This is a genomic window from Salinimicrobium maris, from assembly GCF_049680855.1.
GTDB lineage: Bacteria > Bacteroidota > Bacteroidia > Flavobacteriales > Flavobacteriaceae > Salinimicrobium.
The window spans coordinates 171,926-229,596 of the sequence record NZ_JBMPGS010000005.1; the positions used below are offsets into that span (position 1 = coordinate 171,926).

Annotated in this window: 46 protein-coding genes and 2 tRNA genes (2 of these 48 running past the window's edge); 19 read left to right on the forward strand and 29 right to left on the reverse strand. The window is 40.5% G+C overall.

Annotation, left to right across the window (positions count from 1 at the left end):
* The 6 genes in view from ACOV1Q_RS14485 to ACOV1Q_RS14510 are tightly spaced (at most 53 nt apart) and all read right to left on the reverse strand, a layout consistent with a single transcriptional unit that may run on beyond the window.
* Positions 1-638, reverse strand: partial view of a DUF5723 family protein gene (locus ACOV1Q_RS14485; protein ID WP_424495110.1) — the start only. 769 nt of this gene lie to the left of the window's left edge; only the first 638 of its 1,407 coding nucleotides appear in the window; the start codon lies at positions 636-638; its stop codon lies off the left edge, out of view.
* Positions 638-1,186, reverse strand: coding sequence for a hypothetical protein (locus tag ACOV1Q_RS14490; RefSeq protein WP_424495111.1), 549 nt, complete (start codon positions 1,184-1,186; stop codon positions 638-640). The genes ACOV1Q_RS14485 and ACOV1Q_RS14490 overlap by 1 nt, the downstream gene beginning before the upstream one ends.
* 46 nt (positions 1,187-1,232) lie before the next feature.
* Positions 1,233-1,922, reverse strand: a complete 690-nt coding sequence (locus ACOV1Q_RS14495; RefSeq protein ID WP_424495112.1) for a YjjG family noncanonical pyrimidine nucleotidase — start codon at positions 1,920-1,922, stop codon at positions 1,233-1,235.
* A complete protein-coding gene (locus ACOV1Q_RS14500; RefSeq protein WP_424495113.1) occupies positions 1,909-3,198 on the reverse strand; it encodes a polysaccharide deacetylase family protein in 1,290 nt (429 codons plus the stop codon). The genes ACOV1Q_RS14495 and ACOV1Q_RS14500 overlap by 14 nt, the downstream gene beginning before the upstream one ends.
* A gap of 14 nt (positions 3,199-3,212) precedes the next feature.
* Complete coding sequence (radC, locus tag ACOV1Q_RS14505; protein WP_424495114.1) at positions 3,213-3,914, reverse strand: RadC family protein; 702 nt, start codon at positions 3,912-3,914, stop codon at positions 3,213-3,215.
* 53 nt (positions 3,915-3,967) lie between these two features.
* Positions 3,968-5,323 carry a UDP-N-acetylmuramate--L-alanine ligase gene (locus tag ACOV1Q_RS14510; protein ID WP_424495115.1) on the reverse strand — a complete coding sequence of 452 codons (1,356 nt, stop codon included), beginning with the start codon at positions 5,321-5,323 and terminating at the stop codon, positions 3,968-3,970.
* A gap of 344 nt (positions 5,324-5,667) precedes the next feature.
* Between ACOV1Q_RS14510 and ACOV1Q_RS14515 the strand changes: the two genes are divergently transcribed.
* From ACOV1Q_RS14515 to ACOV1Q_RS14525, 3 genes are read left to right on the forward strand one after another with little or no spacing between them, the layout of a single operon-like run.
* Positions 5,668-10,437, forward strand: coding sequence for a T9SS type B sorting domain-containing protein (locus ACOV1Q_RS14515; RefSeq protein ID WP_424495116.1), 4,770 nt, complete (start codon positions 5,668-5,670; stop codon positions 10,435-10,437).
* 19 nt (positions 10,438-10,456) lie between these two features.
* A complete protein-coding gene (locus tag ACOV1Q_RS14520) occupies positions 10,457-11,398 on the forward strand; it encodes a PorP/SprF family type IX secretion system membrane protein (protein ID WP_424495117.1) in 942 nt (313 codons plus the stop codon).
* Positions 11,399-11,410: 12 nt separating this feature from the next.
* The gene (locus tag ACOV1Q_RS14525; RefSeq protein WP_424495118.1) at positions 11,411-13,105 is read left to right on the forward strand and encodes an OmpA family protein; all 1,695 of its coding nucleotides are present in this window, start codon (positions 11,411-11,413) and stop codon (positions 13,103-13,105) included.
* A 93-nt stretch (positions 13,106-13,198) separates the two neighbouring features.
* On the opposite strand, the gene ACOV1Q_RS14530 is transcribed toward ACOV1Q_RS14525, so the two are convergent.
* The 3 genes from ACOV1Q_RS14530 to ACOV1Q_RS14540 are packed head-to-tail and all read right to left on the reverse strand — an operon-like array spanning position 13,199 to position 15,935.
* Positions 13,199-13,720: a DUF4136 domain-containing protein gene (locus ACOV1Q_RS14530; RefSeq protein ID WP_424495119.1), complete on the reverse strand. Its 522-nt coding sequence runs from the start codon at positions 13,718-13,720 to the stop codon at positions 13,199-13,201.
* A gap of 51 nt (positions 13,721-13,771) precedes the next feature.
* Entirely contained in the window at positions 13,772-14,785 is a 1,014-nt protein-coding gene (obgE, locus tag ACOV1Q_RS14535) for a GTPase ObgE (protein WP_424495120.1), read from the reverse strand.
* 37 nt (positions 14,786-14,822) lie between these two features.
* The gene (locus ACOV1Q_RS14540) at positions 14,823-15,935 is read right to left on the reverse strand and encodes an adenylate kinase (protein WP_424495121.1); all 1,113 of its coding nucleotides are present in this window, start codon (positions 15,933-15,935) and stop codon (positions 14,823-14,825) included.
* 130 nt (positions 15,936-16,065) lie between these two features.
* Between ACOV1Q_RS14540 and ACOV1Q_RS14545 the strand changes: the two genes are divergently transcribed.
* The 4 genes from ACOV1Q_RS14545 (at position 16,066) to ACOV1Q_RS14560 (ending at position 20,667) form a co-directional block, all read left to right on the forward strand.
* Complete coding sequence (locus tag ACOV1Q_RS14545; protein ID WP_424495122.1) at positions 16,066-17,223, forward strand: 5-(carboxyamino)imidazole ribonucleotide synthase; 1,158 nt, start codon at positions 16,066-16,068, stop codon at positions 17,221-17,223.
* Between the two features lie 52 nt (positions 17,224-17,275).
* Positions 17,276-17,761, forward strand: a complete 486-nt coding sequence (gene purE / locus ACOV1Q_RS14550; protein ID WP_424495123.1) for a 5-(carboxyamino)imidazole ribonucleotide mutase — start codon at positions 17,276-17,278, stop codon at positions 17,759-17,761.
* A gap of 215 nt (positions 17,762-17,976) precedes the next feature.
* The gene (locus ACOV1Q_RS14555) at positions 17,977-20,010 is read left to right on the forward strand and encodes a M3 family metallopeptidase (RefSeq protein ID WP_424495124.1); all 2,034 of its coding nucleotides are present in this window, start codon (positions 17,977-17,979) and stop codon (positions 20,008-20,010) included.
* A 105-nt stretch (positions 20,011-20,115) separates the two neighbouring features.
* Complete coding sequence (locus ACOV1Q_RS14560) at positions 20,116-20,667, forward strand: sigma-70 family RNA polymerase sigma factor (RefSeq protein ID WP_424495125.1); 552 nt, start codon at positions 20,116-20,118, stop codon at positions 20,665-20,667.
* 247 nt (positions 20,668-20,914) lie between these two features.
* On the opposite strand, the gene ACOV1Q_RS14565 is transcribed toward ACOV1Q_RS14560, so the two are convergent.
* Positions 20,915-21,736, reverse strand: a complete 822-nt coding sequence (locus ACOV1Q_RS14565) for a UbiA prenyltransferase family protein (RefSeq protein WP_424495126.1) — start codon at positions 21,734-21,736, stop codon at positions 20,915-20,917.
* 128 nt (positions 21,737-21,864) lie between these two features.
* On the opposite strand from ACOV1Q_RS14565, the gene gcvP reads away from it, so the two are divergent.
* The 4 genes from gcvP to ACOV1Q_RS14585 all read left to right on the forward strand — a co-directional run bounded on the left by gcvP (position 21,865) and on the right by ACOV1Q_RS14585 (position 27,531).
* Positions 21,865-24,714: an aminomethyl-transferring glycine dehydrogenase gene (gene gcvP, locus ACOV1Q_RS14570; protein WP_424495127.1), complete on the forward strand. Its 2,850-nt coding sequence runs from the start codon at positions 21,865-21,867 to the stop codon at positions 24,712-24,714.
* A gap of 235 nt (positions 24,715-24,949) precedes the next feature.
* Entirely contained in the window at positions 24,950-26,008 is a 1,059-nt protein-coding gene (locus tag ACOV1Q_RS14575; RefSeq protein ID WP_424495128.1) for a 3-oxoacyl-ACP synthase III family protein, read from the forward strand.
* Position 26,009: 1 nt separating this feature from the next.
* Positions 26,010-26,531, forward strand: a complete 522-nt coding sequence (locus ACOV1Q_RS14580) for a methyltransferase (RefSeq protein ID WP_424495129.1) — start codon at positions 26,010-26,012, stop codon at positions 26,529-26,531.
* Positions 26,532-26,682: 151 nt separating this feature from the next.
* Positions 26,683-27,531, forward strand: coding sequence for a glycosyltransferase family 2 protein (locus tag ACOV1Q_RS14585; protein ID WP_424495130.1), 849 nt, complete (start codon positions 26,683-26,685; stop codon positions 27,529-27,531).
* A 7-nt stretch (positions 27,532-27,538) separates the two neighbouring features.
* Here ACOV1Q_RS14585 and pafA read toward each other — a convergent pair whose 3' ends face one another.
* Positions 27,539-29,188, reverse strand: a complete 1,650-nt coding sequence (gene pafA, locus ACOV1Q_RS14590) for an alkaline phosphatase PafA (RefSeq protein WP_424495131.1) — start codon at positions 29,186-29,188, stop codon at positions 27,539-27,541.
* A gap of 111 nt (positions 29,189-29,299) precedes the next feature.
* Between pafA and ACOV1Q_RS14595 the strand changes: the two genes are divergently transcribed.
* Together ACOV1Q_RS14595 and ACOV1Q_RS14600 are read left to right on the forward strand one after the other, a co-directional pair.
* Positions 29,300-30,037: an MlaE family ABC transporter permease gene (locus ACOV1Q_RS14595; RefSeq protein ID WP_424495132.1), complete on the forward strand. Its 738-nt coding sequence runs from the start codon at positions 29,300-29,302 to the stop codon at positions 30,035-30,037.
* Positions 30,037-30,804 carry an ABC transporter ATP-binding protein gene (locus ACOV1Q_RS14600; RefSeq protein WP_424495133.1) on the forward strand — a complete coding sequence of 256 codons (768 nt, stop codon included), beginning with the start codon at positions 30,037-30,039 and terminating at the stop codon, positions 30,802-30,804. Before ACOV1Q_RS14595 ends, ACOV1Q_RS14600 begins: the two co-directional genes overlap by 1 nt.
* Here ACOV1Q_RS14600 and ACOV1Q_RS14605 read toward each other — a convergent pair.
* The 9 genes from ACOV1Q_RS14605 to porV all read right to left on the reverse strand — a co-directional run bounded on the left by ACOV1Q_RS14605 (position 30,801) and on the right by porV (position 40,178).
* Positions 30,801-32,228, reverse strand: coding sequence for a DUF389 domain-containing protein (locus ACOV1Q_RS14605; RefSeq protein ID WP_424495134.1), 1,428 nt, complete (start codon positions 32,226-32,228; stop codon positions 30,801-30,803). The genes ACOV1Q_RS14600 and ACOV1Q_RS14605 overlap by 4 nt on opposite strands.
* Before the next feature lies 1 nt (position 32,229).
* Positions 32,230-33,306 carry a mannose-1-phosphate guanylyltransferase gene (locus ACOV1Q_RS14610; protein WP_424495135.1) on the reverse strand — a complete coding sequence of 359 codons (1,077 nt, stop codon included), beginning with the start codon at positions 33,304-33,306 and terminating at the stop codon, positions 32,230-32,232.
* A 19-nt stretch (positions 33,307-33,325) separates the two neighbouring features.
* A complete protein-coding gene (locus ACOV1Q_RS14615) occupies positions 33,326-33,931 on the reverse strand; it encodes a SprT-like domain-containing protein (RefSeq protein ID WP_424495136.1) in 606 nt (201 codons plus the stop codon).
* Positions 33,932-33,934: 3 nt separating this feature from the next.
* Positions 33,935-34,615, reverse strand: coding sequence for an SDR family NAD(P)-dependent oxidoreductase (locus tag ACOV1Q_RS14620; protein ID WP_424495137.1), 681 nt, complete (start codon positions 34,613-34,615; stop codon positions 33,935-33,937).
* Complete coding sequence (locus tag ACOV1Q_RS14625) at positions 34,612-35,598, reverse strand: M28 family peptidase (protein ID WP_424495138.1); 987 nt, start codon at positions 35,596-35,598, stop codon at positions 34,612-34,614. The genes ACOV1Q_RS14620 and ACOV1Q_RS14625 overlap by 4 nt, the downstream gene beginning before the upstream one ends.
* 66 nt (positions 35,599-35,664) lie before the next feature.
* Positions 35,665-37,344, reverse strand: coding sequence for a pyruvate dehydrogenase complex dihydrolipoamide acetyltransferase (locus tag ACOV1Q_RS14630; protein WP_424495139.1), 1,680 nt, complete (start codon positions 37,342-37,344; stop codon positions 35,665-35,667).
* Positions 37,345-37,347: 3 nt separating this feature from the next.
* Positions 37,348-38,349, reverse strand: a complete 1,002-nt coding sequence (gene pdhA, locus ACOV1Q_RS14635; protein ID WP_424495140.1) for a pyruvate dehydrogenase (acetyl-transferring) E1 component subunit alpha — start codon at positions 38,347-38,349, stop codon at positions 37,348-37,350.
* 109 nt (positions 38,350-38,458) lie between these two features.
* Entirely contained in the window at positions 38,459-38,941 is a 483-nt protein-coding gene (gene cdd, locus ACOV1Q_RS14640) for a cytidine deaminase (protein WP_424495141.1), read from the reverse strand.
* Positions 38,942-39,017: 76 nt separating this feature from the next.
* Positions 39,018-40,178 (reverse strand): type IX secretion system outer membrane channel protein PorV, encoded by a 1,161-nt coding sequence (gene porV, locus ACOV1Q_RS14645; protein WP_424495142.1) that lies wholly within the window; start codon positions 40,176-40,178, stop codon positions 39,018-39,020.
* 483 nt (positions 40,179-40,661) lie between these two features.
* Between porV and gldJ the strand changes: the two genes are divergently transcribed.
* Together gldJ and ACOV1Q_RS14655 are read left to right on the forward strand one after the other, a co-directional pair.
* The gene (gene gldJ / locus ACOV1Q_RS14650) at positions 40,662-42,344 is read left to right on the forward strand and encodes a gliding motility lipoprotein GldJ (RefSeq protein WP_424495143.1); all 1,683 of its coding nucleotides are present in this window, start codon (positions 40,662-40,664) and stop codon (positions 42,342-42,344) included.
* Positions 42,345-42,409: 65 nt separating this feature from the next.
* On the forward strand, positions 42,410-43,687 hold the full coding sequence (locus ACOV1Q_RS14655) for a UDP-N-acetylmuramoyl-tripeptide--D-alanyl-D-alanine ligase (RefSeq protein ID WP_424495144.1): 1,278 nt from the start codon (positions 42,410-42,412) through the stop codon (positions 43,685-43,687).
* Between the two features lie 23 nt (positions 43,688-43,710).
* Here ACOV1Q_RS14655 and ACOV1Q_RS14660 read toward each other — a convergent pair whose 3' ends face one another.
* The 8 genes from ACOV1Q_RS14660 to ACOV1Q_RS14695 form a co-directional block, all read right to left on the reverse strand.
* Positions 43,711-44,421, reverse strand: coding sequence for a hypothetical protein (locus ACOV1Q_RS14660; protein ID WP_424495145.1), 711 nt, complete (start codon positions 44,419-44,421; stop codon positions 43,711-43,713).
* 286 nt (positions 44,422-44,707) lie between these two features.
* Positions 44,708-44,782: transfer RNA gene (locus ACOV1Q_RS14665), tRNA-Val, on the reverse strand.
* Between the two features lie 75 nt (positions 44,783-44,857).
* Positions 44,858-44,932: transfer RNA gene (locus ACOV1Q_RS14670), tRNA-Val, on the reverse strand.
* Between the two features lie 105 nt (positions 44,933-45,037).
* Positions 45,038-46,255, reverse strand: coding sequence for a bifunctional folylpolyglutamate synthase/dihydrofolate synthase (locus ACOV1Q_RS14675; protein ID WP_424495146.1), 1,218 nt, complete (start codon positions 46,253-46,255; stop codon positions 45,038-45,040).
* Positions 46,256-46,260: 5 nt separating this feature from the next.
* Positions 46,261-47,082: an energy transducer TonB gene (locus ACOV1Q_RS14680; RefSeq protein ID WP_424495147.1), complete on the reverse strand. Its 822-nt coding sequence runs from the start codon at positions 47,080-47,082 to the stop codon at positions 46,261-46,263.
* Between the two features lie 30 nt (positions 47,083-47,112).
* A complete protein-coding gene (locus ACOV1Q_RS14685; RefSeq protein WP_424495148.1) occupies positions 47,113-47,505 on the reverse strand; it encodes an ExbD/TolR family protein in 393 nt (130 codons plus the stop codon).
* A 1-nt stretch (position 47,506) separates the two neighbouring features.
* A complete protein-coding gene (locus tag ACOV1Q_RS14690; protein ID WP_424495149.1) occupies positions 47,507-48,208 on the reverse strand; it encodes a MotA/TolQ/ExbB proton channel family protein in 702 nt (233 codons plus the stop codon).
* A 78-nt stretch (positions 48,209-48,286) separates the two neighbouring features.
* Positions 48,287-49,513 carry a Glu/Leu/Phe/Val dehydrogenase dimerization domain-containing protein gene (locus ACOV1Q_RS14695; protein ID WP_424495150.1) on the reverse strand — a complete coding sequence of 409 codons (1,227 nt, stop codon included), beginning with the start codon at positions 49,511-49,513 and terminating at the stop codon, positions 48,287-48,289.
* Positions 49,514-50,002: 489 nt separating this feature from the next.
* On the opposite strand from ACOV1Q_RS14695, the gene ACOV1Q_RS14700 reads away from it, so the two are divergent.
* Together ACOV1Q_RS14700 and ACOV1Q_RS14705 are read left to right on the forward strand one after the other, a co-directional pair.
* Positions 50,003-50,341 carry a P-II family nitrogen regulator gene (locus ACOV1Q_RS14700; RefSeq protein WP_424495151.1) on the forward strand — a complete coding sequence of 113 codons (339 nt, stop codon included), beginning with the start codon at positions 50,003-50,005 and terminating at the stop codon, positions 50,339-50,341.
* Positions 50,342-50,374: 33 nt separating this feature from the next.
* The gene (locus tag ACOV1Q_RS14705) at positions 50,375-51,625 is read left to right on the forward strand and encodes an ammonium transporter (RefSeq protein ID WP_424495152.1); all 1,251 of its coding nucleotides are present in this window, start codon (positions 50,375-50,377) and stop codon (positions 51,623-51,625) included.
* Positions 51,626-51,992: 367 nt separating this feature from the next.
* Here the strand turns inward: ACOV1Q_RS14705 and ACOV1Q_RS14710 are convergent, their stop codons facing one another.
* Positions 51,993-53,060 carry an anhydro-N-acetylmuramic acid kinase gene (locus ACOV1Q_RS14710; protein WP_424495153.1) on the reverse strand — a complete coding sequence of 356 codons (1,068 nt, stop codon included), beginning with the start codon at positions 53,058-53,060 and terminating at the stop codon, positions 51,993-51,995.
* A 94-nt stretch (positions 53,061-53,154) separates the two neighbouring features.
* On the opposite strand from ACOV1Q_RS14710, the gene ACOV1Q_RS14715 reads away from it, so the two are divergent.
* Together ACOV1Q_RS14715 and gltB are read left to right on the forward strand one after the other, a co-directional pair.
* Positions 53,155-54,297, forward strand: a complete 1,143-nt coding sequence (locus ACOV1Q_RS14715; protein WP_424495154.1) for an acyl-CoA dehydrogenase — start codon at positions 53,155-53,157, stop codon at positions 54,295-54,297.
* A gap of 229 nt (positions 54,298-54,526) precedes the next feature.
* Positions 54,527-57,671: the 5' portion of a glutamate synthase large subunit gene (gene gltB, locus ACOV1Q_RS14720; protein WP_424495155.1), read on the forward strand. 1,385 nt of this gene lie beyond the right edge of the window; only the first 3,145 of its 4,530 coding nucleotides appear in the window; the start codon lies at positions 54,527-54,529; its stop codon lies off the right edge, out of view.

A 57,671-nucleotide genomic window follows, 5' to 3' on the forward strand; every position in this document is an offset into this window, starting at 1 on the left:
ACATTTGGTGCTGCAGGAGTAGGAACAGTTCGAAAAACACCCCTGTTGTTCGTACTATGGGCATTAAAAACTCCCGAATACAATTTTGCTCTTACGCCGTAGTTCAGATCTTCGGAATAGTAATTTGTATATCCAAAATGGAAAACATTTAATACTTCAGCAGTAAAAGCTGCGTCAGAAAAATTAAAGGAATGGTTGAGATAATTCTTGTTCCCTTCATAAGCGAGAACTGCCAGTTCTTTCGGAAAATAGACAAAAGCATCAATTTCCTGATATATTCCGGCAGAAAAATACCGTCTTTTCTTATCTCTCCAACCCAGAAATAGAATTTCCATTTGTTGGTTCACAGAGAAATGATCTTTATTAGACATTTTTGTGATAGCCTCCCGGATATGTTCGTTGATGGAAATTCCATCTTCTTTAAAAATATCGTAAAAATCAACTCCCGAAGAACCTGTAGAAACGTGAATTTGTGAAAGCAAAGGAATTCCCGCATGCATATCAAAGAGCACCTCGGCACCGGGATTGCTCATAAGGTTTTGAGGCAGATTTTCAAAGTTATAAAGCAACTGCTTGTTTTGCGCATGGGTTGCTGCGGTAATAAGAGAGCAGAATAAAATGAAGATTTTAAATCTCATTATTTAAATTCAAAATCGTAAAATGCTTTTGACTTTAGCTTTAGACTTCCTTCAGAAGGTGGGGATGGAGCTTGCATCTCAAGCGTAACGCTCATTTTAATGGATTCTCTTATCGCATCAATTTCATCCCTGTTAATGATTTCGGTGTAATTAATTGTCGCTGGCGATTCCAGGCTACCTGCAGGTATTTCAAAATTTAACCTGTATTTTACCACATCATTTTCGGAAAGAAAATGAATAGTATTTTGAATGGGAAATTTAAAGGTATTGGTATAGATAAAGTTATAATCTGCACGCACCAGGCCGTCTCTAATGTAATCATCATCCAGAAACTCCAGCCTCACAATATCTCGTGCTATTAATGTACCGGTAGAATTTCGCTGTTCAAAATGAGTACTGTCAAGTGTAAAATATACAAGGTCGAGCGCGGCTGAAGGCGGAATTACTATTTCCTCTGCCTGGTCAACATCCACGTCGCGAAAGCAACCGGTGGAGATTAGCAGAAGCGTTACAAGGAGAAAAAGGTGCAAAAACTTAGGTATTGACATGGGGCGACAATTTAGTTAATGTAACGGCAGGCTATTTTATTTATTGCTATAAAAAAGCAGCTATTTCTTTCATTTTCAACACCTGCAGGCATTCGGGCGAAAATTCTTTTTTATAATAGTTATAAAGGATAGCTCGCATTCCCACTTTTTGAGCACCCACAACATCTGCTTCAAAATTGTCACCAATCATTAAGCTTGATGTCACCATCGCACCCGCACTTTCCAGGGCCTTTTCAAAAATAAGCCTGTGTGGTTTCTTTACCCCGGCATCTTCGGAAGTTGTAACAGTATCAAAAAATGGCATTATTTGAGAGTTTTCCAGTTTCTTATACTGTACTTCCCTAAAACCGTTGGTAATGATGTGTAGTTTATACCTGGGTGCTAAATATTCCAGTAATTCCACCGCACCTTCAAGTAAGATATTATTCTGCGGAAGGTGATCAATGTAGTCTATGGCTAGAATATCAATTTGCTCTTTAGTAAGATCTATTTCCAAACTATCAAAACTTTCCCGCAGCCTGCCATAGCGTAAATCTTGTTGTGAGACTTTGTCCTGCCTGTAAAGCTTCCAGTAGTTTTCATTAATAGGAGCATAGACTTCCATAAATCTATCTATTTCTACCTTTATTTTGTTCTTCTGAAAAATAGAATTAAAAGCCAGTCCAGAATTCTTGTCAAAATCCCAAAGTGTATGATCAAGGTCAAAAAAGATGTGCTCTATATTATTTAATTTCATTAACGATTTTTAAAATTTCATAATTCCTTTTCGCATTTGAATATTCAGAAAAATCTGCATTTGAATATAAGGTAATGAGATTTCCTTTTACCTGTTTCACCTGGCGTTTCAGCTCCAAAATCCGGTTTTTTGCTTCGGCTTCTTTAAGTCCTTCCAGTGCCTGGATACTCACGGCATAAGGATGTACCATCAATGGAGTGGTCACTTCAAAATTTATGTCATAAAAAAGAAAGGGTGTACAGGTTCCAGCGCGAAAACCCAAAGCCTCGGGATATCCCATTGAGAAATCGTTTTTTATCTCCAGTTCGGCCATGTTGTTATAGGTATCTGGTAACAGCAAATTATACCTGCTATTCAATCCGCTTTCTACATTTCGTTTAAGAATCGCTTCCAAACGCACTTTTTCAGTCCTAAGGGTTTTCATCTTTTGGTTAGCGTGAAATCCTATTTGCAGGCCTACTTCAGCATAATCTGCTACAGATTTTATCAAACTTTGAAACTCCAGCCTGTTGTAATTAACATTTCTGTCATGAGTAGAAAAATCACTTACCTGAAACATAAATTTCAGGGAGATCTTATATTTTTTCAGGAATTTAATGATACTTCCGTAGTTATCATAAGGATCCTTTTTAAAGTTGAGCATTACCTGCAACCTGTCAACCACATACTTGATCTTAAACTGCAACAGGTCAACCATAAAGCCTACCACCGCCCTTACAATGCCCTTTTTCCTGAAACAAAATGCTTCTGTGACAGAAATAATATTGAGGCTGCAGAATTGTCTTTCCTTAAAATCATTCTGCGGAAACTTCGCATACAAAATTTCCCGAAACTTGTATGCCCAAATATCAATTATAGGCAAATGAAGAAAATGCTCCTGAAATGCCAGACTTTCGGCCGCGGGAAACCTGCCTACTTCATCTTTTACATGAGGAGAATATTCTTCATATCTTGTAAGTAGGTAAAAGGAAGCCGCAAAAATATCAAAGGGAATACTGCTATTCTCTGAAACCGAAAAAAAGCAGGGAGTTCCCTCCCAGTCCTGTACTTTCACTTCCACATCTGCAAAGCCCTGCTCTAACAGCAGGTCAACATTCTGGATGAAAATCTCATTCCCCAAAGCTTGCTTTCCATAAGATATCTTCATGCCCTCATGAGCTATGAACTCTTCAATTTTTGAAGTAAAACTCACAGGAATGCCCAATATCCCCGTGCAAATATGCTTAAAGGAATAAGTTATTCTGGGTGTTTCCTTTTGGATGTAGATTAGAAGCATAACTGCAGCATAATTTATAGCAAACCTTCATCGGCAAAGCTAAAATAAGATTTCTCGGTCACAATGATATGATCCAGTATCTTTATGTCGAGACTTTCCCCTGCAGTCTTTAGTTTTTGGGTTAGTTGCTTATCGGCACTACTGGGATTCAAATTTCCGGAAGGATGATTATGACTTAAAATAATAGAAGTAGCTCCCAGCTCCAGTGCTTTTTTGAGCGCAAGCCTCACATCTACCAGTGTACCGGTGATCCCTCCTTTACTAAGCTGAAGCTGATCAATTACTTTATTGGAATTGTTCAAATAAATGATCCAGAATTCTTCGTGAGGCAACTCACCAATTATGGGTTGCATCAATTCAAAAACAGAAGCACTGGAAGATATCTTTTTCTTTTCTAGAGCTTCCTCTGCCCGCCTTCTCCTGCCCAGTTCAAGTGCCGCCATGATAGTAATTGCCTTTGCCTCTCCTATCCCCTTGTGCACCGTTAATTGGCCTACAGAAAGTTTACCTAATTCAGATAAACTATTCCCTGCTGAAGCTAGTACTTTTTTGCAAAGTTCTACAGCGCTTTCATTTCTGCTCCCACTTCCAATTAATATTGCCAGCAACTCGGCGTCACTCAAAGACATTTTTCCTTTTTGAAGAAGTTTTTCTCTTGGACGATCATCTTCTGCCCAATTTTTTATAGTAAAAGGAATACGTTGTTCTGAAGCCATTGTTTTTATTTGGCTAAAGATAAGAAAATGAATATTTTATTATCCAAAAATGCCTATTTCACCCAGCTTTTTATTTCCTCAAAATTGAGACCTCCATAATTCCCGCTACTCATTAAAAGTACCACGGAATTTGAGAAATCTAGATTCCGAAGGTAGTCTTTAAAGCTTTCCGGATTTGTAAAAAGTGTGAGATCTTCCTTTTGAAATGCTTCAGAAATATCCTCTTTTGATATAGCTTGCAGCTGTTTAATTTCTACAGCCTCTGGGGAGTAAAATACTACAGGAACATCGGCATTATCAAGCGCATTGCGATATTGATCAAGAAATTTTTTATTGAGACTACTGTAGGTGTGTAACTCAAGGCAGGCAATGAGTTTTTTATCGGGATATTGTTCCTTCACAGCATTGGTACTGGCCGAAACCTTAGAAGGACTGTGCGCAAAATCTTTAAAAACTATGAAATCATTCTTCTCAATCACCTTTTCCAACCTTTTTGACGCTCCGGAAAAATTTGCAATGGCCTCATAGAAATCATCCTCATCTATCCCCATGTATTGACATATCCATTTTGCTCCTGCAAGATTACTTAAATTGTGTCTTCCAAAGATTTCAACAGGCATATCACCCTCTGGGGTCTCCAAAAGGGTAACTCCCTGCTCGATCTTGTAAAATGGTGTTTTGTAAGGGTGTTTCCGAATGGTATTTGTTGTTTCATTTGCAATCTTCTTCAGCTCGTTATCCTCTTCATTATATACCAGGATACCTCCTTTTACTATAGAATCTACAAATATTCTAAATTGCTCTACATAAGTATCATAAGTAGGAAAGACATTGATATGATCCCATGCCACTCCGCTGAGTAAAGCAATATTAGGTTTATACAAATGGAATTTTGGTCTTCGATCTAAGGGAGAAGAAAGATACTCATCTCCCTCTAATAGGATAAAGTCATTCTTTTCAGTAAGGTGCACCATGGTATCAAACCCTTCAAGTTGTGCTCCTACCATATAATCAACTTCCTTATGATGATATTGAAGCACGTGTAAAATCATAGAAGTAATCGTGGTTTTTCCATGGGAGCCTCCAATAACTACTCTCGTCTTATGCTTGGACTGCTCATAAATGAACTCCGGATAAGAAAAAACCTGAATGCCTAATTCTATAGCCTTCAAAAGTTCTGGATTGTCTGCTTTGGCGTGCATTCCAACAATTACAGCGTCTAGACCGGAAGAGATCTTTTCGGGGAACCATCCAAATTCACCGGGAAGCAGACCATACCTGGCTAATCTTGATTTTGAAGGTTCATGAATGACGTCGTCACTTCCAGAAATTTCATATCCTTTCTGATGTAAAGCAAGTGCCAGATTATGCATAGCACTACCGCCAATGGCGATAAAGTGTAATTTCATGAAAAAAATTTTAGGCAAAGATAGTTCCAATCGCGTAAAGCACAAGAATGAATAAGTTGTATTTAATCAGCATTTCCATACCACGTTTCAGATTTTCATAGGAAAGAAGGTAAAGCTGGAAAAAAGTAGTGTCTGAAAATGTAAAAAAATTCCTAATAAGATAATGTTTACGAAAAAATTGTACATTTATCCCCCCTACACACAAAGACATAGCAGCACTGAACAAGCTGATAATTAAACCTTCGGGTTAACAAGAGATTAGGATATTTTTTTTAATCTTTGTCGAAATTTTTAACCATTTAAACATCATAAACACAATCGATTTAATTTAACACTTAGAGCCTATGCGAATTTTTACTCTGGGCAAGAATGGAATACCTCTATTCTTTTTTGCCTTAATTTTATTGAGCGGTGCTCACTCCTATGGACAGCAAGTAGATAGCTGTGGAGTGACAGACCAAAATACAGAAGCTACTGGCAATCAGCAGTATTTCTGTGACAGCCAGGAAGCTGAATTGAATAACCTCCTGATACAAGGAGCAGACATCACTTTTTACAGCGATGCCGGTTATTCAAATGAACTTGACGCCACCACTTTATTAATCGGCGGAACCACCTATTACATTGACGTTGATGGATGTGAATCTTCCGTTACTGTAACTATCTTCAACCAACCACAAATACTTGGCGTAGAAGAAGATGCATTAACAAGAAGACCAGAAGCAAATACAAAACAGTCCCTCGGGACTTTAGATATTTGCGTTGCCGACGTTGAAAATCCAAACATTTTTGTTTCAGACCTAAGGACAAATGCTCCTGAAGGCTCTGTACAATGGTACCGTAGCGCTACTGCAACAGGAACTCCTCAACCTATTGCCAATCCTTCATCTGAAGAATTAGAAGACGGAGTTTATTATTATGCAGCACGAGTTTACGAAGACCCAGTGGACTCGCAATTAAACTGTACTACCAATAGAAGTAGAACAAGAGTCCTTTTAACTGAAGTGGAAGCACCGGCAGCGGACGCTGAGCAGGAGTTTTGCACTAGTGATGAACCAACCCTGGCAGATATTGTAGCTGAAGGAAATAACAGGTATTATGCTACTGCCACTTCACAAGTAGAACTAAGCCAAAATACGCTACTTGAAGATGGTGAAACTTACTTTGTTTCAAACGTAGGAGTAAGCTGTGAAAGTTCCGCAAGAACTGCAGTGACTGTAGAGCTTCAGGAAGTTGAAGCAGGAGAGCAAGTTGGAGATGGCATCTACTGTCAGTCTGAAATTGACACTAGATTAGCAGACACTTCCCCACAGCAACTGGTACGAGAGCTATTCACTGAACAGCTTGAGACAAACGTTCCCACGGATGGAACTTTTGCGGGTTTAACTATAAATGAAGTTATTTCACAGTATCAAAATGGAGTTAGAAGTTTTACAACAACCTACACTATCTCCAGTGATTTGGGATGTGAGGACAGTGTAGAATTATCTTTTACCATCCAGGAAGATTTTTATGCCGGAGATGATAACATAGGTACAATTTTATGTCGTTCAGAGTTACCTGATACACTAACCGAGGAGACTGCCAGGAACTTTTTCCTAAGCTTGATAAGTGAAGATGCTGACGTTGGAGGCTCATTCACGGATGAAACCATTGCCGATATTGTAACCCAATTCAACAGTGGAGACGGGATAGGTACTTATACCACAATGTATAGTGGTGGTGAAGGTGAATGTGGAGATTCTGCGGAAATTTCTGTCACTGTTCAGCCCAGTCCTGAACCCGTAGATGATATCTCTGCTCAAGTTTGCACATCTGAATTTGAGGGAATGTCAGATTTTGAAGCCGCACAGTATTTCCTTAATCAACTGGGAATAGATCCAGAAGATTTCTCTGACGAAGGGTTTGACCAGGAGGAATTACAACAATTAATTGCAAGCTTTGATCCCGAAGATCCTGCTGGCGTATATTCGATTACCTATACTCAGGGCACAGGAGAATGTATAGACATAGCGACATTCACTCTTACTATAGATGAGCCTACAGGTGAAGTTAGTGATAATTCTGCAACAATATGTAATGCTGATGTACCTGTGCTTTTTGAACAGGTTCCGGCAGATGTTCGTGAGTATTTTATTGCACTTGCAGGAGAAAATGCACCAACCAATGGTACTTTTGAACCTTCAATCGAATCTTTAGTTGCCCAGTATGGTCAAAATAATCTAGGGGATTTCCGAACCGTTTATACAGTTGGTGAAGGTACTGCTTGTGAAGATTCAGCAGAACTGATTGTAACTATAACTAATGAACTACCTGCAGACGCAGGAGATGACAAAAATTTAACATTTTGCACCTCCGAAGAAACACAAGATCTTGCTGAATTTTTAACTGCTAACGCAAATGATGATGGCACCTTTACAGGTGATCTTGACCAAATCTTCGATCCTGCAACAGTAGAACCTGGAACTTATAATGTTACTTACACAGTAGATGATACTTCCGCATGTGTTACTGAGGGAGATATTGATACTGCTACATTTACAATCACTATAATTGAAAGTGAAACTTCTGTTGCAGACAATGCAACCACAATATGTAATGCTGAAGTACCTGTACTCTTTGACCAGGTTCCGGAAGATGTGCGTGAGTATTTTATTGCACTTGCAGGTGAAAACGCACCAACCAATGGTACTTTCGAGCCTACCATTGAATCTTTGGTAGCACAGTATGGACAAAATAATCTGGGAGAATTCCGAACTGTATACACAGTTGGTGAAGGTACTGCTTGTGAAGATTCAGCAGAATTGATTGTAACTATAACTGACGAAGAAAGCGAAGCAATTGTTGAAGAAATTGCCGATCTCTCTACTTGTACTGAAGGTGAAACAATCACCTTAAGCACTTTATTAGTTGGAGATACTACTACAGGGGGAATTTTCACTGTAGATGGAACAACAGCTACAGCTTTTGACCCTTCTATAGGAGTAGGTACTTATGAAGTTACTTACACTGTAAATGGTGATGATTTGGCATGTATAACTGGAACTGCCTCTACTACTTTCGAAATAGAAGTAACAGATGAAGAAAGTCCAGCAGTTGTTGAAGAAATTGCTGATCTCACTACTTGTACTGAAGGTGAAACAATCACCTTAAGTACTCTATTAGTTGGAGATACTACTACAGGGGGAATTTTCACTGTAGATGGAACAACAGCTACAGCTTTCGACCCTTCTATAGGAGTAGGTACTTATGAGGTTACTTACACTGTAAATGGTGATGATTTGGCATGTATAACTGGAACTGCCTCTACCACTTTTGAAATAGAAGTAACAGATGAAGACAGTCCAGCAGTTGTTGAAGAAATTGCCGGTCTCTCTACTTGTACTGAAGGTGAAACAATCACCTTAAGCACTTTATTAGTTGGAGATACTACTACAGGGGGAACTTTCACTGTAGATGGAACAACAGCTACAGCTTTCGACCCTTCTATAGGAGTAGGTACTTATGAGGTTACTTACACTGTAAATGGTGATGATTTGGCATGTATAACTGGAACTGCCTCTACTACTTTCGAAATAGAAGTAACAGATGAAGAAAGCCCAGCAGTTGTTGAAGAAATTGCTGATCTCACTACTTGTACTGAAGATGAAACAATCACCTTAAGCACTCTATTAGTTGGAGATACTACTACAGGGGGAACTTTCACTGTAGATGGAACAACAGCTACAGCTTTCGACCCTTCTATAGGAGTAGGTACTTATGAAGTTACTTACACTGTAATTGGTGATGATTTGGCATGTATAACTGGAACTGCCTCTACCACTTTTGAAATAGAAGTAATAGAAGGCGTTGACGCCGGTGCAGATAATTCAACAGAAATCTGCCAGTCCGAAATTGGCGAAATGCTTCCAAATGTTGGAAGTGTTAGAGAGTTATATCTAAGTCTTTTAGAAGATGGAGTTTCTACAGAAGGAACTTTTAATCCGACAATTCAGGCGTTGGCAGATCGTTACAACAGCGGAGATCAATTTGGAGATTTTACAACTACCTACACAGTTACAGCAGGTGCTTGTGAAGATTCTGTAGAACTTACGGTAACCGTACAGGAAGGTATTGCACCAAACGCCGGTGCAGACGTTGATCTGGCATTCTGTTCTACTGATGGACCACAGGATCTATATGAATTCTTAGCTGAAGGAGCAAGTGCCGAAGGTACTTTTGCTGATCTGGAAGATGGAATTTTTGACCCTTCTACAATGGAAGCCGGAGAGTACACTTATGAGTACTCAGTTACAACAACAGGAGAATGTGGTGGTACAGATACTGCTACCCTTACAATAACTGTTACAGATGCTCCAGTGGCTCCCGAAGTTGAAGACGCTGTGTTCTGTGTATCTCAAGGTGCTACCGTTGCAGATCTTGATGCCGGTGCAAACCTAATGTGGTATACAGACGAAGCATTGGAAAACCCTGCTTTAGCTGAAGATGTATTGGTAGAGGGACCATATTATGTTACTCAAACCAACGAAGGTGGCTGTGAATCTGTTGCAACAACTATAACAGTGACTCTTGATGACACTGCAGCTCCAACTCTTGCTCAAGGTGGAAATATTTTCTGTGAATTTGACAATCCTACGATTGCAGATCTTGAAAACAACATCGTTGAAGGCGGAGACATTAACTGGTACGATGCTGCCACTGGTGGGGAATTATTAAGTACATCTAATCTACTAGAGAATGGTATGACTTACTATGCTTCACTTACTGATGCTACATCAACTTGCGAAAGCTCAACAAGACTTGCAGTAACAGTTACTCTTGAAGCTTGTGAACTTGTTATTCCAGAAGCATTTTCTCCTAACAGTGATGGAATCAACGACAGATTTGAAGTTGAAAATCTTGCTGGCGAATATCCAAATTACAACATGGAGATATTTAACAGATGGGGTAATAAAGTATTTACTGGAAACTCCTCTAATCCATCATGGGATGGTACTTCCGATGACGGTTCTTTGGGAGACGGTGTTTTACCGGCAGGAGTTTACTTCTACATCCTGAACTTTAACGACGGACAAACAGCACCTATCCAGGGTAGAGTGTATTTAAGCAGATAATTAGAAACATCCGAAACACATGAGAAATTCATATATTAAACTTTTAACTATTGTAAGCATTGCCCTTTTTTCTATAAAGGGTAATGCTCAACAAGATCCAATGTATACCCAATACATGTACAACATGAGCGTTATAAACCCCGCTTATGCTATAGATGATATGGGAATGCTAAATGTTGGGGGGATCTACAGGAATCAGTGGGCAGGTATGGAAGGAGCACCGGAAACGGCAACCTTCTTCGCTCACACTCCTTTATCCAACAGACTTGAAGCAGGAATATCTGTTGTACACGACGAGATAGGCGATATTGTAAAGGAGAACAATCTTTATGCAGATGTTGCTTATGTTCTTCCTGTATCAGAAAGCACCAAACTATCCTTTGGGGTAAAGGCGGGTGTTACATTCTTTGATGCCGATCTTACTGCTCTTGAAACTGGTAATGACATGGTTGACCCTGCTTTGCAGAACATCAGCGAAGCATTTCCTAACTTTGGTGTGGGTACCTACTTATTTGGAGAAAACTACTATGTTGGTTTATCTGCTCCAAACCTTTTTACAGCTAAGCACCTTGAAAATGAAACAGGATTAGCGCGTCTTGGAGAGGAAAACATCCACTACTTCTTAACCGGTGGTTATGTATTCGATCTAAACCCAAGCCTTAAATTCAAACCTGCTTTTATGATGAGAGGGGTAGAAGGAGCACCATTATCTGTAGATCTTACTGCAAACTTCCTTCTTTATAATCGTTTTGAAGCCGGTATCGCATACCGCCTGGACGATACTGTAAGCGGATTGGTAAACTTCAGAGTGACTCCTGAACTTAGAATAGGATACGCTTATGATTACACTACAGGAAACCTTGGAGATTACAACGATGGGACTCATGAGATCATGGTATTATTTGATCTTGACCTACTTGGACTATCCAAAGGTTACAACGTATCACCCCGATTCTTCTAAAAAACAAGAAATATGAAAAACTTATATACAACAATTTTAACCATACTTATTGTAGGGGTATCGGGATTCGCACAGAATGCCAATATCAAGAAAGCCGACAAGCTTTTCCTTAAAAGGGCCTACATTGATGCTGCGCAGGAGTACCGCCAAGCGGCAGATAAGACCCAGCACATCCTTCAGAATCTTGGTGACGCTTATTTTTACACCAATCAAATGGATGATGCAGCAAAGACTTACCGTCTTCTTTTTCTAAGACACGAAGGTGAAGTTGAGCCGGTTTATAAATTCAGATTTTCTCATGCCCTAAGAGCTATGGGAGAAAATGAAGAAGCAGCCGAATATCTTTCTGATTATTTAGGAAAAGAAGTTGATTTTGAAGAGTGGGAAAATCAGTTGGACACAACAGTAGCTCACACTTATACTACAAACCAGGTGATGCAGAATGCTGCATCATCAGACTTCGGTATTTCATTTATGGGAGACCGCGTAGTATTTGCTTCTACAAGAAACCAGGACAGACCAATTTATTTATGGAACAAAAAGCCATATTTAGATCTTTATGTAGCCGATATTTCTGAAGATGGTACTTTGAGCAACGTTTCTCTTTTTGGAGATGAAATCAATACCGATACTCACGAAAGTTCTGCTGCCTTTTCTGAAGATGGTCAGGTAATGTTCTTTGACCGTACAAATGACCGAAGAGTTAAAACCGACTGGTCTGAAGTGCCTGTGGCAACTATTAGTATATACCGTGCCGAAATGGTAGATGGTGAGTGGGATAACATTGAAGCACTTCCTTTTGCAAGCGATCAGTACTCTATTGAACACCCAACTCTTAGTCAGGATGGAACGAAGCTTTACTTTGCCAGTGATATGCCTGGATCTTTGGGATCATTCGATATCTACAGTGTAGATGTTAATGCAGACGGTACCTTTGGAGAACCGGTTAACCTTGGTCCAAACGTAAACACTCCCGAAAGAGAGCAGTTCCCTTACATTTCTAACGACGGAGTTTTATACTTTGCTTCCAACGGCCGTCTAGGTTTTGGAAATCTTGATATCTACCGAAGTGAAATGGAGAATGGAACTTTTTCAGAAGCAGAAAACCTTGGAAACTCTCTTAACAGTGAATTCGATGATTTCGCTTTTGTATTAAAAGAAGGAGAAGCTGAAGAAAAAGGATACCTTGCTTCTAACAGAAGAGGCTCTGACAATCTTTATGCATTCACCCGCACAGAATATGAAAAGCCGGTATTGCCGAGCGAAATCAGCGAAATAAATCCTGAAACCGGAAGAAGACAGATCGCGAACGTAGGAAACATTTACTTTGATTTTGATAAAGCGACTATCAAGCCAGAATCTGAGCCAACACTTAACCGTGTTGCAGAGATCATGAAGAATTATCCAATGCTTAATATCGAAATTGGATCTCACGCAGATGCACGAGGACCTGACCAGTACAACATGGATCTTTCTCAAAGACGTGCAGAATCTACTCTTGAGTATCTTGTATCTCAAGGAATCAGCAGAAATAGATTGATGCCTAAAGGATATGGTGAAGAAGTACCGTTAAATGATTGTACTCAACCAACAGGTTGTACAAACGAGCAGTATGCAAAAAACCGTAGAAGTGAGTTCACAGAAGTAGGTAGCGACAATCCTTACTTCCAGGACAAACCTGAAGCGCAACAAGAAGATAACAATTAATCATCTTCACTAACCAACCAATTGAAAAGGCTCCGAAACATCGGAGCCTTTTTTATTGCTGTATATTCGAAAATGGCATTTTGATAATAATTTTTAATCTTCGGGAGGATAACCTTCCAAAGCTTTTTTAACGATCTTCTGAAAACGTTCCTGTCTTTCTTCCGGCGAAGCATCAGGGTCAAATTTAGCCTCCACAACTGCCTGCCAAACCAGTGCATCCTCTTCTACATCAATAAAATCAAAGGTGAGCTTCAGAAAAGTCTTTGGACCACCCAATGGAATACCTCCGGAAACACCCACCCCCACATTTCTACCGGTGCCGCCTATTCCAACTCCTAAACTGTTTCGGCTTTGTTCCTGAAACTGTTCTGTAGCTATATTAATATAGAGTTGCGGAGAAGAAACCTCGGAAAAACCCCTTTTTTGAAGCGTTTCTTGAAGAGCCCTTACCAGTCGGTCTTCATCAAGCTGACTTAGATTGGTCTGGAAATCTGGAAATAATTTATAAGTAGAATACTGCTTGAAATTTACCTGCTGGTCATAATCATACACTACACGTGGCGCATTACAGGCCGCAAAAAGGAGCAAAAAGAAAAGAGCTTTTAGAAGTCGCATCGGTTTTTCTATGAAAAGCAGCAAAAACCATCCCGATTTTAACTCAATACCTTAAACCTCTTCAGCTTCAATATTGAGCATTTCCCAAAGTCTATCTTTGAGCTGCGTTAAACCCTGTTGCGCAACAGAAGAGATGAACATAAATGGAGTATCCAGGTTCTTGTCCAGTTCCTCTTTTAGCTCGTTTTTCAATTCTTCATCCAGCATGTCACTTTTGGAGATCGCAATAAGCCTGTCTTTATCCAGCATTTCTGGATTATATCGTCGAAGTTCGTCCAGCAAAATTTCATACTGCTCCACGATGTCTGCAGCATCTGCAGGGATCAAAAATAATAAAGTAGAATTTCGTTCTATGTGACGCAAAAAGCGGTGGCCTATCCCCTTCCCTTCGGCAGCTCCTTCTATAATCCCGGGTATGTCGGCAACAACAAAGGTCTTGAAATCCCTGTACTGTACAATTCCCAGGTTGGGCTTTAGTGTGGTGAATTCATAATCTGCGATCTTAGGCTTGGCAGCAGTAATTACTGACAGTAAAGTGGATTTCCCTGCATTTGGAAAACCTACCAGGCCCACATCTGCAAGAATCTTTAGCTCCAGGGTGATATCCTGCTCTTCCCCGGGAATTCCCGGTTGCGCATAGCGCGGCGTTTGATTTGTAGAAGATTTGAAATGCCAGTTCCCCTGGCCTCCTTTCCCACCTTCAGCAATTACAATCTCCTGGCCGTCTTCCGTTATTTCATGCAGGATCTTCTGGGTTTCCGTCTCGCGAATCACAGTTCCCAAAGGGACTTCAATATACTGATCTTCCCCATCACCGCCTGTGCTTCGCTGCTTCCCACCATGTTCTCCATGTCCGGCTTTGATGTGCCTCTTGAATTTTAGATGAAACAAGGTCCAGAGGTTTTTATTGCCACGCAAAATTACGTGTCCGCCACGCCCACCGTCACCACCATCGGGTCCTCCTTTGGCGATATATTTTTCACGGTGCAGGTGCGCAGATCCTTTTCCGCCGTTTCCGGAGGAAATGTGAATTTTTACGTAGTCAACAAAATTCCCTTCTGTCATGCTCTTCTTCTTTTTCTAAAAATTTTCAGCAAAAATGCTATTTTTTGATCTTATCTATTACTTCGCTCAATCGCTCGGTGATTTCGGTAATGGTTCCCTCACCATCAACGCCGAAATATTTATCCTGTTTTAGGTAAAACTGCTTCAAAATAGCGGTTTCTTCATAATACACCCTAATTCGCTTCCTAATAACTTCTTCATTTGCATCATCTGGTCTCCCTGAAGTTTTTCCTCTTTCTAACAGTCGCTGCACCAACACCTCATCATCTACTTCAAGAGCAACCATAGCGCTTACTTCGGTATCGTGTTCCTGTAACAGTTCTGCTAAAGCTTCTGCCTGGGCAACAGTTCTTGGAAAACCGTCAAAGATGAAACCTTTTCCGTTTATATCTTTTTCAACCTCGGCGCGTAACATATTAATTGTCACCTCATCTGGCACCAACTGACCTTTATCCATATAGGATTTTGCCAAAGTACCAAGTTCTGTGGCATTTTTGATGTTATACCTAAACACATCACCTGTCGAGATATGCTTTAGTTCATATTTATCCTTCAGAATGGTTGCCTGTGTTCCTTTCCCGGCACCAGGAGGGCCGAATAACACCAAGTTTGTCATGTTGCTTTCTTTAAGTTTATATACTTGCCTAAGGTTTCTTCCTAATCCGTCGTAATCCAATCCGTAGCCTACAATAAAATCATTTGGAATTTCTATTCCCACATAATCTATTGACAGAGGCTTTTTATAAGCCTCCGGTTTATAGAAAAGGGTAACAATTTTTGACTTTTTTACTTTTTCAGCTTTTAAGATCCTGTCAATGCTTTCCAGCGTATTCCCGGTATCCACAATGTCTTCAATGACAATTACCGTTCTGCCTTCTAGGGGCTGCGTAAGTCCTAATAAGGTATCCACATTTCCTGTGGTTCCGGTTCCTTCATACGAGCTCAACTTGACAAAATTTACCTCACAATCTCCTTCAAATCTTTTGATAAGTTCAGCAGCGAAGAGAAAAGCACCGTTTAAAATACCTAAAAAAACAGGTTTTTCATCCCTGTATTCTTCATTGATCTTTTGCGCCAGCTCTTCTATAGCCGATGTGATCTCGGTTTCAGAAATAAATGGAGTAAATTTTAAATCGTGTAGTTGCACCAAAACAGAATTATTTTTTGGGAAACAAAGATACGTATTCCATTCAAACTCACCGGGTCAAAAAAAGCACATTTCCCGCGGATTATTTCTGCTTTTAAATCTTAATAAATTATTTTTGCTAAAACCTGAATTTATGACCAACTATTTCTCTTCTGAATTTAAACTGGGCATCCTTGGTGGCGGCCAGTTGGGGAAAATGATGCTTTATGAAACCCGAAAGTTTGACATCCACACACTTGTGCTGGACCCCAGTAGTGAAGCACCCGCAAGAATGGCCTGCAACAGTTTTGAAGAGGGAGATTTAATGGATTTTGATACCGTGGTCAACTTCGGAAGAAAAGCAGATGTGCTCACATTCGAAATTGAGGCGGTAAACGTTGAAGCACTCGAACAACTTCAGACGGAAGGAATAAAAGTCTTTCCTGCTCCTGAAACCTTGAGAAAAATCCAGGATAAAGGCGTACAAAAGGAATTTTACCTCAAAAATGACATTCCAACAGCAAGTTTTCAAAGATTCCAATCCAAAACCGAATTAACCTCCGCTATCGAAAAAGGGTATTTAAGTTTGCCTTTTGTATGGAAAGCAACTACCGGCGGTTATGATGGAAAAGGTGTTGCCGTCATAAAAAAAATGGAGGCTTTAAATGCCATTTCTGACACTCCATGTATTGCCGAGGATCTTATCCCGTTTAAAAATGAACTGGCGGTGATCGTTGCACGGAATCCTTCGGGCGAAGTGAAAACGTACCCTGTGGTTGAAATGGAATTTCATCCGGAAGCTAACCAGGTAGAATATGTGATTTGTCCGGCAAGAATAGATCCTTCAGTAGCCGAAAAAGCCAGGGCTTTGGCGAAAAAAGTTTCTGAAGCATTTGAACATGTGGGGCTTCTGGCTGTAGAAATGTTCCAGACAAGAGATGATGAAGTGCTGGTGAACGAAGTTGCTCCAAGGCCTCACAACAGTGGGCATTATTCCATTGAAGCCAGTTACACAAATCAGTTTGAACAACACATAAGAGCCATTCTCGATTTGCCGCTGGGGGACACAGGTAGCAAGGTTGGCGGAGTAATGGTAAACCTGGTGGGCGATGAAAATTACACGGGAAATGTGATTTACGAGAACATTTCAAAAATAATGGGCATGAAAGCCGTCACGCCACACATCTACGGAAAAAAAGTAACCCGTCCCTTTAGAAAAATGGGGCACGTCACGATCGTAAATGAAGATTTGGCCGAAGCGCGCAAGATTGCGGAAGAAGTAAAAGATTCCATTAGAGTCATTAGCGAATAAGCACTTCGAAAACAAACGAGTACATAAAATCTGAACATTATAATTTTGATATATGAGCAAAGTAGGAGTCATCATGGGAAGCACGAGCGACCTTCCGGTTATGCAGGAAGCGATTGATATTCTCAAAGAATTTGATATTGAAGCAGAACTTGATATTGTTTCTGCTCACCGCACGCCAGATAAACTTTTCGACTACGGAAAAAACGCGCATTCCCGCGGAATCCAGGTGATCATCGCTGGGGCCGGCGGTGCAGCGCATCTACCGGGAATGATTGCTTCACTTTCTCCTCTTCCCGTCATTGGGGTTCCGGTGAAATCACGAAATTCTATTGATGGTTGGGATTCTGTTCTTTCCATTTTACAAATGCCGGGTGGTGTTCCTGTTGCGACTGTAGCTTTAGACGGCGCCAAGAATGCAGGAATCCTGGCTGCACAAATCCTTGGTGCTTCCAATAAAAATATTCAAAACAAAATCATTGCATATAAGGAAGGACTTAAGAAAAAAGTCATTGAAGGTGCAAGCAATCTGAAAAAGTAAAAGCCACGCGATTGCGTGGCTTTCTCCTGTAGCTGTTTATCTGTTTAATACTATTTATTAACCATTCTAAATATATTAATCAAAACCTAAAGCTACATTTCGTGTCTCTTATTCTTAACTCAAGAAGATGTAAAGATACAATTTCTTTCATATATTATCGAGGAAGTGCGTCAAAAATCCGATAAGCTTCACAATTTTTAATTTAAAAACTTAGTATGTCTAATAATAATCCACTTTTACAGGACTTTAATACCGCACCATTTTCAAAAATAAAGACCGAATATTTCAAACCCGCAATCGAAAAAGCGGTAGAAATTGCCCGGCAACAAATTAGTGAAATAACAAATTCTTCCGAAAAACCCACTTTTGCGAACACTATTGAAGAACTGGAATTTTCAGGAGCTAAATTAGACCGGGTAACCAGCATCTTTTTTAATCTGAATTCTGCCGAAACTAATGACGCCATTCAAAAACTTGCACAGGAAATTTCTCCGTTGCTTTCAGATTTTAGAAATGATATCATTCTTGATGAGCAACTTTTTGGAAAAGTAAAAGCAGTTTATGATCAAAGGAAATCTTTGGACCTGAACGTGGAACAACAAACGCTTCTCGATAAAAAATATAAAATGTTTGCACGTAACGGTGCGAACCTGCCGGAAGAGAAAAAGCAGCAGTTGCGGGAAATTGACAAGAAACTCTCCAAATTAAGTCTCAATTTTGGAGAAAATGTGCTGGCTGAAACGAACAGATTCGAGCTTCATATCATAAACGAGAAAGATCTTGACGGCTTACCTAAAGGCGTACGAAGTGCCGCAAAACAGCTTGCCAAATCCAAGAATAAGGAAGGCTGGATTTTCAATCTCCATTACCCGAGTTACCTCCCGTTCATGAAATATGCTAAGAATCGAGATCTTCGAAAAAAAATGGCACTGGCTTTTGGCGCCAAGGGTTTTCATAATGATGAGCTGGACAACCAGGAAAATGTATTGCAGATCGCAAAACTGAGACACGAAAAAGCAAACCTTTTAGGTTACAGCACTTTTGCAGAATTCATTTTGGAAGAGCGCATGGCCGAGACTCCTCAAAAAGTGGAGGATTTTCTTCAGGAACTATTGGAAAAAGCCAAACCTGCTGCAGAAAAAGAATTTGAAGAGCTGGAAAACTACGCTAAGGAATTGGATCAAATCGATAGGCTGGAAAAATGGGATGCTGCATTCTATAGTGAAAAGCTTAGAAAGAAACTTTTTGACCTGGACGATGAACAGCTAAAGCCATATTTTGAACTGGAAAATGTAATCAATGGAGTATTTGCCGTTTCTGAAAAACTTTACGGACTTAATTTCGAGGAAGTATTTGATATTGATAAATATCACCAAGAAGTAAAGACCTACAGGGTCAAAGATGAATACGGAAAGGAACTGGCAGTTTTCTATGCAGACTTTTTTCCGAGAGAAGGAAAAAGAGGCGGTGCCTGGATGACTTCCTATAAACCTCAACAAAAGAGAAATGGCCGGGAAGAAAGACCACACATTTCAATTGTTTGCAACTTCACTAAACCTACTGACGAGGAACCTTCTTTATTGACATTTACTGAAGTCACCACGCTCTTCCACGAATTTGGTCATGCCCTGCATGGAATGCTGGCAAATAGCACCTATCCAAGCCTTTCAGGTGCGAATGTTTACTGGGATTTTGTAGAACTGCCAAGCCAGGTGCTTGAAAACTGGTGCTATGAGAAGGAAGCGCTCGAGCTTTTTGCAAGGCATTACGAAACAAATGCAATCATTCCGCAGGAATATATTAGAAAGATAAAGGAATCTGCCACTTTTCATGAGGGAATGGCCACTTTACGCCAACTAAGCTTTGGAATGCTCGATATGAGCTGGCATGGAATTGATCCTTCCAACGTAACCAATGTTAAAGCTCATGAAGACCAGGCTTTTGAACCAACAAAGTTGTATCCCGATGTGCAGGAAAATTGTATGAGTACATCCTTCAGCCATATTTTCCAGGGTGGTTATGCCGCCGGTTACTACTCCTACAAATGGGCCGAAGTTCTGGATGCCGACACCTTTGAATTCTTCAAGGAAAATGGCATTTTTGACAGGGAAACTGCAGATAAGTTCAGGAACAGTATTTTATCGCGCGGCGGAACTGAGCATCCGCTGAAGCTCTACAAAGAATTCCGCGGAAAAGAACCTCAACCCGAAGCCCTTTTAAGGCGCGCCGGACTTATTGAAAAGAAATAAAATTGAAGGCGTTGTGATTCAGGTTGAATTGCTGCGCCTTAATTTTTTACAGCCGGCATCTAGAGAGAAAAACTTTTCCTATTTTTAAAGAATAACAACGCGGAAATGACAAATCACCTTATTGATCCTACAAAATGGGTCGATAAATATTCAGACTACCTATTCAATTACACCATTGTGCGTGTAAATGACAGGGAAGTTACGAATGATTTAATTTCTGAAACTTTTCTTGCCGGTCTCAAATCCATGAAGAACTTTAAAGGAGAAGCTTCAGAAAGAACCTGGCTTATTTCTATTTTGAAAAGGAAAATTGTTGATTATTACAGGAAAATTAATTCCAATAAAGGCAAAGCCGAAGTAAAGATCCAGTATAACAGCAGCGACAATGAAGGTGAATGGCTGGAAGAGCAAATAGCAGACCTCTCTGACAAGACTGCGGAAGATATCATGGAAAATGACGAGCTGGGACTCGCAATCCTGGAATGTCTCGACCAGCTGAATGAAAAGCAGGCGACCATATTTAAAATGAAAACCATTGAAGGAGTAGAAACAGAAGCTATTTGTAATGAATTTAATATTAGTCCGTCTAATTTGTGGGTGATCATTCACAGAGCCAGAGTTTCTCTGGCTAAATGCCTGGAGAAAAACTGGTTTTAATTATGATTTTTAGTAAATTATTTAAAATAAACTGTTCTGAAGCTGAGAACTTCTGTGATAAAGCCCAGTATCGTGAAGCAGGTTTCCAAAATAAAATAAAATTGCGTCTTCACCTTCTCTTTTGCAAAACCTGCAAAGATTATACCCGAAAAAATCTCAAGCTCTCAAAATTGCTTAAAAAAGCATCCATTAAAACTTGTACCCGCCAGGAAAAAGAGAACTACAAAAGAAAAATTGAAGAGAATCTTTAAAGCACATTTTTGAGCAGCAGCAATATTACCAGCCATACAATTGGGATACCTTCTACCCAGAAAGAAGAAAAGTACCTGGATTGATCTTCCTTACTTATCATTACAAACCAGCCTGCTAATATTGACATTAATATCAATGCTGCCAAAGAAGTCGTGGTCATACTGCTCTTAAGAAACTCCAGCACAATTATTATTATCAAAAGAGCAACTCCTAACTTCTTAGATCTCCTTACCCCAATGTTCTGCGGAAGTGTTTTTAAGGCTACTTTATCGTATTTCAAATCTCTAATTTCAAAAGGGATAAGCAGTACCAATACAAGCAATACGCGCTGCACAAATTCCAGAAATACATCTCCTGTCACCTCCATACCCACATTCCTTACAGGAGAAAAAACAGTGACGCCTGCCCAAATGATCGCAATAATGTAAATCTTTATTCCGCCAATGGTACGCAGGTTTCTTTCTCCATAAAATGGCAACGCATAAAATAAAGTAAGTATCCCAAAACCTCCTGAGATGAAAAGTATTTCAGGCTTTACGTGAAAGCCAAAATAAACAAGCGCAATAAAACTAAAGAAAGAAAACACCTGGATGATCTTTAGGTTTGGGGTGAGACTGCGATGGTGAAGTTTCGCAATACCGGCAAACTTGATAAAATTATAAGCTGTTACTGTTCCAAAAAACACAAAGAACAGCAGGTCTGGATCTGGCGAAAAATGAAAGTGCAAAGCAGAAATAGCAGTTAAAGATGTAACCGCTAGAGCAACATGAATACTGCTGTTTATATAAAACGAGAACAGGTTCTTTAAAAGGTTCATAATGGCTTTTTCAGCAGTGATAATTCCTCAGATTTACAGGGCAAAATCTTAACAAGAGTTCCTGTCAAAATCCTTAAAAAATAGGTTTAAAATATGTAATTTCGCAGCTCAAAACACAACTTTTCTTAATGAATACAACTTCTTTTGCCCTGCGACACATAGGTCCCAAAGAAAATGACCTTCCAGAAATGTTAAAAGCAGTTGGTGTAGATTCTCTAGACCAGCTTATCTACGAAACGCTCCCAGATGACATTCGTTTAAAAAAGGATTTGGAGCTCGCTCCTGCAATGAGCGAAAACGAATATATCTCCCACAGCATTGCTTTAGCTGCCAAAAATAAAATTTTTAAAACTTATATTGGGTTAGGCTATCACGAATCTGTCACTCCGCCAGTAATTCAAAGGAACATTTTAGAGAATCCGGGGTGGTATACTGCTTACACGCCTTACCAGGCAGAGATCGCCCAGGGAAGACTGGAAGCTTTACTGAATTTCCAAACGGTCATTGCAGATCTTACCGGAATGGAGCTTGCAAATGCTTCCCTTCTTGACGAGTCTACTGCTGCCGGGGAAGCTATGTCTTTGCTTTATTCCGTAAGAAGTCGTGCTCAGAAGAAAAGTGAGGTAAATAAATTCTTTGTTTCTGAAGAAGTTTTGCCGCAAACCATTGATGTATTAAAGTCAAGGGCGCTTCCATTAGATATCGAGTTAGTTATAGGAAATCATGAAGAATTTGATTTTTCAGATAAGTTCTTTGGTGCATTTCTACAGTATCCGGGAAAGTTAGGACAGGTTTTTAACTACGAAGAATTTGTAGCACAGGCAAAAGATGCAGAAATCAAAGTTGCTGTTGCAGCCGATATTTTAAGTCTTGTAAAATTGAAAGCCCCGGGAGAATTTGGAGTTGATGTGGTGGTGGGAACTACACAACGCTTCGGAATCCCGTTAGGCTACGGTGGTCCTCACGCAGCTTACTTCGCCACCCGTGAAGAATTTAAGCGCAGCATCCCCGGAAGGATCATTGGTGCCACTAAAGACATGGATGGTAACCTTGCTTTAAGAATGGCGCTGCAAACAAGGGAGCAACACATTAAAAGAGATAAAGCAACTTCAAATATTTGTACTGCCCAAGTACTCCTTGCAGTAATGGCCGGAATGTATGCTGTATATCACGGACCAAAAGGACTGAAATTTATTGCAAACAAAGTACATAAATCGGCAGTAACGCTTGCTGAGAAATTGGATGAACTTGGATTTCCACAGCTTAACTCAGCCTTTTTCGATACAATTCTTATAAAAGCCGATGCGCAGAAAATAAAAGCTGCTGCTGAAGCAAAAGAAGTAAATTTCTATTATCCTTCTTCAGAAACTGTTGCTATTTCCCTTAACGAAGCAACCAATATTGATGATCTTAATAAGGTCCTGGAAATATTTTCTGAAGTCGCCGAAAAAGAAACTGAAAAGATTTCTGCCCTTTCTGAAGAGAATAAAATTCCTGAAGCGATAGAACGAAAAACCACCTTCCTTCAAAATGATGTTTTCAACTCCTATCATTCGGAAACAGAGTTGATGCGATACATTAAAAAACTGGAAAGAAAAGACCTTTCCCTTAACCATTCCATGATCGCGCTGGGTTCCTGTACCATGAAACTCAACGCTGCAGCCGAAATGTTGCCAATCAGTTATCCGCAGTGGGGAAATATTCACCCATTTGTACCGCTTGACCAGGCCGAAGGTTATCAAATCGTGCTAAAAAGACTGGAACAACAATTAAATAAGATTACCGGATTTGCCGCAACTTCGCTTCAACCAAACTCTGGCGCACAGGGTGAACTTGCCGGACTTATGGTAATTAGAGCATATCATGAATCTCGTGGTGATTCTCATCGTAATATTTGTCTTATTCCTTCCTCTGCCCATGGAACCAACCCTGCTTCTGCAGTAATGGCAGGAATGAAAGTGGTGGTTACCAAAGCTTCAGAAAACGGAAACATTGATGTGGATGACCTTCGGGAAAAAGCACTAAAGCACAAAGATAATCTGGCTGCTTTAATGGTTACTTATCCTTCCACTCACGGCGTTTTTGAGTCTGCCATTCGCGAGATCACACAGATTATTCATGACAACGGCGGACAGGTTTATATGGACGGTGCGAACATGAACGCACAGGTGGGACTCACAAATCCCGGAAGAATCGGCGCCGATGTTTGCCACCTCAACCTTCATAAAACATTTGCCATTCCGCATGGCGGTGGTGGACCCGGAGTTGGGCCAATTTGCGTGGCACCTCAGCTTGTGCCATTCCTTCCGGGTAACCCGGTAATCCCAACAGGTGGCGAGGAAGCCATTCCGGCAATTTCTGCAGCACCATGGGGGTCGGCTTTGGTTTGTTTGATCTCTTACGCCTATATTACTATGCTGGGCAGCGAAGGTTTAAAAAAGGCTACTCAATATGCCATTTTAAACGCTAATTATATAAAAGCACGACTGGAGGAAAACAACCAGTTCAAAACCCTTTACAGTGGAGAGCGCGGTCGTGCAGCTCACGAAATGATTCTTGATTGTCGCCCTTTTAAAGCAAAAGGAATTGAAATTACAGATATTGCAAAAAGGCTTATTGATTATGGTTTCCATTCTCCAACGGTTTCCTTCCCCGTGGCCGGTACCTTGATGATCGAACCTACCGAAAGTGAAAGCAAAGCTGAATTGGATCGGTTTTGCGATGCTTTACTTTCTATCAAGAGGGAAATCGATGAAGTAGAGGAAGGAGATTCCAACAACGTCCTCAAAAATGCACCGCATACCTTACAAATGTTGACTTCAGATGAGTGGAACCTGCCTTACAATCGCGAAAAAGCCGCTTATCCGCTGGAATATTTGCGTGACAACAAATTCTGGCCTTCTGTACGACGAGTAGATGATGCACTCGGCGACCGAAATCTTATTTGTACCTGTGCTCCTATTGAGGAATATATGTAAGTAGAGATTTAAATAGTAAGAGCCTCCAAAAATGACATTTTGGAGGCTTTTTTCGCTTATACTTCTTAACCATTATTTAACAGAAACTCTTTATTTTATCATAATTTATAATGACTCAATAAGATGGGAAGTCTTTGTTGCGAATTCAATAAAACTGAATTTTTATCGCAGCAATTTGTTTATTCATGCCCTTGGTTTTATTAATTTTGAGTAGTTTACCCCAAGAATTATTGTTATGAGTATCAAAATTACAGGGATTGGAAGTTTCATTCCCGGCAAGATCGAAAAGAATTCAGATTTTCATGAACATGAATTTCTGAACCTGGATGGCACAGGCTTCAATCAGCCCAATACTGTCATTATAGAAAAATTCAAAGCGATCACAGGTATAGCAGAAAGAAGATACATCACCAACGATCTTACAAATTCTGACATCGCTTTCTTCGCTGCTGAAAAAGCCATTTTGGACGCAGGAATAAATCCGGAGGAACTGGATTATTTGATCGTAGCCCATAATTATGGCGACGTTTCTCACAACCAGATGCAGAGCGATACTGTGCCAAGTATTGCCACGAGGGTAAAGCAAAAGCTGAAAATCAAAAATCCAAAATGTGTTGCCTACGATATACTTTTTGGCTGCCCGGGCTGGGTGGAAGCAGTGATACAGGCAAATGCATTCATCAAAGCCGGAATAGCAAAAAAATGCCTCGTTATAGGTTCTGAAACTCTTTCGAGGGTCGTCGATAAGCACGACAGAGATTCCATGATCTATTCAGATGGTGCGGGTGCAACAGTTATTGAAACAACAGACCAGCTGGGCGGAATCCTCGCTCACGAAAGCGCCACCCATGCTCTGGAAGAAGGAAATTATATCTACTTCGGAAAATCAAATAACCCTTCTATTTCCGAAGAAAGACGCTACATCAAAATGCATGGCCGCAAAATTTACGAATTTGCCTTAAGCAAAGTGCCCGAAGCCATGAAATTATGCCTTGAAAAAAGTGGCGTGCCCATAGAAAACCTTAAAAAAATCCTCATACACCAGGCCAACGAGAAAATGGACGAAGCCATTGTCAAGAGGTTCTACAAACTTTTCGGTCAAAAAGTTCCTGAAGGAATTATGCCCATGAGCATTGATAAATTGGGAAATAGCAGTGTAGCCACCGTGCCCACTTTGCTTGATCTTATTGTAAAAGGCCAAATGCAAGATCAGGAAATTGTACCCGGCGATGTTATCATGCTGGCCAGCGTTGGCGCGGGAATGAATGTTAACTGCATAGTTTACAAGTGCTAACATGTACGAAGACAATTTTCCTGATAAGCGCTTTAAACATACCCTCGAATTTTTACAGCAGGTAGCCCCTGCTCCCGCTCAAATCCTGGATCTTGGGGTTGAAAACCCTTTTTCTGAAATTATGAAAAAAGAGGGTTACAAAGTTACAAATACCAGTGGCGAAGATTTAGATTTTCATCCTGAAGCGGTAAAAAACACAGAGGCTGAAATTGTCACTGCTTTTGAAATCTTCGAACATCTGCTGGCTCCTTTTAATGTTCTTAAGGAGATAAAAGCAGATAAACTCGTAGCCACCGTGCCTTTGAAATTGTGGTTCGCTCCTGCCTACCGTAGCAAAACAGACAAATGGGATCGTCATTTTCATGAATTTGAAGACTGGCAATTTGATTGGCTTCTGGAAAAAACCGGTTGGGAAATTAAAGCACGCAAAAAGTGGACAAATCCTGTTAATAAAGTTGGTTTTCGGCCCCTACTCCGAAAGTTCACTCCACGCTACTATGCCGTCTACGCCGAGAGAAAATAACCATTCAAAAATGACATTTTGAAGAGGCTTTCTCACGGAATTTATTCTTTTCTCAATTTATCTTTTCTCTTTACAGCAACCCTTGAGAAGTGCCTGGCGAAGATCAGGAACCAAGATGGAATTTATGTAAATTAGCTGCAAAATCTCATTTTTGGATATCTACATCGTCATTCCCGCCCACAACGAAGCATCTTTTATTGATCAAACTTTGCAATCACTTGCAGCGCAAACCCTGCTTCCGAAGAAAATTGTGGTGGTAGACGATCAATCTTATGATGAGACTTCAGCAATTGTTTTATCTTTTGCTGAAAAATACAATTTCATTTCTCTTGTGAAAACAAAATCCTCTGAAGCTCATTTGCCCGGCAGTAAAGTGGTAAATGCTTTTTACAAAGGTTTTGAAACATTAAACGACAGTTACGATATCATCTGTAAGTTTGATGCCGACCTTATTTTTCCGAAGAATTATTTAGAAAAAATTTCAAATTACTTCAAAGCTGATCCAAAATCGGGCATGGCAGGAGGTTTTTGCCATATCCTTAATAATGATAAATGGGAACAGGAAAAACTAACCGGGAAAGATCACATTCGGGGTGCTTTAAAAGCCTATAGAAAAGAATGTTTTAAAGAAATTGGCGGTTTGAAACCTTCAATGGGATGGGACACCGTAGACGAATTGTTAGCGCAATATCACGGCTGGAAAATAATTACAGATGCTTCTTTGGCCGTGAAACACCTGAGGCCGACAGGATTCACCTACAACAAAGCCGCAAAATTAAAACAGGGAGAGGCATTTTATAAACTTAGGTACGGTTTGCTCATCACATTGATTGCTTCGGCAAAACTCGCGCTGAAAAAAGGAAAAAAATCCTTACTAAAAGATTACATGCAGGGCTATTATCATGCAAAAGCCGAAAATATGCCCTTCCTGGTCTCCAAAAAAGAAGGAGCCTTCATTAGAAGGCTCCGTTATAAAAAAATGCTCTCCAAAATCTTCTGAAAAAATGCTATTTTTCGATCGCCATTAATAAAGGTTCTCCTGTAGCTCCATTAGGAAAAGGGATTCCCAACAGCGTCGAAATAGTAGGAGCAATATCTGTAATGCTCACTCTTTCGGCAGAACTTCCCTGATTAATTCCGTTACCAAACAAGATAAGCGGCGCATGAGTATCGTAATTTTGTCCGCTGCCGTGCGTAGAACCTGTTCGGGAATAGGATATAACCGAAGGATCTAAAACCAGAATCACATCTCCACTTCTTTTTTGATGATATCCCATATCGATCAAAGCATCCATGCCACGGGTGAAGGTTGTCGCCTCCAGCTGGCTACGGGTGTAAACCTTATTAATCATTTCATACTGCAGACTGTAATGAGCTATTGCTTCTTCCACTTCTTCGAAACTTATATCTTCTGCCAAAAGCTTTTCATAATCAAAAAACAGCTGATTATTTGAAACATTTAAAATGATGTCATCTACACCAAACCGCTTAAGAAGAAAATCTTCTACCGAAGAAATGTAATCTCCAAAATCAAAATATCCAGCCGGGATCTTCACAGATTCCAGGTAAGATGGAACATGCACCCCACCATGATCTGAAGTAAGAAACACCGTGTAATTTCCTTTACCAACTTTTTCGTCCAAAGCATCTAACAGTCTTTTTATATCCTGATCCAGGCGCAAATAAGTATCTTCAATTTCTTTGGAATTCACTCCGAAGTTATGACCTACATAATCTGTTGAGGAAAAGCTAAGAGTTAATACATCTGTTATTTCATCCTGCCCTAAATCTTCCCCGTCAATTGCGGCAAGTGCAAAATCAAGCGTTAGGCTGTTTCCAAAAGGAGTAGCTTTAATAATCTCATACCCTCCGTTTTTAGCGCTTAAATCCTTCAGATTATAGGGAAAAGCCGCTGTTTCCTGACCTCTAAATCCGCCTTCATATTCATTGGCATCACTACCGCTCTCTGTATAAGTGGAGATGTCGTGAAGCGGTTCCCATGTTTTAAAGTAGGAATCTGCTTTTCCGGAAGCATTAAAATCTTTTACCCATTGAGGCAGATCATTTCGATAGTAGGAACTGGTGATCCACTTACCTTCAACCTGCCCATGGAACCAGTATGCAGCATTTGCAGCATGTCCCGCAGGTAAGATAGATCCGCGATCTTTAAGTGCCACACCAATAGTCTTTCCTTTTAGCTGAGTATGGAGACGGTTTTCATCTGCGAAAGTAGTGGTCAACATTCTATGCGGAGACATTTTCCCCGCAGAAGAAGTTGTACCTACAGGTTCAACTGAATCGTCACCTGCACAGTAAACACTTTCACGTTCAAACTTATTGTACCAGTTGTTTCCTATAATCCCATGACTCTCTGGTGTCGCACCGGTATGTACCGAAGCATGTCCCGGGCCGGTATAGGTTGGAATATAATTGAAATGTGCATTTTTAAAGTTGAAGCCTTTCCCAACGAGTCTTTTGAAACCTCCATCCCCAAATTTACTATAGAAGCGGGTAATGTAGTCGTACCTCATTTGATCTACAACTACACCTACCACCAGTTTGGGGTTGGAATGCAATGCTTCTTCGTCCGCTCTTTTCTGGGCAATAGCGGAATTACTTAAGAAAATGGTAAGGACCAATAAACAAATTTGTTTCATTTTTATTTAAATTTTATCCCAAAAATACCAATTATCCTGTAGTTAAAGTTTCCAGAAGGTTAAAATACTTTGCTTAAAAAAATTAGTATTTTAGCACTACAAAAAGTTGAAATGAGTTACCTGCATTCTATTGGTGAATATGTATTAATGATAAAAGGGGTTTTTGGCCGCATGACCAAAGGATCGGTTCTAAGAAATCTCATTTTTAAAGAAATAGACGATCTGATAATAGGTTCCCTGGGAATTGTTTCTTTTATATCATTCTTTATTGGAGGCGTTGTTGCCATACAGACAGCCCTGAATCTTGAAAATCCCCTCATCCCGAAGACGCTTATCGCATTTGCGGCCCGGCAATCTGTCATTCTCGAGTTTGCTCCAACCTTCATCTCAATCATTATGGCTGGAAAAGTGGGCTCGTTTATCACTTCAAGCTTGGGAACTATGAGGGTAACCGAGCAAATTGATGCCTTGGAAGTAATGGGTATAAACTCTCTCAATTATCTGGTTTTCCCAAAGATCATTGCCATGCTCACTTATCCGTTTGTCATTGCAATTTCAATGTTTCTCGGTATTTTGGGTGCTTATACAGCCGGAGTGCTGGGAGGTTTTGTGTCCTCAGAAGATTTTATTTTGGGCCTACAGGATGAGTTCAACTCTTTTCACCTGGTTTATGCCTTTTTCAAGACTTTTCTGTTTGCTTTGATCCTTGCTACTGTACCAGCCTATCATGGATATTACATGAAGGGTGGAGCGCTTGAAGTTGGAGAGGCAAGTACCACGTCATTTGTATGGACGAGTGTGGTAATAATCATTACGAATTACATCGTAACTCAGTTATTGTTAAGCTAATGATAGAAGTAAAAGATATAAGAAAAGGCTTTGACGGTGAGGAAATTCTGAAAGGGATCAATACTGTCTTTCCAAAAGGGCAAACCAATCTCATTATTGGACAATCGGGTTCTGGTAAAACGGTATTCCTGAAATGCTTGTTAGGATTATTTCGTCCTGAACATGGCAAGATCGTTTACGATGGTGAACCTTATTCTTCTTTTTCCGATGAAGAACAAAGGGATTTAAGGCGTCAAATGGGAATGGTTTTCCAGGGAGGTGCATTGTTTGATTCCATGACCGTGGAAGAAAATGTAATGTTTCCGCTTAAAATGTTCACAAAGCAGCGCAAGAGCGAAATGATGAAGCGGGTGAAAGAAGTACTGGATCGCGTCAACCTTGCCGAAGCGCAACACCAAAAATTTCCTGCAGAAATAAGCGGGGGAATGCAGAAAAGGGTTTCAATTGCACGGGCGATCGTGAACCGTCCTAAATATCTTTTTTGTGATGAGCCTAACTCAGGACTAGACCCCAAGACAGCTACGGTAATTGATAATCTTATCCTCGAAATTACTCGAGAATATGATATCACTACCGTGATCAATACGCACGACATGAATTCTGTGCTGGAAATTGGAGAAAAGATCGTTTTTCTTCAAAATGGAAAACTTGCCTGGGAAGGAGACAAAGATGTTATCTTTAAAACCGATAACGAGGCCGTGACCGACTTTGTTTATTCTTCAGATCTATTTCAAAAAGTAAGAAAGGCGCAGCTACAGGGTTTCTAGTTCACCGCTTGCACCGCCAGTGTATCTAAAGACAATCTTACTTTTAACCAACTAGTAAGCTTTTCCATTTCACTGCTTCTTACAGAAGCTGTAAGTTCCTCATTCCATCTTACGCTAAAGGTAGGAATAGTATCAATTTGGTTGAAATCTGTCACCACATTATTGGCATAACTTAATTGTTCAAGATTGCGATAGTTAATTTTTGCTTCCTGGCTAATGGCCTGAAAAGGTATTCCCGCCGTCCTGTAGCGCATTAACTCTTCTTCTAACAACCGAATTCTCGCATCCTTATCCTCTACGACCTGCTGGTTCCTCACATAAAGATCTTCCAGTATTCCCGCTCTTACATCACTGGTAAGCTGCTGTGCAATCTCTGAACTTTGATCGCTCCCCTGGTGTATTCTTAAAGTGACATTTTCGAGGTCTCTCCCCTCTCTTATTTCCTGAACCCATTGGCTGATCTGGGCTTGCGGAACCGGACGACCTATTAAATAAACATCTACAAATTTCTTCTTGTAATTCTGATCATATTTTACGACCTCGGCTCCGGGATAATCAATTTGGTTTTCCACGTAATCCCTAGTATTCGAGATAAAAACCTGTTCCCGAAGTAAATTCACAAAAAGAAAAACACTGGGGATCATCACCAGAATTGCTATTAAAGACGCTATTCTTGCGGTATTTCTTCTTCGTTTACTGTTAGCATATTTTACCAGGGGAAACCTAAGAACCTTAGCAACCACAAAGGTGGATAGCGCGATGAAAACCGAATTTATAGCAAAGAGATAAAGCGCTCCGCCGGCATACTCCCAGTTACCTATAGCAAGACCATAACCCACGGTACACAGTGGGGGCATAAGGGCTGTAGCAATTGCCACTCCCATGATCACACTGGCAATGGTGCCTTTTTTGGTTTTAGCCACAATTAAAGCAAGTCCGCCAAAAATTGCGACCAAAACATCAAGAATCGTAGGATACGTTCTCGCACGCAGTTCTTCAGTTTCCTGTTCTATAGGAGAAATAAGAAAGTAAAGGTACGCTGTTAAGACACTTAAAACCACCATTACTGCAAGGTTCACAAGGGAACGTTTAAGCGTATCAATGTCATTTATCGCTACTCCAAGTCCCACTCCCACAATTGGACCCATAAGAGGTGAGATTAACATAGCTCCAATAACTACGGCGGTACTACTAACATTCAAGCCTATCGAAGCTACAAAGATGGAGAAAATGAGGATCCAGGCATTATGACCTTTAAAGGAAATATCCCTCTTCACCATTTCAATGGTCGTATCCCTGTCAGTTTCCTCGTGTATATCAAGAAGCTCTTTTAAAAAAAACTTTATTTCCTCCAAAGCACCTTTTATGCGTGATTTACCCTCCGGACTGGTATGGATGGGAGGAATGCTGTTGTTATCTTCCATATTAACCTAAGTGATTCCCAAAATCCTGCTGGACCTGGCCTCTAATCTGTTTTATTTCCTGTTCCTTTTCCTTCGGAACAATTAAAAGCACTTCTTTTTCGTCTATGACGATATAATTTTCTAAATCATCCAACACCACCACTTTTCCTGAATCTGAACTTACAATATTTCCTCTTGAGTTCCGGGCCAGGAGACGCGCCTCCAAAACGGCATTTTTGTTACTGTCTTTATCGAGTTCATTGTACAAAGACCCCCAGGTTCCCAGGTCGTTCCAGTCAAAACCAGCTGAAATGACAAAAATATTATTCTCCTTTTCCAAAATACCGTAGTCAATAGAAATATTTTCTGCCGCGGAATAATTTTCTTTAATAAATTCAGCTTCCCCAACAGAATTAAATTCTTCTTCACCTTTAGAAAAGAGGCTGAACATCTCCGGAAGATTCCTTCGAAAGGAATCCAGGATAAAACCAGCACTCCAGATAAAAATCCCTGCGTTCCAGTCATAGTTTCCCTGAGCAATAAAATTCCTGGCGACTTCAAAAGAGGGTTTTTCAGTGAAATTCTTAACCGCCTTTACTTTTTCCGCAGTTTCCTCATACTGAATATACCCATATCCGGTATTGGGAAATGTAGGTTTAATTCCGAGGGTAATGATTTTTTTATCTTCCCGACAGGTCTTGAATCCAAGTTCCACATCGTCAATAAATGCTGCTTCATCCTCAATCCAGTGATCACTGGGAGCCATGATCATTACAGCATCTCTGTTCTTTTTATAAATTTTTAAAGCCGCCAGCAGCACTGCAGGCGCCGTATTTCTCATAACAGGTTCAAGAACAATTTGTTCTGCACTTAAGCCGGGAAGTTGTTGCTGTACCAGCTCTTTGTAAATCTCATTTGTAAGTATGAAAATATTCTCTGCAGGAACGAGCCTGTTCAGCCTTTTATAAGTAGTCTGTATCAATGTTTCACCTGTACCCAGTAGATCCCGAAATTGTTTAGGATGGCTGGTGGTACTAACCGGCCAAAACCTGGAGCCTACTCCACCGGCCATTAAAACCGCAAAGTTGTTATTATCCATTGTGACTATTTTGAGAAAGTTAATTCGCTGTTTTCAACAATTCCACTTCGGCATTGGGCTGAAATAAATAAACCCTACCCGTATTCACCTCCACACATTCATATCTTTTGATCCTTTTTTCTCCTTTTTTGAAGACTTTGCCATTGTATATCCTAAATGTACTGCCCTGCGGAACTTCATAAATGTAATTCTTATCATTGGGCTGGTCAAATCTTTTGAGGGCTATAGAAAGGTGTGCATCTGTATCACTGCTGGCTTTCGGGTTTTTAAAATGCCTTGCAATATAAGGCAGCAATTCCGCCGGAAATATTTCCGGTCTAATAAACGGCAACATCAGCCTTTGGAACATTTTCTTCCATTCGTTGCCATGCGGCTTGATCCTTCGCCCATAAGCTTCAAAGGCAAGCAAATGTGCTATTTCATGCACCAGCGTAATTAAAAAACGGTATTTATTGAGGTTGGCGTTTACCGTAATTTGTTGGGTGCCGTCGGGCATTCTTCTGTAATCCCCGTGCCTGGTTTTTCGTTCATTGACAATTTTAAGATGGATATGATTCTTTTCGATCAACCCAAAAATGGGCTCCACTGCATGACTCGGAATATATCTGGTTAAAATTTCTTTCATGAATTATGGCGTACTGTTGGACACCTGCAGTAATTTCCCGTTATAAAATTTATTTCCGTTAAGGGCAAAATCTGAAATGTATTCTGCCATTTCTGAAGCTGTTGTAGGGGCTTTATACCCTGGAAATGCTTCTTCCAGCATTTCTGTTTGTACTGCCCCAAGCGCAAGCACGTTAAAAGAAGGACCTTTTTCCTTGTATTCTTCAGCTAATAGCTCGGTTAAGGTAATTACAGCTCCCTTGCTTGAACTGTAAGCAGATAAACCCGGAAACTTCATGCTTCCCTGCACTCCGCCCATACTACTTACTGTTAGCACATGCCCTTCAGCAGGCATTAACGGCAACATTTTTCGAATCAAAGCTGCGACTCCAAAAACATTGATTTTATAAACTTCTTCAAACTCCTCATCTGTAATTTCAGTAAAAGCTTTATTGATAATGGCGCCGGCATTGTTCAGCAGAATGTCAACCTTACCCCAGTTTTTCTGAACATGCTGAAAAGCTTCTTCTAAATCCCCTTTTTGAGTAATATCAAATGAAATCGCATGAACATTTTTTAAGTTGAGTTCCTTTACAGGTTGTTCATTTCTCGAAAGTGCCAGCACACGATGTCCGGCTTCAGAAAATTTCTTTACCAGCTCAAAACCTATTCCCCTGCTTGTTCCCGTAATAACAACATTCTTCATTCAGCAGTCATTTTAATCTCCTTTTCAGCCGAATTTGCCATTCGGGCAATACCCGGAATTATCTTCTCTATAAGGTTTGTCATATGAGCAACATCCATGTGCTGAAATTCATCATCTACATGGTGATAATATTCATAGTTCGTAAAGTCAAAGGTAGAAATGGTTTGCGCCGGAATCTCGAATTGTTCATAAAAAGGCGCGTTATCACTTCTATTGAACAAATTGTATTCTTTCGCCTGCGGAAGGAAACCTATTACTTTTTCTCCCGTGTACTCATTGAATTTTTCGGCTAAATTGCTCAGGTCGTATCCGGTTACATATGCCAAATAATCTTTATCTGCCATAGGCACGCCAATCATTTCAATATTAAACATTACATACGGATCAAGATTTTCAGTCTTAAGTCTTTGTGCAAGATGAGCAGATCCTACCAGCCCCATTTCTTCAGCAGAATAAAGTGTGAATAAAATGCTTCTTTTAGTATCTACATTTGCAAAATACTTTGCCAGTTCCAGCACGGCTGTTGTGCCTGAGGCGTTATCATTTGCTCCATTTGCCAGGGAGTCATCACCTACAGGTTTACCTTCGCCTATGTGGTCATAGTGCGCGCCAATAATAACGAATTCATCTTTAAGTTGAGGGTCTGTTCCTTCTTTGAAGCCTACGATGTTATAACCAATCTTACCTTTTATTTCAAAAGAGTCGCGGTAAGTTTTAAAAAAGGGATTTATGTTGTTGTTTTTAAAAACCTCTTCAATAAACACAGCTGCTTTTTCAATTCCTTCAGTTCCGGTATTTCTTCCTGCAAGTTCTTCTGAAGAAAGATATTCAAGCGTTTCAGAAACTTCTTCTTCTGAAATATTGACTTTCTGCGCAAATGCGGTATTTGTTGTTTCCTCTTGTGAAACTTTGTTTGACTCACCACAACCTGCCATAAAGATGGAGGCAGTGATCAATAATCCTGATAAAATGTTTTTTCTCATACGGTTAAAGATAAAAAAATCCCACAATTGTGTGGGATTTTTAAAAATAATGTTCATTTTGTAAGCTTATGCCAACATCACCACAGGATTTTCAAGGTATTGCTTGAATGTCTGCAGGAATGCAGCACCCGTTGCCCCATCTACTGTTCTGTGATCACAGGCGAGGGTTACTTTCATAGTATTTCCAACCACGATTTGACCATTTCGCACAACCGGTTTTTCAACAATAGCACCTACGGAAAGTATTGAAGAATTTGGCTGATTTATAATGCTGGTAAATTCCGTAATTCCAAACATTCCCAAGTTAGAAACGGTGAAGGTACTTCCTTCCATTTCTTTTGGCTGCAGCTTTTTGTTTCTTGCTTTTCCTGCAAGTTCCTTCACATTTGCACCAATCTGAGTCATGCTCATTTGATCTGCAAACGGAAGTACCGGTACAACAAGCCCTTCTTCTACGGCAACTGCAACGCCCATGTGAATGTGCTTCGCAATTTTAGTAGTATCACCTGTCCATTGTGAATTCACCTGCGGATGTTTTCTCAATGCCATGGCCGATGCTTTTATCACCATATCGTTAAAGGAAACCTTCACATCTGGCAACTCATTGATTTGCTTACGGCTTGCCATCGCATTAGCCATATCTACTTCAACAGTAAGATAGTAATGCGGAGCATTAAATTTCGATTCGGCCAGTCGTTTCGCAATGGTTTTACGCATTTGCGAATTTTTCACTTCTTCAAAGCCTTCTTCTCCTGCAGGAATGTAAGGTTTCACCTCAGTTTTTGCAGGTTCGCCTTTTTCAAGGCCGGCTTCCTGTTTTTGTGCAGGTTTTTTCTCTGTAGCTTTTTCTGAAGGCTTATAAGACTCTATATCCTTTTTTACAATTCGGTTGTTTTCACCAGATCCTTTAACATCTGCCAGATCAATCCCTTTGTCTTCAGCCATTTTCTTGGCCAGTGGGGAAGCAAAAATTCTTCCTCCATCCTTCGATGTCTGCTCTGAAGCAGCTTCAGATTTTTCTTCTTTTGAAGACTCCTCTTTCTGTTCTTGAGACTTTTTAGGAGCAGCTGCCTTTTTAGCACCGCCACCTTCAAGTACTGCAGAAACATCAGTTCCTTCCGGGCCAATGATGGCAAGAACACTGTCTACAGGAGCAGTTTCCCCCTCCTCAATACCAATGTGCAGCAAGATTCCCTCATAAAAGGATTCAAATTCCATCGTTGCCTTATCGGTTTCGATTTCGGCAAGAATATCACCTTCTTCTACTTTATCACCTTTTTTCTTCAGCCAGGTTGCAACCGTACCCTCTTCCATGGTATCACTTAAACGCGGCATTTTTACCACTTCCACTCCTTCAGGAATTTCTCCAGATCCACCTTCATCTTCAGCTTCCTCCTCTTCAGAAGAAGATTTCTCTTCCTCATTTCCTTCAGAAGATTGCTTTTCATCTGATGATTTCTCATTAGAAGATTCTCCGCCGCCTTTCAACAAGCTTGAAATATCTTCTCCTTCTTCACCTATGATTGCCAATAGAGTATCAACAGGAGCAGTTTCCCCCTCCTCTATTCCTATATGCAGCAAGGTACCTTCATGAAACGATTCAAATTCCATCGTCGCTTTATCGGTTTCGATTTCTGCAAGAATATCTCCTTCTTCTACTTTATCACCTTTTTGTTTTAGCCACTTTGCCACCACACCTTCTTCCATGGTGTCGCTCAAACGCGGCATGTTGATTACTTCTGCCATAGCTTAGTCTAATTTATGGGATAAGAACGGATAATCTTTTTGTTCGTACACTACATCGTACATCACATTTTTATCTGGATAATCAGATTCATCTGCGAATTTCTCACATTCGGAAACAAGATCTTTCACCCTCTTGTCGATTTCCTTAATGTCTTTGTCTGAAGCGTATTTTTTATCTTTTATAATATCTCTTACCTGGGTAATTGGGTCAATCTTCTGGTATTCTGCCACCTCTTCCTTGGTACGATACTGCTGTGCATCACTCATGGAGTGACCACGGTAGCGGTAGGTTTTAAGCTCAAGAAAAGTTGGCCCTTCTCCTTTTCGTGCACGAACGATTGCTTCGTCAAGAGCTTCCGCAACTTTCTCTGGATTCATAGCGTCTACAGGCCCGCAAGGCATATCATACCCTAATCCAAGCTTCCAGATCTCTGTACTTTTGGAAGTACGCGCAACCGAAGTACCCATGGCATATCCATTGTTCTCTACACAAAATACGACCGGTAAATTCCACTTTACGGCCATTGTAAAAGTTTCGTGAAGTGAACCCTGTCGTGCAGCACCATCTCCTAAAAAGGTTAAAGTCACTGCATCTCTTTTAAAGTATTTGTCGGCAAAAGCAAGACCTGCTCCCAAAGGAATTTGCCCTCCCACAATACCGTGACCGCCATAAAAGCGGTGTTCTTTTGAAAATATGTGCATAGAACCTCCAAGTCCTTGTGAAGTTCCGGTTTTCTTACCGTAAAGCTCTGCCATCACCCTTCTTGGATCAACGCCCATCCCAATTGGCTGCACGTGATTCCTATAGGCAGTGATCATTTTATCTTTTGACAAATCCATGGCATGTAAAGCCCCGGCAAGAATAGCTTCCTGACCGTTGTACAGGTGTAAGAATCCTCTTACTTTTTGCTGAATATAAACTTGGGCCAGTTTATCCTCAAACTTACGCCAAAACAGCATGTCCTCATACCACTTCAAGTAGGTGGCTTTTGTGATTTTCTTCATTAACTAATAATTTTAAATGCCAAGCAAAAGCTCCGGCCAAGAGAAAAACAAAAGTACTATTTTCAACATGAATTGAAAACAGTTTTAAAGGTAAAAAATGAGAAAAAGACTATAAAAATGAACTATCAAAAATAAGAGGCAACAAATCTGAAATAGAATTCGCCTTTACCACTTTTCCCTTTTCGCCCATAAAAAAGATCTCAATGGGTGCTTTTTGCTTCATTTCATATTCGGCAATTGCTTGCCGGCACGACCCGCAAGGCGGCGTAGGCGTCTCCACCACATGATTGGCAGACTTCGCTGAAAGTGCCATTTTTAACACCTTAGCATCGGGATATTTTGCACCGGCGTAGAAGATCGCTGTACGTTCTGCACATAATCCTGCAGGATAGGAGGCATTCTCCTGATTGCTTCCCGAAATCACTTCGCCGTTATCAAGAAGAATAGCGGCTCCTACGCTAAATTTTGAATATGGAGAATAAGATTTGTCTCTTGCCGCAATAGATTCCTGCATGAGATCCTGCACGCCCTTAGGCAGTTCCTTTAACTCTTCATAAATTGTAAGATCTGCACTTATAGTAAAATTTTTCATTTCTCTTCAGAAGATAAAAAAGACCGCAAAGATATTATCTGCAGCGGCCCAAGTAATTAATTGTTGTTATTATTGTCTAATAAAAATTCCCGTACTGTTCCCCAAAATTAAAGGTCAAACCAAAGCGCAAGGTTCCTTCCAGCGGACTTACAACATCTGAGGTGGAGAATAAATAGGAAACATCTATATTAACCAAAGTATATTTAAAACCTGCACCAAAAGAAAGAAACCTTCGGGAACCTTTTTCTTCACTCTCATGAAAATATCCTGTCCTGAGGGCAAAAACGTCTTCATATAAATATTCAGCCCCAAGTGCCCAGGTCACCTCTTTCAGTTCTTCACTAAACCCGTCAGGCGCATCTCCAAAGGAGGTGAAAATTCCCTCTATTGCACCAATCTCATTATATTCCCGGTTGTCTTCAGGGTCGCTATAATCTCCGTCGCCGTTAAAATCCTGTGGAGTTGGCACCAGCAGTTTATTAAATTCAACATAGGCGCCAATCTTATTGGAAGCGTCAAGAATAAAATCATATCCACCCCCCAGTTTTAGATTTGTGGGAATAAAATTTTCCTGACCACCGTCATCATATTTAATTTTTGGACCAATATTCGAGATATTCGCTCCTGCCCTCCAGCGGCCGTCAAAAGAGCTGTAAGGCATAAGATCACTTTGATAAAATGCAGCCACATCCACTCCAAAAGAACCTGCTGCAGTTGCATCGGGATCCACCGGAGCCAGTTTAAGATCTGATCGCAGGTAGCGACCCGCAACGGCCATTGAAAAATTCTCACTCAACCTAAGCGCGTAGGATAAATCAAAAGTGAATTCATTAGGACTTAAAATAAGCGGTTGATCATCGGGGAATTCCCTGGCTTCAATATTTCCAAGACTAAAGTATTTGAAACTCACTGCAAAAGCACTGCGCTCGTTTAATCGATTGTAATACGTAAGGTTTCCAAGAAAAATATCATTCACCAGCTCGCTAAGATATGGGGTGTAAGTCACTCCAAAAGCATGCTCACTTTCAGCAAAAACATATTTAGCAGGATTCCATTGCTGCGAAAAAGCATCAGCGGGTGTAGCAACCCCTTGATCCCCCATCCCAGCCGCACGGGCATCGGCCGCTACCAGTAGGAACGGAACAGCTGTGGTTATTACCCTATCTTGTTCCTGAGCCTGCATCCCGGCATTAATCAATAAGAAGCTACTTATTAATAAGAGTGAAAAATTCCTCATAAAATACTTTAATTAGTAACAAATATATTTGAATTCCCGCTACAAAGTAATCAAATTACGGAAATTCTCTACTTTCTCACCTTATAACGTTCATTTCTGCAGAAGCTTGTATTAAGCTAAAGATTTCCCTGACCCCCCGTCAATTTCTTTACTCCACAAGTCAATAATTTAAAGATCCAGCCTAACTGCGCACCTATGGAATCTTACAAAAAAAGTCATTTTGCAGGTGATTTGCAAAGTTTTGAACAAATTCGAAAAAAACAGCTACTTTTGCCTCATCCTTAAAAGACTGGAATTTTTGTTGCATTCCCGGGTCCTATCAGGATAAAGTTTTTATCAAAGGAATAATAAAGCAAAATTCGTGACGTTAGTTATGGATTTACAGGATATTACGGGTTTTTGATTTACTTGTAATAATCTTGATTGTTTTACGTTAATTACTATATTGCAAAGCCAAAAGTTGCCACAAAAGATACTGTGAATATGAGAAAAAAGGTTGCTGTAAAAGCATTTTTCGCCATCGCTGCAAGCGTTGGTTTATTAAGCTGTAACAACTCCAGGAACTACGATGATAATTCCCGCGCCACAGGCTGGGACATTAACGACAAAGATGGAGGCTTCAATTACAATTCAGATTTTAAGGAACAGGAAGCAGGCCCCGGACTTATTTTTGTGGAAGGGGGAACCTTTACTATGGGTAGAGTTCAGGACGATGTAATGCATGACTGGAATAATACCCCTACACAACAACATGTCCAATCGTTTTACATGGACGAGACAGAGGTTACCAATTTAATGTACCTGGAATACCTTGATTACCTAAAAAGGGTATATCCTCCAAGTGAGGAAAGATACAGAAATATTTACCAAGGCGCTCTGCCAGATACTTTAGTGTGGAGAAACAGGCTTGGCTATAATGAGACAATGACAAATAACTACCTGCGTCACCCTGCTTATGCCAATTATCCTGTAGTAGGAGTAAGCTGGATACAAGCGGTAGAATTCAGTAAGTGGAGAACAAACCAGGTGAACGAGCGCAGACTCATCAAAGAAGGAATCATTGCCGAAGATGCGCGCTATCGTAACGAACCAGGACAGGTCTTCGACACTGAAACTTATCTTAACGCTCCTTCCCAAACTTATGGTGGAAATGAAGAAATTATTCGCGGAGGAGACAATGCAGATCGTTATGCAACCGAATCTACAGCAGGTGATGACGGGGAGGCTACAAATGCAACCGGTCTGTATGCGCAAAGAAAGCACGGAATTTTATTACCAGATTACCGCCTTCCCACAGAAGCGGAATGGGAATATGCAGCTCTTGCATTAACGGGAATAAGAAGCTACAATGCCTACAGAGGTCGAAAAAAATATCCATGGGACAGTCAATATACCCGAAGCGGTGATGCTAAAAGACGTGGAGACCAAATGGCAAACTTCAAGCAAGGTGATGGTGACTACGGCGGAATTGCAGGATGGAGCGATGATGGAGCAGACATTACTGCGGAAGTAAAATCTTATGAACCAAACGACTTTGGATTATATGATATGGCAGGAAACGTGGCTGAGTGGGTTCTTGATGTTTACCGACCTATTGTAGACGATGAATTTAATGACTTCAACTACTACAGAGGAAACATTTACACCAAACATGCCATTACAGAAGACGGTACGATCAAAGTTCTTGGAGCAGACGAAATAAACTACGACACCTTAAGCAATGGAAGAATTGTAGCAAGAAACCTTCCAGGTGAAATTAAAACAGTTCCCATTACAGAGGAAGATTCTTACTTAAGACCTAACTTTTCCGGGAGTGACAACCGTAACTTCCGCGATGGCGACAGGACTTCTTCCAGAAATTACAACTCTTTTGCAGAAATTGATGATGAATCACAGAGAATGTACAACTCTCCGGTTCATGGTGTACAAGTTGACAGCACTGGAAGCCGCACCCTTCAGTACGACCAGTCTTCAGGAAGAACTACGCTTATTGACGACAACGTAAGGGTCTACAAGGGAGGTTCATGGAGAGATAGAGCCTACTGGCTTGACCCTGCACAAAGAAGATTCTTCCCTCAGGACATGGCAACCGATTATATTGGTTTCAGAAACGCAATGTCACGCGTGGGATCAAAATCTCAAGGAAAAAATAAGACTGCAAATTAACAGCAGTTTCTAATAAATTTCACAAGCCCTAATTCATTTAGGGCTTTTTTTATAGCTTTATTTCTATGGAAATTGAACAACTACACCAGCTTTTCCTCCAAAGTTCAGGAGTGAGCACAGATACCCGACAAATTAAAAAAAACAGCATTTTTTTCGCATTAAAAGGCGCTAATTTCAACGGAAATAATTTTGCCGTTCAGGCGCTGGAAGCAGGAGCCATATATGCAGTTTTAGATGAAAAAACTTCCGAAGAGAACGACCACTTTATCATGGTGGATAACGCTTTAAAAATGCTTCAAGAATTAGCTTCTTTCCATAGAAATTATCTCGCTCTACCGGTGATTTCCCTTACCGGAAGCAACGGCAAAACGACCACCAAAGAGTTAATCAACGCAGTACTTTCCAAAAAGTATAAAACATCTGCCACAAGAGGAAACCTCAACAATCATATTGGAGTACCGCTCACGTTGCTGGAGATGAACCATAATACTGAAATAGGAATCGTAGAAATGGGCGCCAATCATCAAAAAGAGATCGAATTCCTCTGCGGGATCGCACAACCCGATTTTGGTTACATCACGAACTTCGGAAAAGCGCATCTTGAAGGATTCGGGAGCCTGGAAGGCGTTATAAAAGGAAAAAGTGAATTATATACATATTTAAAAGAACATCAAAAAATGCTGTTTTTGAATGCCGATGATCCTGTGCAGCAAAAAGAACTTGCTTACGAAGAAACATTCAGCTTCGGAAGCACTCCGGAATCAGATATACATCTTCATTTTCCTGATTCAACAGATTTTGCTGCTATAGAACACAAAGATTTACGCATAGAATCTAAATTAACCGGTGCGTACAACGCAAAAAACATGGCAGCAGCCTTCTGCATTGGAAAATATTTTAAAGTGGACGAAAAAGACATTAAAGAGGCCCTGGAAAGTTATAGTCCGCAGAACAACCGTTCGCAGATCATCGAAAAAGGCAATACAAAGATTATTTTAGACGCTTATAATGCCAACCCCACCAGCATGGCTGCAGCAATAGAAAATTTTGAAAATCTAAGGGAAGGTCCAAAAATGGCATTTTTGGGTGATATGTTTGAAATGGGTGCCATGGCCGAAGAAGAACATCAAGAGCTAGTTCAAAAGCTTCAGGAATCGACTATAGATCAGGTTTTCCTCATAGGAGAGAATTTCTTTAAAACAACATCCGGAGAAAAAATTAAAAAATTCCGCTCTTTTGAGGAATTTAAATTAGCTTTTAATCCTAAAGAAACGGAAGATAAATTACTATTGATAAAAGGATCCCGGGGAATGGCACTGGAGAGGATTGTGGATATTCTTTGAAGGATTTAGAGAAGTATTCTTTTTTACTTCTTATCAATCCTGACATTTTCTGATTTCTCGCCATTAAACAACAATTCATCCAGTTCAAACTGTAATCCCATTGAAACCATTATTTTTGGATGCCTTGGCGCAAAATCTTCCAAAGCTCCAATATACTTCCCTTGAAGCTTCAATTTTATTTGCCTTAGTCCTACAGTTAAATCTAAAGTAGGTTCGAGATAGGCGGTGCGAGTATTCTGCTCCATTTGATAAACACTATAGAAACTACCATAGTATTCACTATTAAAAGGAAAATCATGTGAAACAAACTTATTCTCCACCAATACGAATTTAGGACTGAAGGAGAATGAAACCAACTCCAGTTTATAAGCTATGTTAGGTTGTAAAAAATATTTGATAGAGCGGGCTTTTAGAGTTCTGTCGGGAACTTTGTAATTATACAGGTGCTGCTGCGTGATATAACCACCACCTGCAAATATTTCAAACAAAAAGCTTTGGTTGATCCTCGTGTTAATATATCCCAAGCCAATCTCATAATTGTTTAACCGGTATTTATCTACACCTCTAGTATGCTCATCCTTATTACCCAAAAAGGCAGTGGAACCCATGACCCCAATATGGTCACTGACCGCATAAGACCCGGAGATGTTCACTCCGGAAGCATCGGCATAAACAACACTTCTTGTACCAACCGCTACTTCCACCCCCGCCTTGGCGTCTCCTTTATGTTCCAATAAAGGAATATTGGTAGGATTACTGACGTAATAGTTATGAGCACACGAACAAAAGGTAAAGAAAAACAGTAAAAATGCAGAACCGGATAAAAGGCGTTTCATGAATGGGAAAATATAATTCCAGACTAAAATAGGATATATCTTCAATTAACACCTCTGACCCTTAAATTTTTCAACTGAAAAATAGCTAAAGCTCCCAATTCTTGAAAAAAAGCATTTAAGCACAAATTCAAAAGGGTATAAAAAAACCTCGCTGAAGAATCTCTGCGAGGTTTATTACTTTATGTGGGTGATACTGGGTTCGAACCAGTGACCCCTACCTTGTCGAGGTAGTGCTCTGAACCAGCTGAGCTAATCACCCTCAATTTAATCAGGAAGTTAATTACTCCTTCCAATTTTAAACAAAAAAGGCCTCCTAATGGAAGCCTTTCTTTTGTGGGCAATGAGGGATTCGAACCCCCGACCCCCTCGGTGTAAACGAGGTGCTCTGAACCAACTGAGCTAATTGCCCCAATAAATTTTTGAACTTTCGCTTTCTTAAGAGCATGTCTCTCTGTGAATGCGGATGCAAATATAGGCTACATTTTCATTTATGCAAAGAAAAAAATAAAAAAAATTAAATTATTTCTGCTACTGTAAAAGTACTACCTCCAATATAGACTACATCCCGCTCCCCCGCTGACTTCATCGCCATCTCATAAGCATTTGAGACCGAAGAATATGCAGCTCCCTTCAACCCGAATTCAGCTGCTTTTTTCTTTAAAATATCAGCATCCAATCCTCGTGGGATATTGGGTCTGGAAAAATAAAATTTTCCGTCCTTTGGAAAAAGAGGTAAAACAGCATCAAGATCTTTATCGTTCACCACTCCCAGAACAAAATGCAATTGCCCATATTCCTCTTGCTGCAATTGCCTCATAGTGTAAAGCAATCCTTCCTTATTATGTGCGGTATCACAAATAACTTTCGGATTTTCCTGCAGCACTTCCCATCTGCCACGCAGCCCGGTGTTCCGCACCACATGGCTTAAACCCAATTTCCTGGCTTCTGAAGGTATATTCCAGCCGCTCTCTTCCAATACGTGTAAGCCGGCTAAAACCGTCCTTATGTTCTTTTGCTGGTAAGCCCCCTTGAGGTCTGATTGCATTATCTCTGCAGCATGTTCTTCCGCTAACAGAAGCGGTGCTTCTCGACTTTCCGCAATTCTTTTAAAAACCGGAAGTGTCTCTTCTTGGGCTTCTCCTATCACCACCGGCACTCCTTCTTTGATGATTCCGGCCTTTTCAGCTGCAATTGCCTCCAATGTATTCCCCAGGATAGCGGTATGGTCAAAACCTATATTCGTGATCACCGAAAGTTGCGGGATAATGATATTTGTAGAGTCCAGTCTTCCGCCCAGTCCTACTTCAATTACAGCAACATCCACTTTTTTATCAGAAAAATACTGAAAAGCCATCCCCACCGTCATTTCAAAAAATGAAAAATGTTCGGCTTCAAAGAAAGCTTTATGTTCAGAAATGAATTCAATAACCGCATTTTTGGATATTTCTTTGCCGTTGATCTTAATCCGTTCCCGGAAATCCTTGAGATGAGGCGAAGTATATAAACCGACTTTCATCCCTGATTCCTGTAAAACTGAAGCAAGCATATGTGAAACAGAACCTTTTCCATTGGTTCCTGCCACGTGTATGCTTTTAAAATTCTTGTGAGGATGCTCCAGGTGCTGTGACAACTTCTGAATATTGTGGAGATCTACTCGATAGGCTTTACTACCCTGTTGCTGGTACATGGGCAACTGCCGGAACATCCAGTCAACAGTTTCCTGATAATTCATCAAAATTACTCTGAAAGTTTGAAATTGTAGATAATGGTTCCCACTTGCTTTGCGGGCGCTTTGTCATCGCTGTTAAACCTGGTCGCCATTGCCGCTCTTCTAGCAGGATCTAATAAACATGCGGCATTATTCGTAGTTCCTTTAACACCAGGAGTAGCACGAATCACCTGGCCATTTCGGTCTACTTCGATTTGTACGACCACCAGCCCCGATTCATTACAGTCCTGAACGAATTTCTCTTTATTAAGAGCTCTTCTTCCTCCAAGACGGTAATTTCCATCTCCGTCAAGACCTAATCCATTTCCGTAATATGCAGCTGCATCGGGATCACCATCTGGCGAACCTTTATCGCCAGCAAGATTGTCGTTGCCTTCCCCGCCTGTTGCACGACCATCGCTTTCAGGTCCGTTTAAGACACTGCTCAATGCATCTGTGGTAGATTTTTGTGGTTTAGGATCGGGCTTTTTCACAGGCTCTTTTGGCTGCTCCTTTACCGGCTCGGGCGTTTGCTCAACCGGTTTTCTCTTTTCTTTTTTCTCGATCACTGGGGCTTCAGCAATTTCTGAAGTGACCACATCTTCCTGTATTGTAGATTCTACCGGCGTAACTTCAGGACGGCTCTGCTGCGGCGCAGACTGCACCGGCTCGGTGGGCTGATTATTTCCTGAACCTACTTCAGAAGTTCCGAAGTTGATCGCTATACCACTTTCCGGTGGTGGATCCAAATAGGTGAACCCGAAAAACAAAAGCAACAAAATAAGCAACACGTGAAGGGTTGCCGTGATGGCAAATGATCTCTTTTCGTGCTTTGTTTCTAAATATTTCACCTTTCAAAAAGGGGATTATAACATTAATTTCTAATTTGGGCGTACTGCAAGAACAATTTTATACCGGTTCCTGTTCGCAATATCCATCACGTTGACAGCATCTTCAATAGGAACTCCTTCTTCTGCCCTTAAGATGATCGTGGGGTTCTCCACTCCTGCAAGTTTAGTTCTCAATTGCTGTTCTAGCGCGCTGTTACTCACTCTTTCATCATTCACATAAACCTGAAGGTCTTTAGTTATACTTACAGACACATTTTGCACCGAAGTTGTTTTGCCCTTTGCTTTAGGCAGGATCAAATCAAGCGCTTCCGGAGTAATGGCCGGCGAAGTAAGCATGAAAAAGATGAGTAGTAAAAATACAATATCAGTCATGGAACTCATGCTGAATTCTGTACTTATTTTATTTCTGCCTCGTAAATTCATACTATGCAGGTTCGTTTAGAAGATCTAGAAAGTCTACAGCAGTGGCTTCCATTTGGTGCACTACCTTATCTGTCTTTACCACCAGGTGATTGTAACCAATGTAAGCAATGATCCCCACAATTAAACCGGCTACTGTTGTGGTCATGGCGATATAGATTCCCTCTGCAAGAGCACCCATTTCGGCCTGGCCGCTGCTTGTCGCAAGTTCATGAAAAGCAATTACCATTCCTATTACTGTACCTAAAAAACCAATCATAGGACCAACCCCTGCGATAGAAGCAAGAATGCTAACGTTCTTTTCCAACTTGTAAACCTCAAGTCTCCCGGCATTTTCAATGGCGGTATTGATATCTTCTAACGGACTACCAATACGATCCAAACCTTTGGCCGTTAATCGCGCCACGGGTGAATTTGCCTGCGCACATCTAATTCTGGCAGATTCAATGTTACCATTTAGCACACTGTCCTTAATTTGATGCATAAAATTGCTGTCGGTTTCCGAAGCAGCTTTAATTGCAAAGAGCCGCTCGAAGTATATATATACTGCTACGAAAAGCATGATAAAAAGAATAGCAATGATTACCTGGCCTGCTATTCCGCCACTTAAAAAAAGGTCAAATAATGAGAGGGTTTTTTCTTCAACTATTGGCTCTGCATTTTGTGCAGTTTCTGCCAATCCATCCTCCTGAAAAAAATGTAGCATATGTAGTTCCCGGTTTTTAATTTAAACGTACTAAACTTATTTTAATTGTGTGTCCTGCTTTTCCTTCAGCATTAAAAATTATACCAGTTGCTTCAAGGCTATTTCAAAAGCAGTTTTACTAATGTTCGTTTTGCTGCTGTTGTTATCAAAGGTATTTTGAATTGCGTTCTTAATGGTAATTGAAGCGTCGTTAAAGATGGCTTCATCTGTCATTTGCACCCTGCGTTCCATAAAATATGCAAATACTCGCGCCATTCCACAGTTTGAAATAAAATCTGGAATTAGGCTTACACGTTCATCTGTGTACTCCATAATAGGACCGAAGAAAATTTCCTTATCGGCAAAAGGAACGTTTGCACCACAGGAAATAACTTCCAGCTTGGTATCGATCATTTTGGTGATCTGTTCTTTTGTAATCAACCTTGATGCGGCACAGGGAGCAAATATTTCGGCTTCCAGCGTCCATATCTTTTCATTGATCTCTTCAAAAGGAATCATTTTATCACTCTTCAGGGTATTTCCTTCCTTATTAAGGAAAAGTTTTTTCACCTCATCAAAAGTAAATCCGGCCTCATTGATCAAACCACCGTCACGATCAATGATCCCGACGATCTTCGCTCCCATTTGAGCCAGATAGAAAGCCGCTGCAGAACCCACATTTCCGAAGCCCTGTACTATAGCTTTCTTTCCTTTCACATCGCCGCCATAGATTTCATAATATTGCCTTACCGCTTCGGCGACCCCAAAGCCGGTGATCATGTCGGCTACCGTGTATTTTCGGGAAATATCTGGTGAATAATTCACATTTTCCAAGACCTTGATAACCCCCTGTCGTAACTGACCAATCCTGTTGATCTTGTCTGCTTCCGAAGGTTGAAAGTGCCCGTTAAAAACTCCTTCCTGAGGATGCCATACTCCGCAGTCTTCAGTAATAGGGATTACTTCGTTGATCTCATCAACATTAAGGTCACCTCCTGTACCGTAATAGCTTTTCAAAAGCGGAGAAACTGCTTTGTACCAGCGTTCCAAAACCCCTTTTTTGCGCGGGTCGTTAGGATCAAAGTTAATTCCAGATTTCGCGCCACCAATCGCAGGACCCGAAACAGTGAATTTCACCTCCATGGTTTTTGCAAGTGACAAAACCTCATTCATATCAAGCCCCTGTCTCATGCGCGTACCTCCACCAGCGGCACCACCTCTTAACGAGTTGATCACTGTCCAGCCTTCGGCTTCAGTTTCCGGATCTTTCCAGTTAAATACTATTTCAGGATCTTTATTTTGATATAAATTCAGTAATTCTTTCATGTCTTGTTTTAAATGATGCACAAATATAAAAAAACATGAATGCTGAAAAGTTTAATTCATTACATATTTTCTGGTGATATGAATGATGCTTGAAAACGACATTTTTGGCACTTCTTCTGAATGATCTTTTAAATAATATTTCACTGCTAAACATTCAAAAAAAGGAGATCTGGCAAAAAGGAAACTCTGCTGAAATATTCTTAGCCACACCATTTAAATTTGACAAAAATCTTCTAAATGGAATGATTTGCCATTTTTCAGAAGTAAAAAAGGAATTTTCTTATATCTGGAGCAATACGTCTCTTCCAAATAATCGTTTACAATACCGAATTTTTTTAAAACATCTCAAATATCAAATTTAAAAATGTAAACCCTGTAATTTATAGGGGTGCCTTTTATTTATATGATAAATATTCACACATCACCCCCTTTAATAAGCATATTTTTAAATATTAACTATATTTTTATACTTGATTAAAATAGATTCTTATGAAAAAAATAGAAGCCATTATTAGAAAATCAAAATTTGATGATGTCAAGAAAGCGCTCCATGAAATAGGAGTGAATTTTTTTAGCTATTGGGATGTTACAGGTGTGGGTAACGAGAAACAAGGGCATGTATACCGCGGGGTCTCCTACAGCACGACAGATATTCAACGCAGGATGATATCTGTGGTCGTTTCAGATCCTTTCTTGGACAAAACGGTAAAAGCCGTGATGGATGCTGCCTATACAGGATCTGTTGGGGATGGAAAGGTGTTTGTCTCTCCAGTGGAGGAAGCATACCGCATTAGAACCAAAGAAGATGGCACTGGCTCTCTCGCTTAACTCACAATATAATAATGACAAAAATTTACAATTATGGAACTTCTTACAACAAACAATGTATGGATGATGATCTGCACAGCACTGGTATTTTTTATGCACCTTGGATTTTCCTTGCTTGAGGTAGGTCTCACCCGACAAAAGAATGCCATTAATATTTTATTTAAAAACGTATTTATCATCTGCGCCGGACTTCTTTTATACAGCCTCGTAGGATTTAATCTCATGTACCCGGGGTCATTTATCGCAGGAGTCATCCCAGATTATTTTTTGGAATTATTCGGACTTCACCCGCCCGTCGCCGATGGCTCGTTGGATCTTACCTATAATGAAGGCTACACTTATTGGACAGATTTCTTATTCCAGGGAATGTTTGCAGCAACTGCCGCTACCATCGTTTCAGGAGCAGTCGCAGAAAGAATAAAATTATCCAGTTTTATGATTTTTTCGGTTATTTACATTGCATTTATCTATCCCATTGTTGGTTCCTGGAAATGGGGAGGCGGCTTTCTGGACGAAATGGGATTCTATGATTTTGCCGGTTCCACTCTGGTACATTCTGTAGGAGGTTGGGCGGCTTTAGTCGCTATCTCCTTATTGGGAGCCCGCATAGGTAAATTCGGAAAAGACGGAACCTCTCATGCCATCCCAGGACATAATATACCTATAGCTACTGCCGGAGTATTTATTTTGTGGCTGGGTTGGTTTGGATTTAACGGTGGTTCAGTTCTTTCTGCAGATCCTTTCCTCACTTCAATCACCCTGGTAACTACCTGTCTTTCCGCAGCTGCAGGAGGCATATCGGCTTTTATTGTTTCTACCCTCATGTATAAAAATTACGATCTTACAATGTTCCTCAATGGAATCCTGGGCGGACTTGTAGGGATAACCGCAGGTGCAGATCTTATGAGTCCGGGAGAATCCATTCTTATAGGTCTTATAGCAGGAGCGGTTATAGTCTTAGGGGTAGCACTTGTTGACAAAATGAAACTTGATGATCCCGTTGGTGCTGTAGCTGTACATCTTTTATGCGGAATTTGGGGCACGCTTGCAGTGGGAATTTTTGGTGATCTTGCAGGATTTAACCAGTTCTTCACCCAACTGGCCGGAGTAGGAATTATAGGTGTATTTTGCTGTGTATCGGCTTTTGTCATTATATACCCCATAAAAGCCACCATAGGACTACGTATGGAAACTCTAGAGGAAACGGAAGGTCTCGACTTACACGAACATGGCATGGATGCTTATGCCGAATTTGGAACAAGTCAGGAAAAACCGGTCTACTAAAACCAGAAGAGGAGTGTTTTGCAGAGCACTTCTCTTTGTTGAATTTATTCCATAGAAAACATCGTTCAATTCATCTCCCATTAACTAAACAGACTACGAAGGCGAAAAGGTTGGATTTGTAGCCGATCTTGGGGGTCTAGAGGTGAAGAAGCCGTTTTTCTCTTCATAACTGGAGTCTCATGTTGGCCGTCATGAACCCGACAGATTTTACTGAATCCTGTCTGTTTGGACTGTACACTATTGGCGGTCAACTTGGGCCATTTATACTGCCGGCTGTTTATGCATTTTAGGATCTACTTCGAAAAAGTGCTTTTTTGAATAATTTTCCGCATCTAAACCTGCAAAAAACTTGAAAAATAACAGCATTTTATTTTTGAGGTTCATAGATCACTCCGGAAGAATGATCTTTTGAAGAACCTGTCACGCTTTTCAACACATTCACTTCATTTCGTAGTTTCAGAACTCCCAAAAAGCCAAATATCAGTGCCTCTTTATAATTCACCACTTTAGAAGCAGGAACAAAAATGTCATTTTTAGCTCTCATTTTGATCTGCTCCATCAGGAACCCGTTAAAAGCACCACCACCGGTCACTAAAACCTTTGAACCTGGATTTTGATCAAACATACGTGAGATCTGGATTCCGGCATGCACCGCGTAAGTGTTTAGCAAATCGGGAATTTTCTTTTCACCAGCTAACAATGGAAGTATGTTACCGTTTACCCATTCTATCCCTAAAGATTTCGGCGGCTCCTGAGCGTAAAACGGCAGGGAATTTAATTTTTCCAGTAGAACTTCATCTGTCCTGCCCGAAGCAGCAATTTCGCCATTCTTGTCGTACGGAAGATCGAGCTTTTCAGCCAAATAATTTAAAACGGTGTTTACAGGGCAGATATCAAATGCTATTCGTTCCCCTTCCAGGACGGTGGAAACATTGGCAAAGCCGCCAAGGTTGAGGCAGTATTGAACTTCAGGAAAGAGCAGCTCATCCCCAACAGGAACCAGCGGCGCTCCCTGGCCGCCCAGTTCTACATCCTGAACCCGAAAATCGCACACCACTTTTTGCCCGGTAAGAGTAGCCACTTCCGGCCGGTTGCCTATTTGGAGTGTGAAACCATTTTCAGGCTCATGCTTTATGGTATGACCATGACTGCAGATGGCATCAATTTTCTTAATCTTATTTTCAGCAATAAAATCTGAAAGAACTTCAGATAAATATACCGTGTATCTTTTATTTAGTTCGTGCAGTCTTTCATCATCGTAAAAAATTGCTTCGGAAAGTGTCATTTTCCAATCTTCAGGATAAGCTAAAGTTTCAGCAGCCAAAATTTTATAATTCCATGTTTCATCATAATGAAAATGGAGATGTGCAATGTCAATTCCATCTAAAGAAGTACCGGACATTACCCCAAGAACAAAATATTCGTTTTTTCTCATAACTGTAAAATTAGCCTTTCTAAATTGAAAAAATCCTTTCAAAAAGGTATCTTTGATCACAAAAATTCACATTTTTTAAAAATTCTTATATTTAATGGATTTCAAGCTAACTGAAGAGCACTTAATGATAAGGGATGCAGCGCGTGATTTTGCAAAAAATGAACTGCTACCGGGAGTAATAGAAAGAGACGAAAAACAGGAGTTTCCGAAGGAACAGGTGAAGAAAATGGGAGAACTTGGTTTTCTTGGAATGATGGCTTCTCCTGAATATGGAGGCGGCGGAATGGACACCGTTTCTTATGTTCTTGCCATGGAAGAGATCTCTAAAATTGATGCTTCTGCATCTGTAGTGATGTCTGTAAATAATTCATTGGTTTGCTGGGGACTCGACACCTACGGGAATGAAGAGCAAAAGAAAAAATATCTTACCAAACTGGTAACAGGAGAATCTATAGGCGCTTTCTGCCTTTCTGAACCTGAAGCCGGAAGTGATGCAACTTCGCAAAAAACAACTGCAATAGATAAAGGCGATCATTACCTCCTTAACGGAACCAAAAACTGGATCACTAACGGAAGTACAGCAGATTATTACATCGTAATCGCCCAAACAGATGTAGAGAAAAAACACCGCGGTATCAACGCCTTTATTGTAGAAAAGGGCCTAAAAGGTTTTGATATTGGGCCCAAGGAACAAAAACTTGGAATTAGAGGAAGTGATACCCATTCTTTGATGTTCAACGACGTGAAAGTACCAAAGGAAAACAGGATTGGGGAAGATGGCTTCGGGTTTAAGTTTGCCATGAAAACGCTTTCTGGCGGAAGAATTGGTATTGCAGCACAAGCATTAGGAATTGCTGCCGGGGCTTACGAACTCGCCAAAGAATATTCAAAAGTGAGAAAAGCTTTTGGGACTGAGATCATGAACCACCAGGCGATCGCCTTTAAACTGGCAGATATGCACACTTCTATTGAGGCTGCCCGCCACCTGGTTATGAAAGCAGCCTGTGATAAGGACAATGCTGAGAACTATGATCTATCTGGCGCCATGGCAAAGCTTTTCGCTTCCAAAACGGCCATGGATGTCACGGTAGAAGCCGTACAGGTACATGGAGGTAATGGGTATGTAAAAGAATACCACGTAGAGCGGTTAATGCGTGACGCCAAAATCACCCAGATATATGAGGGAACTTCAGAGATTCAAAAAATAGTGATTTCAAGAAGTATTTTGCAAGACTAGAAAAAGTTACATAAACCTCATTTTTGAATGCCCGGTAATTTACCGGGCATTTTTTATTTCTTCTGTTTGGAATTGCAATATTCACAATTAGCAGCCGCTCAATTCTTAATTTATCATTTTATCTGCTTAATATTAATTTTACTGCATTAAACGCTAAGAAATGAACATTTAACTTCATTATTATTAGCTTTTATCCTATTTTAGGCAAAATTACGTAAGAAGATTTGATATGAAACCAGGAAAACAAGGGCTGTATTCGCCCGAATTTGAACATGACAATTGTGGCGCAGGATTTATATGTAACCTCAAAGGAAAACGAACAAATGATATCATTCACAAAGCTCTCGATATTCTAATTCGCTTAGAGCATCGCGGAGCCGTAAGCGCAGATGGCAGAACGGGTGATGGCGCCGGAATCCTCATCGAAATACCACATAATTTTTTCAAGAAACAATGCGATTTTGAGCTCCCGGAATTTCAGGAATATGCAGTTGGAATGGTATTTTTTCCACCTTCTTCCAATCAGCAGAAAATTTGCAAAGAAATTTTTGAAGAGCAACTCAAAAGACAACATTTAGATATTCTTGGCTGGAGAGAAGTTCCCGTAGACAAGACATGTTTAGGGAGCATTGCTGCCAGAACAGAACCAAATGTCCAGCAAATTTTTATAGGGAAAGGCGAAAAAGAGATTTCTGACAGGGAATTTAGCGCAAGACTTTTCACCGCACGTAAAATTGCAGAACATAAAATTGAACAATCAGGCCTTTCAGAAGCAAATTATTTTTACCTCACAAGTCTTTCTACTAATACCATTATTTATAAAGGTCTTTTAATGCCACAGGATATCAATATTTATTATCCAGACCTGAATGACCCCGAACTGGTGACTAAATTGGCCCTGGTGCACCAGCGCTTTTCAACAAATACGTTTCCAAGTTGGGACCTGGCACAACCTTTCAGGTATATGTGCCACAATGGAGAAATAAATACGCTTAGAGGAAATCTAAGCCGGATGAAAGCCCGGGAAGAACTCTTTAGAAGTGACCTTTTTGGAGAAGAAAATTTACGGGAGCTTCTTCCTATTACTTCTGAAGGAAAATCAGATTCTGCTTCAATGGATACGGTTCTTGAACTTCTTGTTCAAACCGGAAGATCTTTGCCCGAAGCAATGATGATGATGGTTCCAGAAGCCTGGGAGAAAAATCCTTCTATGGGAGAAGATAAGAAGGCATTTTACGAATACAATGCCTGCATCATGGAACCCTGGGATGGCCCGGCTTCAATTCCATTTACCGATGGAAAATACATTGGCGCTCTTCTGGACAGAAATGGACTGCGTCCTTCCAGGTATACACTTACTAAAGATGGTTATGTGGTAATGGCTTCGGAAACCGGCGTGATGGACATTGAACCAGAAAATGTTGAATTACACGGGCGTTTAGAACCAGGAAGAATGTTTTTGGTAGACATGAATGAAGGCCGCATAATAGGAGACGAGGAGGTGAAAAGCAAGATCGTCAATGAAAGGCCTTATAAGGAATGGCTGGAGCAACATTTGCTTCCGCTTTCAGATGTACCTTACACCGGTAACCGGACGCCGGTTGAAAAAATAGATTTCCTCACCCGCCAAAAACTTTTCGGCTACACTATAGAAGACATCAAAACCATTATAAGTCCTATGGCAACATTGGCCAAGGAAGCGACTGGTTCTATGGGAACCGATACCCCATTGGCTGTTTTATCACACAAACCCCAACTCCTATTTAATTATTTCAAACAATTATTCGCACAGGTTACGAATCCCCCCCTCGATGGTATTAGGGAAGAAATTGTAACCGATATTAGTCTCTCTATAGGACAGGACCGGAATTTGTTTGATGTGATCCCCGAGCAATGTAAAAAATTACGCATTCAGAACCCTGTAATCTCCAATGAAGACCTTGACAAGATCAAGTATATTAACGCACCAGGATTTAAGGCTAAATCAATTTCTATTCTCTATGAAGCTGAAAAAGGATTAAACGGACTGGAAACACGCCTTGATGAAATTATCCTGGAAATTACAGATGCGGTAGATGAGGGTTGTAATATTGTAATTCTTTCAGATAGAAATGTAGACCCGGCTCTGGCTCCAATTCCGTCGTTAATGGCGTGTTCTTTTGTACACCATATGGTGAAGAAACACAACCGGCGATCTTCCTTCGGAATTGTGATCGAATCCGCAGAACCCCGCGAACCACATCATTTTGCAATTCTTTTTGGTTACGGTGCAAGTGCGATCAATCCATATATGGTGAACGAAATCATTCACAATCTTGTTGTGGAAAAAGAGATTCCAATAGAAGATCCTGAAGAAGCTGTGGAAAATTTCAATCTTGCCATTGGAAAAGGAATTGTGAAGATCATGAACAAAATTGGCATTTCCACCCTTCATTCTTATCGTGGTGCACAAATATTCGAAATACTGGGTCTCAACCAGAAGTTCGTCGATAAGTATTTTTCCAATACTCCTACCAGGATCGAAGGAATTGGAGTATATGAAATAGAAAAGGAAATTCAGAAGCGCTACTGCAGCGCCTTTAGACCTGCTGAAACCGGAACCGACCTTGAGCTTGAAATTGGTGGTGATTATCGCTGGCGCAGGTCTGGAGAAAAGCACATGTTCAACCCTGCGAGTGTCGCGAAACTTCAGCAGGCAGTAAAGCAAAATAGCCAAAAAACGTATGAAGAATACTCACGACTTATTAATGACCAGAGTAAAAATCTGATGACTCTGCGCGGAATGTTCAGGTTTAAAGATTTAAATCCCATTCCGCTTGAAGAAGTGGAACCCTGGACAGAGATCGTAAAAAGGTTCAAAACAGGGGCTATGTCGTTTGGTTCAATTAGTAAAGAATCTCACGAAAATCTTGCCATCGCCATGAACCGGATGAAAGCTAAAAGCAATTCCGGGGAAGGTGGAGAAGATCCCTCCAGGTTTTATAAAAGCACCGATGGAAACTGGAGAAATTCCGCAATTAAGCAGGTAGCCTCAGGTAGGTTTGGAGTTTCCATAGATTACCTTACGAATGCACAGGAAATTCAGATAAAAATGGCGCAGGGCGCAAAACCGGGTGAAGGAGGTCAATTACCGGGCCCTAAAGTGAATCCTGATATTGCCAAAACAAGAAATTCTACGCCATATGTGGGATTAATTTCTCCGCCTCCGCACCACGACATTTATTCCATTGAAGATCTTGCCCAGTTAATCTTCGACTTGAAAAATGCCAACAGGGAAGCCAGGATAAATGTAAAACTTGTTTCTAAAATTGGCGTTGGAACTATCGCTGCCGGAGTAGCAAAAGCAAAAGCCGATGTGGTATTAATTTCCGGCT

What these genes read in the sequence shown, in the direction of transcription:
- ACOV1Q_RS14700 (WP_424495151.1), top strand. Translation starts at nt 50,003, where the DNA reads ATGAAAAAAATAGAAGCCATTATTAGAAAATCAAAATTTGATGATGTC.
- ACOV1Q_RS14515 (WP_424495116.1), top strand. Translation starts at nt 5,668, where the DNA reads ATGCGAATTTTTACTCTGGGCAAGAATGGAATACCTCTATTCTTTTTT.
- ACOV1Q_RS14705 (WP_424495152.1), top strand. Translation starts at nt 50,375, where the DNA reads ATGGAACTTCTTACAACAAACAATGTATGGATGATGATCTGCACAGCA.
- ACOV1Q_RS14710 (WP_424495153.1), bottom strand. Translation starts at nt 53,060, where the DNA reads ATGAGAAAAAACGAATATTTTGTTCTTGGGGTAATGTCCGGTACTTCT.
- ACOV1Q_RS14690 (WP_424495149.1), bottom strand. Translation starts at nt 48,208, where the DNA reads ATGCTACATTTTTTTCAGGAGGATGGATTGGCAGAAACTGCACAAAAT.
- ACOV1Q_RS14610 (WP_424495135.1), bottom strand. Translation starts at nt 33,306, where the DNA reads ATGGATAATAACAACTTTGCGGTTTTAATGGCCGGTGGAGTAGGCTCC.
- ACOV1Q_RS14490 (WP_424495111.1), bottom strand. Translation starts at nt 1,186, where the DNA reads ATGTCAATACCTAAGTTTTTGCACCTTTTTCTCCTTGTAACGCTTCTG.
- gldJ (WP_424495143.1), top strand. Translation starts at nt 40,662, where the DNA reads ATGAGAAAAAAGGTTGCTGTAAAAGCATTTTTCGCCATCGCTGCAAGC.
- ACOV1Q_RS14625 (WP_424495138.1), bottom strand. Translation starts at nt 35,598, where the DNA reads ATGAGAAAAAACATTTTATCAGGATTATTGATCACTGCCTCCATCTTT.
- ACOV1Q_RS14560 (WP_424495125.1), top strand. Translation starts at nt 20,116, where the DNA reads ATGACAAATCACCTTATTGATCCTACAAAATGGGTCGATAAATATTCA.
- ACOV1Q_RS14630 (WP_424495139.1), bottom strand. Translation starts at nt 37,344, where the DNA reads ATGGCAGAAGTAATCAACATGCCGCGTTTGAGCGACACCATGGAAGAA.
- radC (WP_424495114.1), bottom strand. Translation starts at nt 3,914, where the DNA reads ATGGCTTCAGAACAACGTATTCCTTTTACTATAAAAAATTGGGCAGAA.
- ACOV1Q_RS14600 (WP_424495133.1), top strand. Translation starts at nt 30,037, where the DNA reads ATGATAGAAGTAAAAGATATAAGAAAAGGCTTTGACGGTGAGGAAATT.
- ACOV1Q_RS14580 (WP_424495129.1), top strand. Translation starts at nt 26,010, where the DNA reads ATGTACGAAGACAATTTTCCTGATAAGCGCTTTAAACATACCCTCGAA.
- ACOV1Q_RS14605 (WP_424495134.1), bottom strand. Translation starts at nt 32,228, where the DNA reads ATGGAAGATAACAACAGCATTCCTCCCATCCATACCAGTCCGGAGGGT.
- cdd (WP_424495141.1), bottom strand. Translation starts at nt 38,941, where the DNA reads ATGAAAAATTTTACTATAAGTGCAGATCTTACAATTTATGAAGAGTTA.
- pdhA (WP_424495140.1), bottom strand. Translation starts at nt 38,349, where the DNA reads ATGAAGAAAATCACAAAAGCCACCTACTTGAAGTGGTATGAGGACATG.
- ACOV1Q_RS14495 (WP_424495112.1), bottom strand. Translation starts at nt 1,922, where the DNA reads ATGAAATTAAATAATATAGAGCACATCTTTTTTGACCTTGATCATACA.
- obgE (WP_424495120.1), bottom strand. Translation starts at nt 14,785, where the DNA reads ATGACAGAAGGGAATTTTGTTGACTACGTAAAAATTCACATTTCCTCC.
- gcvP (WP_424495127.1), top strand. Translation starts at nt 21,865, where the DNA reads ATGAATACAACTTCTTTTGCCCTGCGACACATAGGTCCCAAAGAAAAT.
- ACOV1Q_RS14500 (WP_424495113.1), bottom strand. Translation starts at nt 3,198, where the DNA reads ATGCTTCTAATCTACATCCAAAAGGAAACACCCAGAATAACTTATTCC.
- porV (WP_424495142.1), bottom strand. Translation starts at nt 40,178, where the DNA reads ATGAGGAATTTTTCACTCTTATTAATAAGTAGCTTCTTATTGATTAAT.
- ACOV1Q_RS14675 (WP_424495146.1), bottom strand. Translation starts at nt 46,255, where the DNA reads ATGAATTATCAGGAAACTGTTGACTGGATGTTCCGGCAGTTGCCCATG.
- ACOV1Q_RS14510 (WP_424495115.1), bottom strand. Translation starts at nt 5,323, where the DNA reads ATGAAATTACACTTTATCGCCATTGGCGGTAGTGCTATGCATAATCTG.
- ACOV1Q_RS14695 (WP_424495150.1), bottom strand. Translation starts at nt 49,513, where the DNA reads ATGAAAGAATTACTGAATTTATATCAAAATAAAGATCCTGAAATAGTA.
- ACOV1Q_RS14555 (WP_424495124.1), top strand. Translation starts at nt 17,977, where the DNA reads ATGTCTAATAATAATCCACTTTTACAGGACTTTAATACCGCACCATTT.
- ACOV1Q_RS14520 (WP_424495117.1), top strand. Translation starts at nt 10,457, where the DNA reads ATGAGAAATTCATATATTAAACTTTTAACTATTGTAAGCATTGCCCTT.
- ACOV1Q_RS14565 (WP_424495126.1), bottom strand. Translation starts at nt 21,736, where the DNA reads ATGAACCTTTTAAAGAACCTGTTCTCGTTTTATATAAACAGCAGTATT.
- ACOV1Q_RS14545 (WP_424495122.1), top strand. Translation starts at nt 16,066, where the DNA reads ATGACCAACTATTTCTCTTCTGAATTTAAACTGGGCATCCTTGGTGGC.
- ACOV1Q_RS14620 (WP_424495137.1), bottom strand. Translation starts at nt 34,615, where the DNA reads ATGAAGAATGTTGTTATTACGGGAACAAGCAGGGGAATAGGTTTTGAG.
- ACOV1Q_RS14530 (WP_424495119.1), bottom strand. Translation starts at nt 13,720, where the DNA reads ATGCGACTTCTAAAAGCTCTTTTCTTTTTGCTCCTTTTTGCGGCCTGT.
- purE (WP_424495123.1), top strand. Translation starts at nt 17,276, where the DNA reads ATGAGCAAAGTAGGAGTCATCATGGGAAGCACGAGCGACCTTCCGGTT.
- ACOV1Q_RS14575 (WP_424495128.1), top strand. Translation starts at nt 24,950, where the DNA reads ATGAGTATCAAAATTACAGGGATTGGAAGTTTCATTCCCGGCAAGATC.
- pafA (WP_424495131.1), bottom strand. Translation starts at nt 29,188, where the DNA reads ATGAAACAAATTTGTTTATTGGTCCTTACCATTTTCTTAAGTAATTCC.
- ACOV1Q_RS14615 (WP_424495136.1), bottom strand. Translation starts at nt 33,931, where the DNA reads ATGAAAGAAATTTTAACCAGATATATTCCGAGTCATGCAGTGGAGCCC.
- ACOV1Q_RS14525 (WP_424495118.1), top strand. Translation starts at nt 11,411, where the DNA reads ATGAAAAACTTATATACAACAATTTTAACCATACTTATTGTAGGGGTA.
- ACOV1Q_RS14655 (WP_424495144.1), top strand. Translation starts at nt 42,410, where the DNA reads ATGGAAATTGAACAACTACACCAGCTTTTCCTCCAAAGTTCAGGAGTG.
- ACOV1Q_RS14715 (WP_424495154.1), top strand. Translation starts at nt 53,155, where the DNA reads ATGGATTTCAAGCTAACTGAAGAGCACTTAATGATAAGGGATGCAGCG.
- ACOV1Q_RS14685 (WP_424495148.1), bottom strand. Translation starts at nt 47,505, where the DNA reads ATGAATTTACGAGGCAGAAATAAAATAAGTACAGAATTCAGCATGAGT.
- ACOV1Q_RS14595 (WP_424495132.1), top strand. Translation starts at nt 29,300, where the DNA reads ATGAGTTACCTGCATTCTATTGGTGAATATGTATTAATGATAAAAGGG.